The sequence below is a fragment of the Roseovarius aestuariivivens genome (assembly GCF_004761875.1).
Taxonomy (GTDB): Bacteria; Pseudomonadota; Alphaproteobacteria; order Rhodobacterales; family Rhodobacteraceae; genus Roseovarius; species Roseovarius aestuariivivens.
Map to the genome: position 1 here is coordinate 1 of NZ_SJEY01000009.1, position 57,671 is coordinate 57,671.

Sequence of the window (57,671 nt, forward strand, 5' to 3'; positions counted from 1 at the left end):
AGACAAAATTCAATGAAAAATAGTAGATTAAAGTACATTTACGAAAGCAGTCGAAACGAGCGCCGTAAGACTTCTAATCAGCAGGTTCGGGGTTCGAGTACTCGCGGGATCGCCATGATTTCAATGATTTATTGGACACGAGACTCCCGTAAAAGCGCTTCGGGTTTCAAGGGGGTTACAAAATAGGCGTTTCGCTTTCATACTCGTGGCGCCTGTCTTACCCAAAAGCGCAATGATCAGATCCCACATAGTGGCGTTCGGCAGAACCTAGGGTACGCTCCGACTTTGACGGGGGTAGGTAGCCCCACCTACCCGCTACCCCCCTTACCAAACCACAGCATCCAAACCGAGCCGCACGCTATGTTAGGTTAGAGACGGCGTGTTGGTCCGTATGCGGATCAAGGATTTGCAATACTCGGCTAGCGATGATCGACTGATCTTCTTGGCGAAGGAACTCAGGGTCGTATACCCTATGCCTTTAGGCTGGTCGCAGTCGATTGGTCTTAACGTTCTGCCAAGGCTCACTTTGATCATGGCCGCCTTCTCTTCAGTCTTGCCGGCAGCCTGCCCTGCCATTATCCGCGCGATCAAGCCCCGTTCAGCTCCGCCATTTGTATAGCGGATTGTTTGCGCAATATTCATACGGCTAGCCGCACCAGCGCAGCGCATTGCGGTTAATGAAGATTAAGACGGGCAGCAAATTCGTTGCTCATCGCGAGTCTTGCCGCCGGATCTTGGCAGTATGGGCTCGAGGCACGCCATCCGCGCATCGTTCAGCAACAAGATATTGCTAATGTGACCGACCTCTTTTTGAGCTGTGAAGCGGAAGGCTGAATCCAGACGAGTGGGTCCTGACCCTAGGACAAAGGGCGACGACTGACTATCGTTTCTGGCATGGAAATGTCACGGAACGTCTGAAGAACCTGCACCCTCTGGCTCCTGACCAACCGCTGCCCCGCCCCGCGACCAGCAGCTATGATCTGCTGACCACCAGCTACACCCCGCTGCCTACCCTTGGCTTCGGACCACCCGCTACACCCGTCCTAGCGGCTTGCTGCGGGCCGGTGGTGTCCAGAACAAGAAAGAGCGCGAACCCCGCGCCCTTCCAACTCTTTTACCACTGTTAGTCCCTTAGACCTTCCTTCGCCGCAATGCAGCCAATGCACCGAGGCCGCCTAGCAGCAGCAAACCACCAGCTGGGAGGGGGATCTGGGAAACAGCTGATACTGTCCAACCCTGGGTATCTGAGATTAAACGAGCATAAGAGAGACCCTCACCGTTCGAAAGTCTCAACAAATTAGCGAATGCTTTCGGAGAACCGGGCCCAAGCGTATCGGTGTTGTTGCTGTCAACATCATACCAATTGGACTGGGTGATCTGACCCGCGCCGTCGGTGACAAAAGTCAGATCATTTAAGTATGGCGCGTTGAACGTGGCGGTGTAGGACCCCGATGTCAGAGTTGCCGACAACACATCAGCCTGAAACCACTGTTGATTGAGATCGGTGTTTCCTCCGTTATCAACCAAGACCTGCAATGAGAATGCATCGTTCCCGGATATCCCCGCAGCGGCGCTTCCATTCGTAAAGGTGCTGTCGAAAGAGAAAAGGTAGGTTGCAGCCTGGGCTGCGCCGCCAGCAACGACTAGGCACGTTGCGAGCAGCGCCAATCGAACAGTACGAAACATAGAAGATCCCCTTGTATTTGGAAAAAGGGTGTGCCGTTTCCTTCGGTGAGTCAAGAAAATAGTATATTCTGCATGTAGTTCTGAGATGAGTGCCCAGCGCCGGATCGAGACTTTTCGCTGGCCAAGCGAATACACAAAACCGAGGCTCACGACGTTTGCCGATGTAGCACTTTTCTCAAACGGAACTGTCGGCTCCGCCGAAGACAATAATGCAGCTATCCATTTACAGCGCAGCGAATTCTCTGCCCTCAATGCCAGAGTTACGGACTTTCCGGGCCGTGGCACTTTTTGAATTTGACCTTGCTTTCTAGCGCGCTTTTACAAGCCATTAAGCAAGGTCAATTTGTCGAAAATCCTTTTCGTCAAGTTTCCTCCATGATCGATTCACGACCGCTTTTGCGGAGATTAGTAACATCGCTTGAGTGGTATGCCATCGTCGTGGAACGGTGGGCTGTCTTTTACGTTATAAGATTGCCCCGTGGCTTTGCTGCGCGACGGGCCTCAGTCGCATGGGCCTATCTCAGAGCCAGATTGTCCAATATACCTCTCGCGACAGGCGCCGACTACCCGGTAGCGCGTTAGTTCGTAGGCGGTGCAACAGCGTCGTGCTCGGCTTTGAAAGTGTCAAAATCGTAGCCCATACCGTTCAGAACAGTACTCCACATCCGCACGTTCGCAGCCGTGGCTACGGCCTCTCGCACTTCTGCCTCGGTGGCTCCGGCTTTGCGGGCCATCTTGGCATGGGCGTAGACGCAGTATTGGCAAGGGATCTGCGCTGATACGGCGAGAGCGATCAGTTCCCGTGTCTTTGAATCGAGCGATGCTTCGTCATTTCCAAGGGTGCCGTAGAGGGTCCAAGCCTCGTCGAGCGTATGCTCAGGGTAGGTTTTTTCGAAGAACGGTGGGGCCTCTTGGGCCATGCCGCCACTCGCGGTGATAGCCGCGGCGGCAAAGATCATGAACATTGTGCGCATAATTCCTTCCTCCTCTTTTGAGTCCAATGGACAAATATAACATAAAACTTGCAATATGTCAGTCGGCCCATTGCGGCTCTCGCGCCCAGCAAAAGCGTCCATGTTAGGTTATGATTAAGAGTTTCCATGGGCAGGCTGCAGCAAAAGCTCACTTTGTCCGCAACTCGGTCGTAACCTCCGTCGAGTTTGCTGCGGATTGCCCCAACGTCCGCTTTTTCTGCTGGGTTGCCGTATGGATTTCTCAGCCCATTCAGAGACGAAGATGCTGCAGGCGCAAACGGTAGGTTTTGATTGGGTCCGGATTGGGCTCGTTTCTGTCATCTGAGTGTTTTCATCGGATGACCGGATAGGCGCGACAAGCAGCCGTTGGAGCCGGAAACGTCGACGCTCAGCCATGAACGACGGCTTCCACCAACACCGGACGTTTATCGAAATCAGGGCAATGACCGGGGTGCGGACAAAGCGTAATTTCGCTTCGTCAGCACCAAAGGCAGCTTGCTGCATCTAGCTACTACCGCGAAAAAGACCAAGGGCGCTTAGTACTCATGTACATTTAAACTCATTCGAGTCCGTACAACCGCTGTGCCGCGACTCCATCCGACAATTCGCGCCAATCACCGGCCCGGTGAGCAGCCTGATCTGACTGGTCCAGTTTGATTGTTAGTGCATTGTCGGCCTCGGTTCTATCTTGATGATGGTTTCTGGAGCCGGTGGCCGGAACCCAAGAGCGCTGTGGGGACGCTTCGTGTTGTAGTGTTTTCTCCAGCCCTCGATGATGATCTGCGCTTCTCTCAGCGAGTAGAATATCTCCCGGTTCAGCAGTTCGTCCCGGAACCGAGCATTGAAGCTTTCGACGTAGCCGTTCTCCCAAGGGCTGCCTGGCTCGATGAAGGCGGTCTTGGCGCCAACAGCCTCGATCCAGGCGCGGACATCCTTCGCAACGAACTCGGGCCCATTGTCACTGCGCACGAATGCCGGCGGTCCGCGCAGGATGAACAGGTCAGTCAGTGCGTCGATGACGTCCGTCGAGTTCAGCCTGCGCTTCACCCGGATTGTCAGGCATTCCCGGCTGAACTCATCGAGGATGTTCAATGTGCGGAACGCCTTTCCATCGTCGGTGCGGCAATGGACGAAGTCATAGCTCCAGACATGGTTTCGATATTCCGGACGCAGCCTGATGCATGAGCCGTCGTTCAGCCACAGCCTCGATCTCTTCGGTTGTTTTGGTGGCACCTTCAGCCCCTCCCGCTTCCACAGTTTTTCGATACGGCCATCGCTGACCTGCCAGCCCGCGTCTCTCAGCAGCGCCGCAACACGACGGTAGCCGTAGCTGCCATACCGCCTCGCCAGTTCGATCATATCGGCCACAAGTCGTTCCTCGTCTGCCCGGCCGCGCGGTCGATACCGTTGTGTTGATCTGTGCTGCCCCAGGGCCCGGCAGATCCGGCGCTCTGACACCTTCATCTGACTCCGGATCAGATCGATACAGGCGCGTCGACGGGCGGGGCTCAGAAGTTTCCCCGGGCTGCCTCCTTCAGAATGAGTTTATCCAAGGTGAGGTCGGACACGGCCTTGCGCAGCCGTTCATTCTCTTTCTGGAGCCGTTTGAGTTCCTTCAGCTGGTCCGTTCCCATGCCGCCATACTGCTTGCGCCAACGGTAATAGGTCTGCTCGGTTATACGCACTTCGCGGATCGCATCCACACGCGCCATCCCTTGGCCGACAAGAACGTCAACCTGCCGCAGCTTCTGAACTATTTCCTCTGGCTTGTGTCGCTTGTTCGCCATTCTCTGTCCTTCGTTTCCTAAACATAACGGTGGACCAATTCAGATGGGGAGGCTCAGGTATTGGCGTCGGACGTGTGATCGCTGGTATCGGGTTCCTCATAATCAACCTCTATTTCACCAAGATGGTCGCCGACTGGTTTGAAGGCTGCGAGATCGCGACCGCGATGAGCGTTTTGGTGATGTCCTGGCCGTTTGGTATCGCGATGGGACAGGTGGGTCATGCATGGCTAGGGGAGCTTTATGGCTGGCGGGTACCGTTTCAAGTTGCATCGGCCTATTGCCTGCTCGCCGCTTTGGGCGTTTTTTTGTTCTACCGTGCCCCAAGAGACCCGTCTGCCATGAAATCCGTAGGCGCGGGGAGCCTCACACGGCAGGAATGGCGTTTGGTGTTCTGCGCTGCTGGGGCCTGGGGCGTCTTCAATGCGGCCTATGTGACTTACTTGTCTTTCGGCCCAAAAGTTTTGGAGAACCTCGGACAAACGGCAATCGCCGCAGCAGGTGTCATAAGTGTTGGGAGTTGGCTGATGATCGGCTCCGGTGCGCTTTGCGGTCAGATAGTAGACCGGTATGGCCACCGCAATCTCGTCCTGACGGTGTGCATGACTGGGGCGGTGATCGCCCTTTATTTGCTGAATTACCCTGGTGCCGGCCTTGCGGCCAGCCTGCTCTTCGGACTGGTCGGGATGGCGCCCGCTGGTGTCATTATGGCGCTGGCAGGTCTCGCTCTCCGACCCGAGGTTCGCGCCTTTGGCATGGGGGTGTTCTTCACAATTTACTACGCCATCATGCTGGCCACGCCACCCGCCGCCGGAGCGATCCTGGATGCAACAGGTCAACCTGAAGCCCCGATCTGGCTGGCCATGATCCTCTTTGCAAGCGTGGTTCCATTCGCGGTGACGTTCAAACTTCTCAAATCAGGCTCAGAGAGGGTTATCTAAAAGACCAGCGCATAATGGCTGTCTGGCAAGCAGACATTCGTTTGGCTCGCAACATCTGTCGGTACGGGGCTCGATCCGGTAATTAGCTGCGCAGAGTGCAAAGGTCTGCTCAGCGGACGAAGCTGCCGGTCCGTCATCCTAATTCGACCGGTGCTATTGGCCCGAAGCGGACCCTGAGCACCGTTATGGATGCTGCAATCACAGTTCGGTTTGCTACCAAACGCTGCAGTCGCAAAATAAAATGCCATCAGAATTCTCTCTCGGCGGGCAAAATAGACCTTGGCCGCGAGGTCCCGAAAGACCGCCTTGGCAAGCTGCCGGCATCCCGCAAGACCACCACAAAATGGCACAGGCTCTCTCTGGATTACATTCCGCAAAATGTGGCTGAAATGGTCGTGATAGACCCAAGGTCAGTCATGCACTAGCATGGGAGCCGGATCAATCCGGTGGAGGAAAGTGGGCATCATTGTACCGCCGAAATCCGGGGCAATCAGGATCGCATTTTGAGATTTTTACTGAGAGCGATATTTTTTCTGATCTTACTCGCAACAACGGTGTTTGGTTACAAACAGCTAACGCGCGTACCGGATGTGCGCGTCACATATATGACCGACACGGTAATTGAAGGCCCTTTGCGTGATGAGATATCCGCGACCGGCGCCGTCAACGCAGTGGTCACGGTTGAGGTCGGATCCCAACTTTCGGGCCGGATCGCAAAACTGCTTGTCGACTTCAACGACATCGTGAGCCGAGACCAACCGGTTGCACAGCTCGACGCCCAGACCTACGAGGCACGACTTGCAGAGGCCAAGGCGGCATTGGATATGGCGCGCGCGACGGTTGCGATCAAACAAGCCGAACTGGATCGTGCAAAGGCCGAGCGAGACGACGCGGCCTCTTATTTGACGGTGCTGCGCGCGCGACTCGATGGAGCACAGGCCCGGTTCGACGCAGCCAAAGCAGACTGGGACAGGAAGGTGTCCCTGGATCAGCAGAACCTGATGACGGCCGAGGCGTTCTCGGCCGCGGAGCTGAATTTCAAACTGGAAACGGCGGCCCTGCAAGAGGCGCAAGCGGTTCTCGATGCCCACAGTCTGAAAGTGCAGGTTGCCGAGGCCAATGTCGCCCGGCAGGAAGCGGATCTGTTAAATTCCCGTGCGAATATCCCGCAACGCAAAGCGCTTCTTGACCTTGCGACGGTTGAGTTCGACCGAACTGTGATCCGTTCACCCATCGACGGTGTGGTGATCCGGCGCAACGTATCCGAAGGCCAGACCGTTGCAGCAAGTCTTGAGGCGCCGACGCTCTTCACGATTGCAAAAGATCTCACCCAGATGGAGATCCACGCCCGCATCGATGAAACCGATATCGGCATGATCCAAAGCGGATTACGAGCGGAAATTACGGTCGACGCGTATCCGGATCGCCGGTTTGAAGGCCTTGTGAAACAGATACGGAAAGCGCCTGAAGTTATCCAGAATGTCGTGACCTACACGGTGATCATTACGACCAAAAATCCGGACCTGCTTCTTTTGCCGGGCATGACCGCGAACGTTCGCATTGTCGTGATGGAAACCGAGCCGCTTGTAAAAGTTCCACGAGCCGCGCTGAGTTTCGTTCCCGATGCTGCGGACACGCCCGACGGAGGGCCCAATGTGTGGGTTCTGGATGACAGTGGTGCGCCACGGCCTGTTTCTGTAACCGCTACCGGTGCGCAGGACCGGACCCATGTGGCGGTCAGCCCGGGCGAGCTGAAAATCGGGCAGGCTGTGATCATCAACGAAATCAGCCAGCAGGCGGCAAGAGAAGTCTTTGGGATCCGTCTTGGGTTTTGAGCGCAATACCAAGCCGCTGATCGAGGCGGACAACATTTGCAAGGACTACGTGTCGGGTGCGGGCGTAGTGTCTGCGTTGAGAGGGGTTTCACTTGCCATCGGCTGCGGCGAATTCGTTGCGATCATGGGCCCGTCCGGTTCCGGCAAGTCGACACTCATGAACATCTTCGGCCTTCTCGACAGGCCATCGAAAGGCCGTCTGATATATGCTGGCCGTGACGTGTCGGACCTCGATATCAACGCGCGGGCCGCGATCCGCAATGCGCAAATCGGGTTCATCTTTCAGTCCTACAACCTGTTGCCTCGGTTGACTGCATTGGAGAATGTCGAACTGCCCTTGGTCTATGCCGGTGTGCGGCGACCCGAACGCATGAAACGCGCGAGAGAGATGCTGGATGCGGTCGGTCTGGCGGACAGGCAGGCGCATTGGCCAAACCAGCTCTCTGGCGGCGAGCAACAGCGCGTCTCAATCGCGCGGTCCATGATCGCCAATCCGGCGCTCGTGCTGGCTGACGAGCCGACCGGCGCCCTCGACAGCAAAACCGGTGAGGCGGTAATTCGATTGTTGGCCGACCTTGTCGCGTCAGGTGTAAGTGTCGTGGTCGTCACCCATGACGAAACGGTCGCGGCCAAAGCGGACCGGATCGTGCGGATGGCCGATGGCGCGGTGCTTCCCCACCGCCCGGAGATTGCCCGCGAGAGTGCCACCCGAGATAGCACGCCGCGATGAACTGGTTGGAGACATTGCGTGTCGCTCTGCGCTCCATTCGTGCCAACCGGATGCGCTCGGCCCTGACCATGCTCGGCATCATCATAGGCGTCGCGTCGGTGGTGACGATGATTGCGATCGGCTCCGGTGCGCGAACGAAAATTGCCGAACAGATCCGCTCTCTTGGTGCGCATGTGCTGATGGTCCTGCCTGAGGCGAGCAGTTCGCAGGGCGTGCGTCAGCGGGCCGGGTCCGGCCAGTCGCTCACAGAAGGCGATGCGGCTGCGATCATGGCAGAACTTCCGGCGGTGACCGCCGCGGCACCTTCGATCCGTGGCGTGTTCCAGATCGTGGCAGGCAAGCGCAACTGGCGCACGACCGTGAACGGAACGACGGCCGAATACTTTGTTATCCGGGAATGGGCGCTGGCGGCTGGCCGGTATTTCACGGCGGAAGACACGAAAGGGGGTGAACGCGTCGCTCTGATCGGACAGACCGTGGCCGAGGAACTCTTCCCCGATTTCGACAGCCCAGTCGGCCAGACCCTGCGCATTGGTCACGCGCTTGTGACAGTCGTCGGGGTGCTATCCGAAAAAGGCCCGACGGGCTCTGGCCGAGATCAGGACGACGTTGTCTTCCTCCCAATTTCGACGGTACGTCAGCGGCTTGTCGGCGGATCAAATCAGGTCAATCGCGATGCGGTGGCCTATATTCTTGCCAAGGCGGTGTCGGGACAGCAACTGTCTGTCGCTGAACAACAGATTGCGTGGTTGCTGCGCCTGCGGCACGACCTGCGGGAGGGGCAGAACGATGATTTCAGAGTGACCAACCCGGCTGCTACGATGCGCGCGCAAACGGCGTCGACCCGTGTTCTGTCGTGGCTTCTGGCTTCGGTCGCGTCCGTGTCCCTGGTGGTTGGCGGCATCAGTATAATGAACATCATGCTTGTCTCGGTCGCGGAACGACGGCGCGAGATTGGTCTGCGGCTTGCTGTCGGGGCCCGGCAAAAGCATATCAGGATGCAATTTCTGACCGAAGCACTGGTGCTCTGTGTGATCGGAGGTTTGCTGGGCTTGATGTTGGGAACGGTGTCGACGGCCATTCTCGCATATTACGCGAATTGGCCCGTCTATTTGTCGCCCACGGCCATGGTGCTGGCGATGGTCTTCGCCGGACTGACGGGGTTGGTCTTTGGATATTACCCGGCCCGGAAGGCTGCAAAATCTGACCCGATTGAGTGTCTCAGGTCGGAATAGGGTTTGCTGGAGGCGGATCAGTATACCGCCCGTCGTTCGACGGTGCCGGGCATCAACATTGTGACAAGCACTGTCCGCCAAAGTCTCGGACTAGCTGGAATCCTGGTGGCACACACAAAACGTGGTCTGCGACATCCGAAGTCGTGGCTCAGATCGAAGTGTTTCGCATCAGTCCGAAAATCGAGTGCAGAAACTTCCGCGGCCCTTTACCCGCTCAGGAAAAGATCGCCGCCGTCAGACAGCGGAGCGCACCGCCGAGACCTGCTGTCGCCGAAGGGACGAATGTGATGCGAAAGCCTCGTGCTTCCAGCATGGCCTGACCCTCAGGCGTCAAGCCGGGCGCGTCCTCGAAGTCCGGCACGAGAAGATGATCATCCAACTGGATCCAGTTGAGAGGCGAAGTGAAACCTTTGGGGCCGTCGGACACCGGGATTTGCAGAATCTCTGCGTCGGGCAAGCATTCCGCCAGTTGCTCCACAAGGAAGTCGGAGATCTTGCTTGAGGTTTCTTCGGAATGCATGGCAACGGCGCATAGTTCAGGGCCGAGGAACCGGACCATCCCGTCCGTGTGCTGGCTCACGTCCTCCGGGAAGCCCGGAACGAAGAGCCAGTCGCGTATGCCCAGTCGCTTGGCATCGGCCCGCAGCGTGTTGCGCAAGTCTTCCTCAGACGTGATCTCGTTTTTGGCCAGAAGCGAAAAGGTGGACACGGCCAGACCGTCCGGCCCCGGGACAAGGTTTCCCGAGGCGATCCAAGCGTCCGTTGTCGTAGATGCCGCGGGCAGGATGTTGGCAAACAGCTCGGCGTCATCCGGACGCTTTTCGACGCTGTGGCGCGGCCGAACGAGGTCTATTCCGACCTCGGTCTGGACTGCGATCGGCGCGTGATCGCGAATCCAGGGGGAATTCAAAACCCCTGCAACCACGGCGACATGATCCGGGTCGGACATTTCGGCAATCTGTGCCGACGCCCCAAGCGGGTCCGGCCCAAGCAGGATGACGCCAATTTCCTGTGACGCGACTTTCGCGATGCTCAGCAGGGTCGCGTGAACGTCGATATTCCAAAGCGGGACGCAAATTGCGTCCGGTACCGCATAATCCGGGACGAGCCTACGCGCCCCGGAATCAACGATATACCGCAAGGACAATCCGTCCGATCAGTCGGGTTCCGCTACGTCCTGTATTGTGCCGTCCAAACAGTATTTGAAGTCGCAGCCAGAACCGGAGGAGGTTTGTCCGATGCGGTATCCGAGGCGCCCCAGTGCGGTCCCATATTCGCGTATCGTGAAACCATCTCTTGCGCGAACACCTGTCCGCAAATCGCGGACTCCCAGGCGAAGATCGCGGATGCCAGCTCTCTTGGAGACCGAGACGTCCTGTGCGGCGGCAGGCATGGCAAACAACGGAACAGACACAAATAGGCCCAACGCCTTGTTCAACCGGTTGCGAGCAGCTGATGACTTTTTCATATTTCTTTCTCTCACAAAAATTTGGCTTGAGGGATGACGGTACCCTGAAATGTGGTCACGATCAAGAAATGGGCACCCGCAGTTTTGCGCCACAATCCCTTCAAGTGTGTCCCAGAATGCAGCTAGGGTTAGGCTGAACATCCAGACTTAGACTTCATGCGCCGTCAGACATGCCTACAGTTTTTAGGAAATATCGACCGGCATACTGGCGAGCGGATGCCCGTTCCCGGGCGGCGAATGGCTATTTTCCCTAGATGGAGGATATCAAGAAGGCTGCATTGTGGGACCGTATCTGGATTCGACGCGGCCATGCAAAGTTGCAGCATGAGCCCTTTATTGAGAGCACCAGGGATATCCGCTCTTTGTCGGTCGTCGTGTGAACTTCGCAGCCAGAGCGAAAGTCCGGATTCCGCCGTTTTCGCCGATTTCTGCGCTCGACACGAATGTCTTGGATGGGCTCGACCCGGTCATCTGAGTGTTTTCATCGGATGACAGGATAGGCGCGGCAATCAGCCGTTGGAGCCGGAAAAATTTGAGGCGGACGAAGTGAAAGACGGCTTTTAACGACACCAGACGTTCCTCGAAATCAGCCCAATGACCGGGTAGCGGACGATGCGGGCTCGCGCTCGCTAAGTCGATGCCACTTGAATGTGCTAAGATCATGTCTCCCTCCCAGTAAAGGGATGCAGCACCATGAAAATCGTCAAGGCGCGCTCACAGGCAGCAGTCGTTGATGCGGCGAGCCTTATGCGAGGTTTGTATGAAGCAAACAAAGCACTTTATCACGACGACCTGGAAACCATCGAAGAGTACTATCGCGGCTCATGGTTTTTTGAGGTCTCACCCGCAATACCTGTGAACTACCGACCGCCACAGGGTGATGTTCTTGTCGCTTACCTGAAGGGAATGCCCGCCGGAACGGTCGCGATTTACAGGATGGGGCCGGACAACTGCGAGCTGAAATCAATGTTCGTTGCAGAGAAGTTTCGAGGGGCCGGGGTCGCGCGCGCCTTGTGCGAGAAGGTGATCGAACTGGCCAAAGACCAAGGCTATCGCTCCATCAGACTCACAACAGGGATCCGTCAAAAACCAGCCCGACGCTTGTACGAAGGACTTGGTTTCAAGATCGTCAAACCTTGGGATACCGACCCTCCCGAAGGCTACGACTACTTTGAGCTTGGAATTGCACAGGACAATTCTGACCTTGATCTTGGCTCTGTTTAATTGGTCCGCTCGGGGCTCGACCCGGTCATTAGCTGCACCAAGTACCAAGGTCTGCTCAGAGGGACTTTTCTGAATGTCACTAACGAGCGCAATCCTTCACTGGTCCTTGCTGTCAGGAAGCGATACGTCTTGCCTCTCTAACCACTCGCGAAAGACGGCCCACCGGTCTTGGCTGTGGACTGGGAACCGAAAGCTTTCCAGATCTTCGAGCGCTTTCTTGAGTTCCGGTGGGATTGTTCTTGGCAGAGTCATGTTGAGAACATTAGGCGAACATATCATTCCACAGCAAGTCCGTTTGCGGTATGCTCAATGAATAATTTCATCTGGCGGAGTTAGGTGTCTAAGAGTTTCTTCCCTTCCTGCGAGGCGGGCATGACAAAGAAGCAGAACATTCTGCAGCAGCAAGAAAAACCGATCACCGAGGAACAGGTGGTAGACGCGGTACGCACCAAGAAACATGCGCGACCACGGGCTCCACGGTTGGAAATGAATTTCGATGAAGATAAGCGCGTCAACTCACTCAAGTTCGATCATGAAGACCAGAGTGTTGCCTACACGCTTGCAATGTACGACGTCGGAACCGGAGATGCGGATTTCTTTCAAGGCATCCTGAAGCAAGTCGCGTCGCTTGGGTCCCAAGGGAAACCTGTCTGCGAAGATGCGACGAACTTTGTCCTGAGCGTCATACGCTCTGTAGATCCCCAGGACGAGGTCGAGGCCATGCTTGCAGCTCAAATGGCTGCAACGCATCTCGCGACCATGACATTCGCGCGACGGCTCAATCATGTTGAAACCATTCCCCAGCAAGACTCAGCAGAGCGTGCCCTAAACAAGCTGGCCCGGACCTTCACGACGCAGATGGAGACACTAAAGAAACACCGCGCCAAGGCTCAGCAAACGGTCAGGGTCGAGCGCGTTCTGGTGAGCGAAGGTGGCCAGGCCATTGTGGGCGATGTAAGCACCGGGGGGGAGGGTTCAGCGTGAAAAGTGACGCTAACCCCATTAGCCCTGCACAGCGCCTCAGAGACGCGCCTAGATGCCGAGCTAAGGCCAAGCGCACCAAGGAACGCTGCAGGGCCCCAGCGGTGCGCGGATGGCATGTGTGCCGCGTTCACGGGGCAGGCGGGGGTCACAAGGCCGATCCGATGCATCCGCGCTGGAAGCACTGCGGGCGGTCTCAACAGGCTGAGCAGGCACGGGCGCTGATCCGAATCCTAAAATATTTGCCAACCACGCCGTTCCAAACTTAACGACAGCTTTTGTTTAACCAGCGGACGTTCGAAAAAATCGGGCAAAAGCAGATTTGCGGACGAATCCGAGCCTTAGTTCAAGTTGGTCGAGTTGGGGTTGCCGAGCCAAAGCTGCGATGAGGTGCCTTCCCTTTCAGTTACTTAGTTATCTCGAACTATCCCACGGCTTTCTTCAGGCGTTCATTGACTCAGCCCGCATTTCCCAAGTAACTTAACGTTTTCGCACCTCCGATTGCCAGTAACGTGTTATATTTCAGCGTGTTAAGGCGGTCGGGAGCGAAGGTTTATGGTTCACCCTGCGGGTGCAAGCAAAACGGGCGATGTCCGGCTTGGTTTTGATCGCCGGGTGCGGCTGGAGTTCCATGGCTCGAAGATCAGTTCCGACGGTGGTCTGTTGCTGTTCCGGGAACTGGATGAGGTGCTCGGCCTGAATGAACTGGCGGGTAGCGTGCTGCGCGATACCCGCACCGGTCACAACCGTCTGCATTCTCTGGTAGGCCTGTTGCGTCAGTCTGTTTTCGGTCGGCTGGCCGGGTACGAGGATGTAAATGACGCGGATCGTCTGGCTGTTGATCCAGTGATGCGGCAAGTCGTCGGTGGACGGGCTGTCGATGCAAATGCCGCCTCCGCCAGCCAGATGGGGCGGTTCGAGACCGAGGTGTTGGCGACGACCGACAATCACGCAGAGCTGGCTGATTTGTCCGGACACTGGATCGAACGGTTTCATGCGGCAACCGCACCCAAGTGGATCACGCTCGACATGGACAGTTCTGTCAGCCCGACCCACGGCGCGCAGGAGGGCACCGCCTGGAACGGTCATTTCGGCTGTATGTGCTATCACCCGCTGTTTGTCTTCAATCAGTTCGGCCACCTCGAACGTTGTGCCCTGCGCCCCGGAAATGTGCACAGCGCCGACGGATGGGAATTGGTTCTGAAACCCGTCATCGCGCGATATGCAGATCGCAACCTGATGCGGTTCTTCCGGGCCGATGCCGCGTTTGCCATTCCGGACCTCTATAAGGTGCTCAAAGCCCAGAGCTATTTCTACGCCATCCGCCTGCGAGCCAATCGCGTACTTCAGGGCAGGGTCGCGCATCTGCTCAAGCGCCCGGTGGGTCGTCCGCCCAGCTATGTCCGCCGCCTTTACGGGGACTTCGAGTATCAGGCGGCATCTTGGGACAAACCGCGCCGAGTTGTAGCCAAGGTGGAATGGCATCCGGGCGAGTTGTTTCCCCGTGTCGGCTTTGTCGTCACCAACCTGCCGATGGAACCGGACTGGATCATCCACTTCTACAATCAGCGTGGCACCGCCGAGCAGCACATCAGGGAAGGTAAGCAGGCGATCAACTGGACGCGCCTGTCGTGCAAGGGCATGGCGCAGAACGAGGTGCGGCTTCAGCTTCACGCATTGGCGTACAATCTCGGCATCTTCCTACAGGGCGCTGATCTGCCGGAGGAGACGGCCGACTGGTCTTTGACCAGCCTGCAAACCCGGCTGATCAAAATCGGCGCGCGGGTCGTTCGCCATGCCCGCGCTATCACGTTCCAGCTTGCCGAGGTTGCCGTTAACGGCGCTCTGTTCAGTCGTATCCTCGCGGCCATCCAGCAGCTGCGCTCCCCACCAGTTCCAACATGACGGTGTCGATAACAAAACCCGAACGAAACCGGCTCGACTGCTCTGCCCAATCGGGTGCCCATCCGTCCCAAACCCAAGTCAAACCCGCTGTCGAAAGCAGAAACCGCGCTCAGCACAGGCGCCCGACGCACATACACCGGCTCACCGTGCCCAAGGGACTTGATCGGCGCGACGTTCAGCCGCAAAATGGAAGGCACGAAGTTCTACTTGGGGAATGTCAGAATAAAATATTGCGAATCCGACACGAACTGGCATGGTATTAATCGATTAGCTGGTTTTGCGGCGGTCGTAGGGTAAGGGGAACTCTTATATGATACGTAAACTTTTATTTGTTTCGCTTGGTGTCGCGGCGGTCACGTTGGCAGCTGAAGACGCCCAAGCATCCACTGTAACGCTCGATTTCGACACCGCCGCGACGGGCAGCAACATCGTCTCAGACGGTTCGGTTTCTACATCGCTCGGAACCGTCAGCCTGTCTTGTACCGGCACGTGCCTTAACCTTACCTCGAATGGAGGGAACGGGTTCCTGCGCCACAATCAGGGCACAGACGCGGACTTCGCAGAACTTACATTCGGTTTCTCCGCGACGTCACTTTCGTTAGTCTATGCGGGCGATATCTCTGGCGTGTTCACTGCTCAGGCAATCGACAGAAACGGCAACGTCGTGGACTCGTTCTTCGATGACAATACCGTCGGCGCGCTGGGAGACGACGTCCCCGGCGGCACAGTCAACCTTTTTGGGACGGATATTGTTGCATTCCGTTTCTTCGACGGCCCTGGTGGCCTTAGTTTTGCGAGTATCGACGACTTGGCGATCACTGTCGCGCCGATCCCGCTTCCGACCGGCCTTCCGCTACTGGCCGGCGGCTTCATGCTTCTCGGCCTGCTTCGGCGCCGCAAAGCCTGAACGCTATTTCATTGCTGAAACGGCCCGCGCACCTGCGCGGGCCGTCTTCTTTTTCACGGGACGTTAATCGCGTATTCAGGGTTTATGAACTCAAAGACAAAATTGTGAGATTTGTCCTACTAAAACTTACGCATCTAGCTTAAAGACTAGAGTTATGTTTTACGGGGATTTATAATTATGCGTGCTATATTAAGTGCAATTCTCTTTATATTTGGCGCCGTGACTTCGGCGTCTTCGGCGACCTATGCGGTCAATTTTAGCTTTGGCGGCACGTCCGGCAACGACGTAGAGGGAGTGCTTTACTTCAATGACATCGACCCCTCAAAAACAGTTCAATCAACGTGGACAAGGGTGACAAAAAATCCGATCAGCAGTGCTATGAATGAATTTTTATGATGTTGACTTCTATCAAAATAACGGATTTGGGTTTTATTTTAATTATTTCAGCTTTGACCAAAATGGCGTTTATAGATCTAGCGACTATTTAGCAAGAGGCGCTTTTGACCCGGGCCCTGTATATACTTACGCTAGTTTGTACTTTGTTTTATCTGGCGAGGCGTCATTTTCATGTCTTTATCGGCCAGGCTCAATTTGTGGCGACCCTTCCAATACCCAGAGCAGTGGACAGGCTACGTTTAGCCCCGCTCGTCTTGAACCTGTTCCTGTCCCCGCAGGTATTACCCTTTTGCTAACTGGGGTTGCAGGCTTCGCAAGCGTTCGGGCGCGTCAGGAGCGTAAGCCGCGGGTCTAGACTGAGGCTAGGACCAGAACTCGTATCCGTAATGTTGCGACGGCAGCTGGTGCCCACCAAACGGGTTTGCATAATCTGCTCCAAAGCACGAATGCACTTATATCGGCAGAACCCATGAAGCCAACGTGGGCGTTTTCATCGTCAGCTCAAATCGTTGCATTTTGCAACTTTGCTCTTCTACCCACCTTAGATCAAGGCGCGGTCAATATGCGAACCGTAACACCGTGGGCAAATACTTCGATGAACTGAAAGCTCGCGGCCTAACCGAGATGACGCGCGCGCCCTATCTCGGCCCCTCCGGAGTGGGGCAAGCGAGCCTGTGGGCCTTGCAAGAACTACTACGATGGACGGCAAGTCAGCTCAGCAAGCCTTTCTAAAGTGGAGGAAAAAAGAAAAGCCCCGCACAAAAACCCTGCATTCCCGCCCCAATGACTGGGACACCGATACAGAACGAAACAAAGAAATAAGCGCGACCGTCATAAAAATTGGGATGCGAGGTTGAAATTTCCCTTTGTCACCGATGCACAAAAACCGTGACACATATACATCTAGCCATAGGCACATGGCGTGATTGATAGAAGCCACGACATATAAACTTGGCAGGCTAAATAATGCGCTGGATTATCCTACTCATACCGATTGCATGGTTCTTACTTACCGACCCGACAAAACGTCTCGCAAACTGGTTCTGGCCAAACTCCCCGGCACCTTGGGAAACCGTAGACGCCTTCTACTATCCAGATCGAGGGGACCTGTTGAGCTATGAGAATGCGCGCGGATTCGCAACGCTGGATGAGTGCCGGGACTGGGTTCTAAGTCAAGCGCGCCTAAACGGCGACCCTAGAATATTGAATGGCGATTATGAGTGCGGGTTTGGGCAAGTCGGCACCTTCGGAGACTTGATAGTATACCGGCAAACAGCACAATAAATTTGCTATAGATTTCGGCAAAATTCAGAGGCATGGCATGGGCGGCATCGGTAGCGGAAGGCACTGGCATTGGGACGCGAAAAGCACGGTAGCAGACTATCGCAGTATCGACGTGCGGCGCTGGGCGCGGGAGGGGTTACTGACGCCCGGAAGGCGCTTTTCATGGCAATGGTCCATCGACGATGAAAAGGTCGCCAGCATAACCGTGCAGGCCGAGCATGGACAGGTGAGGCTAATCTATCGCAGCCGGGACCATGGCGACGAGTGGGAGAGCCACGACTACCCAGTGCGCTTGCTTTCTCAGCAATGTCACTACGGGGGCCATCGCGAGTGGTTCGCCTGCCCTGCTCGCGGCTGCGGTCGGCGGGTGGCAAAACTCTACGGCGGTCGGATATTTGCGTGTCGGCATTGTTATCTACTCGCCTACCCCTCGCAGCGCGAGGCCGGCTTTCAGCGCGCCCAGCGCCGAGCGGATAAAATCAGAGAGCGGTTAGGCTGGGAACCTGGTTGCGATAATTGGGGTGAAAAGCCCAAGGGGATGCATTGGCGCACCTATCACAAGCTCATCGGAGAACTACAGGCTTGGGAGCGTCAAAGCGAGTTGGGTTTAGCCGCATTTGCTTTGGAAAAATTTGGCGGGCTGGAGTATCTATGACGCGCCATTAGGTGGTTATCCGGGTGGATAAATTATGATTGATGTTTAATTAAATTAATACAATCAATAACTTATGGCAATTTCATGGTGCGGGTGAAGGGACTCGAACCCCCACGCCAAAGGCGCCAGAACCTAAATCTGGTGCGTCTACCAATTCCGCCACACCCGCATCGCGCTGCGTCATAGCAAAGCGCGGATTTGGATGCGAGAATAAAATCCAACCTAAAAATTATCGCGGGACGGCGCAGAATAGGCGCGACATTTACCCATTGTTGCCATATTCTGGTTGAAAAACTGAGGCAGTAACAGAGCGAGACCAAGCCCATGGAACCGAAAACGGTCGGGCGTATGACGGGTGACACCGTCATTATGCCCAATGCGGATGCGACAGGCTTCCTCCCATCCTCCATAATCCTGACCCTCGCGGGCGAAAAACGGGTCGAGGACCTGAGCGCCGGTGACAGGGTCATCACGCGCGATGGTGGCATGGCCGTTCTGAAGGACGTACGGAGCCGTCAGATATCGACCCGCGCGGTCCGGATCAAGGCAGGCTCGCTTGGACATACCCGACCAGAACGAGACGTGACGGTCCCGGCGGGTCAACCGGTCCTGATCCGCGACTGGCGCGCCAGGGCGGTATTCGGCGCGACACGTGCCATGGTCCCGGCGCACCGTCTGGCAGATGGCGAATTCATCACGCTGCAGGACCACGTCACGATGACCGTGTTCGAACTCGAATTCGATCGCCCGCACGTGCTCTATGTCGATGGGCTCGAGGTCGGCAGCCACGACGCCGCGGCCGCGCTTTCCAAAGCGGCCTGACTGTCGCTCCCACCGAATGATGTTCTGAAGCATCGCACGACGCCTTGCCGTACGTTGTCAAACTCCCAGATCACGCAACACCTGCGGCAGCGTCTCGGGCAGATCTTCGGCAATAAGCCCCGGCCCGAAAGACCGCGCGCACTCCACGTGAAGCCAAGCCGCGGTCTCTGCGGCGTGGAGCGGGGCCATGCCCCGCGCCAGAAGCCCGGTTATGAAACCCGCCAGCACATCCCCCGATCCGGCGGTCGCCAGCCACGGTGCGGCACGCGCGCCATTGGCGGCGTTTATGGAACATGTCCCATCCGGGGCGGCAATGACGGTTTCGGCCCCCTTGAAAAGCACGACGCAGCCTGCGCGACGCGCCGCCTCGCGCGTGGCGTCGACCTTGGAAAAGGCCGGGCCTTTGGTCGGCGTGGCGCTCAGCGTTTCGGCCAGGTCCGGAAAAAGCCGTGCGAATTCTCCGCCATGCGGGGTCAGAATGCAGCGCTTGTGCAGCATCTCGAAAAAGGTATCGCGATCCGACTCGAATGCGGTCAGCGCATCGGCATCCAGAACCACCGACCGGGTCGGATGGGCAGATTGTCCAATCGCTCCAAGTGCCACGGGCACGAGGTCCCTTGCCCGGTCAAGGCCCAACCCGGGCCCGAGGCAGACTGCGTTCATCCGCTCATCCGCAAGAATTCTGTCCAGGTCCGGCCCATCCCCGACCCGCATCAGCATGAGCGCCGTGATCTGGCTCGCCACTTCCTGCTGCGCCGATCCCGGAACACCCAACGTGACCAGCCCCGCCCCGATCCGCAGCGCTCCCCGGGCCGCCAGCCGCGCCGCGCCGGTCTTTCCCGCGCCGCCCGTCAGGATAAGGGCATGACCGTGGTCGTATTTGTGCCGCCCCGCGCCCATGCGCTTATCTAGATGAGAGCCCGGCCAGACCCGCCGGGAGACGCCTTTGGGGGGGTCGAAATCCAAAGCCATAACCCGGTCCGATGCGCGCGGCGCAATCAGATGCGCGGGATGCATGTCCTCCGCCCCAAGACCGATATCGACGACGGAAACCTTTCCGCAGGCGTCGCTGAGAACATGTCCGACCTTCTTGCGATGAAAGGTCACGGTCAGATCCGTGCGCAACAACCGCTTGGACGCGTCCGCCTGCCACCACTGTCGTTGCGCGTCGATGTCGTCCTCCGAAACGTCCTCGGGTCGGGATGGCAGCAGGAATTTCCCAGTGTCGCAATCAAGACCCGACGGACAATCCACCGCGACGCGTCGATAGGGCACCAGCCACGGATGCGTGTCACCCACGTCTCGTGCCTCCACCGCATGATGCGCCAGCGCAAGGTCGAGTGGAATGGCGCGCGACAGCCCGGTGCCGAACATGGCATCAACAAGCAATGAGGGCCTGGGCCCCTGCCCGACCGCCTCTACGGTGAGCGTTTGGATCTCACCCATCTTGGTCCAGACGTCATGGTTTTTCCGCGCATCCTGCGACAACCCATCGGGCGTGCCAAAGAAGAAAACCTCAACGGTCCAGCCCCTGTCACGCAAGCGCCGGGCCACGACAAATCCATCGCCGCCGTTGTTGCCGGGACCACAGAGCACGACCGCGTGACGCGCCCCTTCGCCCAGATCCGGCCAGTGCGCAACGACGGCGTCGACCACGCCGCGCCCGGCCCGCTCCATCAGCTGCAGGCCGCTGGCCTTGCCCGAGTCTATCGCGGCCAATTCAGCGGCCCGCATCTGCGCAGCTGTCAGCAGTTCCGTCATGTCCCTCTCGTCAAGATTCAATTCCGCATAAAAAATATGCAAATAGCATAAATTTACGGCAATTATTTCCGGCAGCCGTGTCGACACGGGTCCGACAACCCTATCCGATTGTGCACCCCAAAGAGAAGTGGTCTGCAATCCCGGGCAGACAGTCGAAGGAGGCGACCGCATGAAAAAGATCGAAGCGATCATCAAGCCGTTCAAACTCGATGAAGTGAAAGAAGCACTTCAGGAAGTGGGCGTGCAGGGCCTCTCGGTTCTCGAGGTCAAGGGCTTCGGCCGCCAAAAAGGCCACACGGAACTCTATCGTGGCGCAGAATACGTGGTCGACTTCCTGCCGAAGGTGAAAATCGACGTCGTGCTTGATGACGATCAGGTCGATGCCGCGGTCGAGGCGATCATCGAGGCAGCCAAGACAGACAAGATCGGGGACGGCAAGATTTTCGTCAGCCCCGTGGAACAGGCCATCCGCATCCGCACCGGCGAATCCGGCTCGGAAGCGCTTTAAGCAACCAAGCACCGCTCCCCGGCCAGAGCGACCATCCACTACACCAACAAACGAAGGGATCAAGGATATGAGCGCAAGCGATCTGCTCAAGATGATCAAGGACGAGGACGTCGAATATGTCGACATCCGCTTCACAGACCCGCGTGGCAAGCTGCAGCACGTGACGGTCATCGCCGACGAGGTCGACGAAGACTTTCTCGACGAAGGCTTTATGTTCGACGGCTCCTCCATCGCCGGCTGGAAGTCGATCGAAGCCTCGGACATGAAACTCATGCCCGATACCGACAGCGCGTATATTGACCCCTTCTATGCCGAAAAGACCGTCTGCGTGCATTGCTCGGTCGTGGAACCCGACACGGGCGAGCCCTATGAGCGCGACCCGCGCGGCACCGCCGAGAAGGCCGAGGCTTATCTTAAGTCCTCCGGCATCGGCGACAGTGCTTTCTTCGGCCCCGAAGCGGAATTCTTCCTCTTTGATGACGTGCGTTTCTCGAACACGATCAACAAGGTGTCTTACGAAGTCGACGCGCTTGACGCGTCCTGGAACACCGATACCGAGTACGAGATGGGCAATATGGGCCATCGTCCGGGCGTCAAGGGTGGCTATTTCCCCGTCAACCCCACCGACGACGCGCAAGACATCCGCTCCGAAATGCTGTCGACCATGAAGCGTCTCGGCATGAAGGTCGACAAGCACCACCACGAGGTGGCGTCGTGTCAGCACGAGCTTGGTCTCATCTTCGGTACGCTGACAAAGCAGGCCGACGAGCTTCAGAAATACAAGTATGTCATTCACAACGTCGCCGCCGCCTATGGCAAGACGGCCACGTTCATGCCCAAGCCCATCGCCGGCGACAACGGCACTGGCATGCACTGTAACATGTCGATCTGGAAAGATGGCAAGCCGCTCTTTGCCGGCGACAAGTACGCCGACCTGAGCCAGGAAGCGCTCTACTTTATCGGCGGCATCCTGAAGCACGCCAAGGCGCTGAACGCTTTCACCAACCCGTCGACCAACTCTTACAAGCGTCTGATCCCGGGCTTCGAAGCCCCGGTTCTGCGCGCCTACTCCGCTCGTAACCGCTCGGGCTGCGTGCGCATTCCGTGGACCGAATCGCCCAAGGCCAAGCGTGTCGAGGCCCGCTTCCCCGACCCGTCAGCGAACCCCTACCTGTGCTTCGCCGCTCTGCTCATGGCCGGTCTCGACGGCATCGCCAACAAGATCGACCCGGGCGAGGCGATGGACAAGAACCTCTACGACCTGCCCGCCGAAGAGCTCGAAGGCATCCCGACCGTTTGCGGCAGCCTGCGCGAGGCCATCACCGAACTACAGGCAGATCACGAGTTCCTGCTTGCGGGTGATGTCTTTACCAAGGACCAGATCGACGGTTATATCGACCTCAAGATGGAAGAGATCGAGATGTACGAACACACGCCGCACCCGGTCGAATTCCAGCTCTACTACAGCTGCTAAAAGACAGCATTTGGACAGTGAAGTATGGGAAGGGCGCCTCAGGGCGCCCTTTTCAATCTGTCCTGAATCTAGGAACTGTGTCTCTTCGCGCAACAATACTGCTTCGAAATAGTCGATTGCCCCATTAGTTCCTTAATCGAAACAAATTGGTTTCCCTTTTCCGCGAATAACTGGAGCGGATAATGGACGGGGTAAAAAGATGGCTTCGCATCTCGAAGACTACAGATTGGCAGCGGGCTTAATGTTTCAAGACCGCAAGAACATTAGCATAGAAACAGCGTTGCAACGCGTCAGCGAAACGCTGCGTGATCTACGTGTAGAAATCACCGCCACATCCTCGTCGTCTTCCGCACAGGCCATTGTCCAAACCGATGGCCATCTCGTTCATCTGGCCCTTCTCGCCGATGTAACGCTGACCTCGCAGAAGTTCTACGCCGACAAAATCCTTCACGTGTGTGTTGAGACGCGCGCGGACGAATCGGCTGAGCTTCCGTCGGAGGTTCTACTGCTGGAAATGACGACGCGCCTTTATTCTTCATTTGGTCCGGACCACGTGATGTGGCTCGATGCCTCGGCGATCCTGAGCAGCGAGGAATTCGCGGAGCTGACCGGCGAGACGCAAACCTCGGAAGAGACCGTGGAACAGCCACTTGTCCCCAAGGCGAAAACATTGCCCGGAATCGAGGACACGCACACGCATCTTCAAGCCAAGTTCCTGTCCGAAGCCGAGGCGGCGCAAGCGGCCTGGCTCGATACGCTGTACTGGCAAGACCAAGAAATCATATCGGAAGTCCTGATTGAGGCACCCGAGAATATCGAACCAGAAATCGAGGATATCCGGGATTCCAACAACAGCTTCCGGATGTCGGCATGGCTCTTGTCGATCGCCGTGTCGATCTTCGCGCTACCCGTGGGCGCGGCGCTGATCGTCATAAACCTATTGAAGGGTGAGAACCTCCGCCTGGTGTCTCATTGCGCCGCACTCGTCGGGCTTTTCTCGGCGCTCAACGTCAGTGGCGCACACGCCGACACAGTAGAGTTTATCGGGCGCCTGCTCGTATAGCGGGTAACGACTTGGCGGGTTGGGCAGACGTTTTAGTCTTGTCGGACGGGAATCCTCGGCTAGAGTTTGAGAAGTTCCCCGGTCTGACGGAGTTTTCAATGACTTTTCCAAGATTCGTTAAAGTGGTTTTCCTCGCCGCCGGTTTGCTGGGCGCGCCGGCTGTCCACGCCCAATCTTGCGGGAACACCGCGAACGGCTTCGACAACTGGAAGGCGCAGTTCGCACAGGTTGCGCAACGTGCCGGCGTGGGCCAGCGTGGCCTGCAGGCCCTCGCGCAGGCGCGGTACGCGTCCGACACGATTGCCGCCGACCGCAACCAGAAAAGCTTCAGGTACTCGCTGGACAAGTTCATGCAGGTGCGCGGCGCGAACACGATCGTTGCACAGGGCCGCCAGCGCAAGGCGCAGAACGCCGCCTTTTACGCCGCCTTGGAACGGCAATACGGTGTCCCTGCGGGCGTCCTGATCGCCATTCACGGCATGGAAACCGGGTTCGGCAGGTTCATGGGCAATTCGCAGGTGGTATCGGCCATCGTCACGCTCACATATGACTGCCGTCGCTCCGATTTCTTCCGCCCGCACGCCATCGGCGCTTTAAGGCTGGTGGATCGCGGGTCGATCTCGGCCTCGACCCGGGGCGCCAAGCATGGCGAACTGGGGCATACTCAGTTCCTTCCGGGCAATGCGCTGCAATACGGGGTTGATGGAAACGGTGACGGTCGGGTGGATTTCTACAATATCACCGACGCCATGGCCTCGACCGCGAACTTCCTGCGCCAGAAAGGCTGGCGTCCGGGACAGGGCTATCAACCCGGCCAACCAAACTTCCCCGCAATCCAGGCCTGGAACGCCGCTGGGGTCTACCAAAAGGCGATCGCGATCATGGCTGCGCGAATTGACGGCTAGAATTAACGATTTAGCCCACGAAAGCAGGGCAGGTTATCCGCAATCCTGATCTTAGGACCGAGATACACGAAGACGCCAGATTGTGTTCGCCAGTCTGCCCCAATTGTCTGGTTATCTCATCCTCGGATTAGTTCACGTGAGTTACCTCGACATGTACAGTACCCCCCAGGGTTCCATAGCCGCACTCGGATACCGCGACCTGGACGAAGCCCGGTTTCCCGGGATTGTGCGCGATATCGATGCCGCGCTGCAGATGACGGATGCCCAACCACGCAACATCACGTGGGATAGCGACTACATTGCCATGATCGACCGCGAGGAGACCCGCATCGCGCTCGGGTTTCTGCCGGCCATGCCAAAAACTGGCTGCAGCTATCTGGTTCTGGCCGTAGGCACGCTCGATGACGCCGAGGATATGCTCGGCGCCGTGCCGACGATCCACCTTGCCGACAGATTGCTGCTGCGCATCAAGGACGATCTGCCCTACGATACGATCATGCGCGGCGAAACCCCGCAAGAGGTCGACTCGGAACTGATCTGGTCACTTTTCGAGATGCTGGTTCAGACCCCCGCCCCCGCTGGCGCCGCAAATTCGAAGCCTCGCCCCAACCGCGCGCGCGCGGCACCCGACGACAGCTACGAGGATTTCGAGATCATCGACAGCCACGAAGTGAGTAAAACCGAAGGTTGGCTGGCCGCCCGCCTCGCCCGACGGGCCAAGCCGACGCGGCCGCTGCGCCTCGCGGTGCATGTCACCGGGCTTACGGTCATGCTGACCTCCGCGCCGCTTGGCGCCTTCATGTTCACCTATTCCATGCTCCGCGACGTCGCAGGCTCCGACACCTAGTCCGCGGCCCGCACCACGAACGTGTGAATCGAAAAAACGCAGGCTCGTGTTTGCGGCAGGCGAAGCACGCATTGCCGCTCGCTTCGGAAATAGGGATGTCGCACCGTCGCGCCGTCCTCCGAAATGGCCCCCTCCTTGCGCCACGGCTGATGCAGATCGGGCTGCGCATAGTGCAGCGCGTTGAACCGCCAGAGCGGTCGCTCCACCTGCACCCCGTCGAAAAGCCGCTGCACACGCCGGGCCAGACCGTCGTCGTATTCGGGCACCGGCGCGTGGATCTCCACAAGCGGCCGCCCAATCTTGTCTGACAACCGCCAGCTGGCCGGAAAACACAGCACAGCGGCGGTCAGCACATGAACATCGCCCTGCCTTTCCATCAGGCAAAGGTCTTCCTGCACCAGATACCCCAGCGTGCCCATCGGATCGCGTTGATCGATTTCGACCTCGATACCGTCAGGCCGGCGCACACTGTCAGCGCCGATCTCATAGCCCGGATCATACTCTTGCAACCAATCGAGCACGAAAGACAAAAGCTCGTCCGCCGCCACCCGCCCCGCGTCGGTCACCGCCAGCACCGCCTCGCGCCGCTCCGACAAAAGCTGCCCGCGCAGGGCCATCTGTTCGGCAAAGGCATCATCGCGCATCAACCAGTCCTCGCGCGCCATCGGCCTGACGCCCGGCAAGGCGCGGGACCGGGTGTCATAGGGTACGCTAGCCTGGAGGATCTCGGTCATGCCCGAACTCTACGTGTCACGGCGCGAAAGAAAAGGGCGGCGCCACCCGGCACCGCCCTCTGCCTGTATGAAGCCCGTTGGCCGGGCTTTCCTGCTTAGACTTTGGTCGACCCGAAGCCACGGAACGCCGCGCGCATTTCTGGCGTCAGAAAGCCCTTGCCGGTCGCAATCTGCGGTAGTTCAAACGCCCCACCCCAATTGAACTCTATCTCGACAGGGCCTTCTTCGGTGATGGCGATGTCCTGCGTCTGGTATTTGACCGGATAGTGCAGCGCGGCAACGCGCGCATTCAGGTCGCGCACCTTGTCCCAATGCGGCAGATGCTTGCCAAGAATTTCTTTGCCCGTCTCGGGATGCACATCGTGGCGCACAAGATCGGGCCCCTCGCGGCCCACACAGGTCCGGATCTCGCCGGTCTCTACATCCAGCGCGCAGACCAAGTTGCCGGTACGCCAGAAATTGTCGGCTTCGTTCTGCGCCGACGGCAGCTTGAGGATCGCATGCGGCGTCCAGAGCCCGTCCTCCCGCCACAGGTTGACCATGCGGACCGTGGCCGTGGTCGGCGTGAATTGCCTTAGGAAAGAATGGTTTTCGACGATCCGCTGGATCAGGAACACGTGACTGCCGATATATTCCTCGAAGAACGCGGCATAGCTGATCGGATCCTTGCCGCGCATGTGGATATGGCTGTCGTCGGCGGCAGTGATGATATTGGCGCCAAGGCTCCACCGACCGTTATTGTATTTGCAGAACAGCGGCATGTCCTGCGCCGTTAAAAACGCGCGCACCGCCTCTGGCGTCGCAAGCGTCTCAGCCCCGTGATAGGCGCGCGGGCCCTGATCGATCACGGCGATCGTGTCGGGCTGCGGCGTGCCGTCGGCGGCCAGGAACATGGCGCTCAGCCATTTGTCACCCGCCGCCTCGAACCAGCCGTAATCGTTGAATTCGTAGACGATCTTTCCATGCATCCCGCCCGAGATGAAGGCGGCCTTTTCCTCAGCGGTATACTTCTCCCGGTCGTAAAATTCGTACATCACGTATTCCGCCGGCTTCAGTTTCGCCTTGGACCGCGCGCATTTCATCATCTCGCGACCGACCGACAGCGCCCCGCGCCCGCTTTTCTTCGCCGCATGCGCGATAAGATCGGCCGCGGAAAAACTGTCTTTCGCGTTGAACGCCTGCGTTTCGCGCTCGATGATCGTGTCTTTATTGACGGCTGCCTCGCCCATGTCTCGCCCCTTTGCTAGGCCCTTGATCATTGTTCCTTGTGGCGAAACAATTGGGCTAAAAAATGGCGCTTTATCGCGGATTTTAGGAAAGAGGTCAGTTCAGACGCGTGGCCACGTAATGCGATGGCGGCGCAGTCTTCGAACGGTGCGAGGTCACGCGCCGGTACTGGCTGACCATGCGGTAATTCTTGCGCGGCCCCCGCACTTCCCAGGTGCTGGACCAATCAGGCCAGCGGCGAAAGTCATACCGGACCTCGTAAAGATCGGGGTCGCACCAATGGCGGTCCTGCGGATCCTCTGGATCGATAAAGTGAAATGGCCGCCCGTCCTCGAACAGAACCTCGATCACGCCCCCCGGCAGGCTGCGCCAGATATATCGCCGCTCGGCGTTGACCGGCGCCTGCCCGCCCACGCGCAAAAGCCCCGCCTCGCTATAGCTCATTCCGGTTTCGTTCGGCCGCAGGATCGCGCTGCCGCGCAACTCGGCGTTCGGCGCGCCCGCTTGTTCGATCCGGCGGGTAAGCTCCCAGAGCCCTTCGAAATCCCCCAAACCGCCGAACATGGCGCGCGCTCCTGCCTTGCTGATACCTTTCCATCGGTCTAAACCGCGCCCAACCACTTTTGCAATTCAAAGGTCGCAATCTCATGATCCCGCGCTATTCCCGCCCCGAGATGGTCAGCATCTGGGAACCCGCCACGAAGTTCCGCATCTGGTACGAGATCGAGGCCCATGCCTGCGACGCGATGGCCGATCTGGGCGTCATTCCTCGCGCCAACGCCGAGGCCGTATGGAAAGCCAAAGATGTCGAGTTCGACGTGGGCCGCATCGACGAGATCGAAGCTGTGACCAAGCATGACGTGATCGCCTTTCTCACGCACCTGGCCGAACATGTCGGCAGCGACGAGGCGCGGTTTGTGCATCAGGGCATGACCAGTTCAGACGTTCTCGACACGTGCTTCAACATCCAGTTGGCCCGCGCCGCCGACATTCTGATCGCGGATATGGACGCGCTTCTGGCCGCGTTGAAACGCCGGGCGATGGAACACAAGATGACCGTACGCATCGGGCGTTCGCACGGCATCCACGCGGAACCGACGACCATGGGTCTGACCTTTGCCCGCTTCTATGCCGAAATGGACCGCAACCGCCGCCGTCTCGTGACGGCGCGCGAGGAGATCGCCACTGGCGCAATCTCCGGCGCGGTGGGGACCTTCGCAAATATCGATCCTCGGGTCGAAGAGCATGTCTGCGCCAAGCTCGGTCTGACGCCCGAGCCGATTTCGACACAGGTGATCCCGCGCGACCGACACGCAGCCTTCTTTGCAGCCCTTGGCATAGTGGCCAGCTCGATCGAGAACATCGCGACGGAAGTGCGTCACATGCAGCGCACGGAGGTTCTGGAGGGCGAAGAATTTTTCTCGAAGGGTCAAAAGGGTTCGTCGGCCATGCCGCACAAGCGCAACCCGGTTCTGACCGAGAACCTGACCGGCCTCGCGCGTCTGATCCGGTCGATGGTTATCCCCGCGATGGAAAACGTGGCCCTCTGGCACGAGCGCGATATTTCGCATTCCTCCGTCGAACGAAACATCGGCCCCGACGCCACCGTGACCTTGGATTTCGCGCTCGCTCGACTGACGCAGGTTGTGGACAAAATGGTCATTTACCCCGAAAACATGGAGTCCAATTTGTACAAATTCCGGGGATTGGTGATGTCTCAGCGTGTTTTGCTGGCTCTGACTCAGGCGGGTGTGAGCCGGGAGGATGCCTATCGGTTGGTGCAGCGCAATGCGATGAAAGTCTGGGAAGAAGGCCGTGATTTCAAAACCGAGCTTCTGGGTGATGAAGAAGTAGTCAAGGCGCTAGGCACCGAGAAAATAGAGGAAAAATTCGACCTCGGTTACCATACGAAGCATGTGGACACGATTTTCGAGCGGGTTTTCGGCGAAACCTGAACCTTCCCTTTTGAGAATACAGACCTGCGTGATACACTTTTACATATAACGCACCCGGAAGAGGTAAGACCATGAAATCAAAGGTAATCGTGACATCCGTCGCCCTGACACTGGCCTCCTCGCTTTCGGCTTTCGCAGCCTGCAGCGGACATTCGCAGCAGGCCATGACCTGCGCCGAGGGAACGAGTTGGGACTCCGAAAGCCGCAGCTGCGTGCCGACCACCAGCTAACACTCCGAAACAACTTGCGAATTTGCCGGCACGAAAAACCACAGTTTTTCGTGCCGTTTCAATTTTAGACTTCAGTCTTTCTTCACCCCTGCAGGGCTACGGTCGCTCCAACTGCCATCCGGGGTTCGGAATGACATCCAAGACCATCGCGCGCCTTGCACCGCCCCAAGCCGCCAAGACGCCGCTTTCGCGCCGGCAGAAAGCGGCCATCGTGGTGCGATTCCTGCTCAACGAAGGCGCTGACCTGCAGCTTTCCGACCTGCCGGAAGACCTCCAGAGCAGTCTGACCAAGCAAATGGGCTCCATGCGCTACGTCGACCGCGACACTCTGCGCGACGTCGTCGCCGAATTCGCCGCCGAACTGGAATCCATGGGCCTGACCTTTCCGCGCGGCGTCGCGGGCGCATTATCGGCGCTTGACGGGCGCATAAGCCCGCAAACCGCGCAACGCTTGCGCAAAGAAGCCGGCGTACGTCAGTTCGGTGACCCCTGGGAACAGGTTCGGTTGGCCCCCGCCGACGCCCTGCTCGAAATGCTTGCGGGGGAAAGCACGGAGGTGGCCGCCGTCCTTTTGTCCAAGCTTGATGTCGCACGCGCCGCCGATCTGTTGGGCCGCCTGCCCGGAGAAGCCGCGCGTCGCATCACCTTCGCCATGTCCCAGACAGCAGCGGTTACGCCCGACGCCGTCGACCGGATCGGTCTGTCACTGGCAGCGCAATTACATGAAGTCCCCGATATAGCCTTTCGGGATGGGCCGGAGAAACGGGTGGGCGCCATCCTGAATTACTCTCCCGCGGCAAAGCGCGACGAGGTTCTGACCGGTCTTGACGCCGAAGACGAAGCTTTCGCCGCGCGCGTCCGACGCGCGATCTTCACTTTTTCAAATATCCCGGAACGAGTATCAGACCTCGACGTACCGACGATCACCCGGGAAATCGAACAGGCGACTCTCGTCACGGCGCTGTCCGCAGCCGCAGGCGAGCAGGACACCCAGGTAGCCGCAGAGTTCATCCTGTCCAACATGTCCCGCCGCATGAGTGATGCGCTGCGAGAAGAAATGGCCGAACGCGATGCACCGAAGAAAAAAGATGGCGAGGCCGCCATGACCGAGGTCGTCAACACGATCCGGCGGCTGGAGGCGAACGGGGGCATCACGCTTTTGCTGCCCGAAGACGAAGATGCGGCGTAAACGTGAAGACATTGCTCGGCTTTGGCCTAGATGCGGGTCCGCATCTTTCTCACGGCGGCCAGCCAGAATTCAATTTCGGGGGAAAAGAAAACACTTGTCGCGGCGGATCATCAACCACATGGGCGTGCCACGCTTGGGCAGAAAGACGGCCGGAACGGTGGCTTTGAAAATCGAGCCGTCATAATCCATGCGGAATTCCACGAGGCTCTCTGACCCCATGAAACGTGCCCGCTGCACAACTCCGCGCGCGGCCGTACCGTCGCTGATCGTCGGAGATGGCCCCTTGCCGTTGCGATCGAAGTCAAGCTTGATGTGCTGAGGACGAATGACGATTTCCATTTCCTGGCCGTCCGGCATACCCGGCGAAAGGAATTGACCGAAAGGCGTCTGCACGAGTGCCCCCCGCGCCTGTCCGCGCACCACGTTCACGTCAGAAAAGAAGGCCACGGCATCGCGGTCCGCGGGTGCGTTATAGATATTGTAGGGCGCGCCCTGCTGCACAATGCGCCCGTCGCGCATCAGGGCGATGTCATCGGCCATGCGCATCGCTTCTTCCGGCTCGTGCGTCACAAGAAGCACGCCGGTGTCTTCCTCGCGCAGGATCTCCAGTGTTTCGTCACGGATACCGTCCCTCAAACGATTGTCGAGCCCGGAAAACGGTTCATCCATCAGCATGATACGAGGTCTGGGCGCTAGAGCCCTTGCAAGCGCCACGCGCTGTTGCTCTCCGCCTGAAAGCTCATGCGGGAAATTCTGGTCATACCCAGAGAGCCCGACGCGCTCGAGCAGCTCGCCCACCCGCGAGGCCTTGGCAGATGCATCCCCTGCGAGACCAAAGGCCACATTTTCGCCGACCCGCAGATGCGGAAACAGGGCGAAATCCTGAAACATCAAACCGATATGGCGCCGCTCCGGCGGCACTCGGTAGACCGTATCGCAAATCAATTCGCCATCGACGAAGATCGTGCCCTCATCCTGCATTTCGACGCCCGCGATCATCCTAAGCGTGGTCGACTTGCCGCAACCCGATGGACCAAGAAGGCAGGTCACCTGTCCCGGCTGGACCTTGAGGGAAACGTGATCCACGACCGTTCGCCCGTCATACCGGCGGACAAGCTCTCGCGCTTCAAGACGCGGCGGCGGCGCCTGTAGGGTCATTTCGTCGATACGGGTCTGGGTCAACTCCGGAGCCTTGTAGTTTCCCGATCTTTTTCATCGGGTTTTCCAAGCGCAAATAACAATCCCAACGTCCACGTGCAAGCGCCAGCCACCTAAGCCTGATCCACGCCTTGGTAAGATGAGGAAAGGACAGATCGCCGATTTGACTTACAATGCCGCCCGGCCCGTGCCGGATTAGTCTCGCGCCTTTTCAATGGCGGGGCGAATCTGCCCATCCATGACGCGTTGCGTGATCGGTCCTGCAAAGCGCAGCACGATGGTGCCATCCGCGTCGATCACATAGGTCTCAGGCACACCGTAAAGACCCCAGTCGAGCGCCATCCGGCCCTGCGCATCCGCGCCAATCGCAGCGTAGGGGTCACCCAGTTCTTCGAGGAATTTCAAAGCATTTGCCGGCTTATCTTTGTAGTTCACGCCGTAGATCGGAATACCTTCTGCAGCCAGTGTTTCGAGGTGCGGGTGTTCCACCCGGCACGGCGCACACCAGCTGGCCCAGAAGTTTACAAGTTTCACGCCACCGCTCCGCAGGTCGCTGTCGGCAAACCCGGCCTTGCCGTCAAGTGCCGTCACTTGAACCGCCGGCGCCGGGCGCCCTTCGAGAGCCGATGGCAGCTCGTCGGGGTTGTCGCGCATCATGCCCACATAGAACACGCCCGCCAGCAGGGCGAAGAGCACCGGCGGCGCGATCATGAGAGGCGACAGCCTAGCCATTCTTTTTCTGCCTTTTTTCAATATCTTGCAGGGCTTTCTTGATGCGCATCGAACGCCGCCAGCTTAGCCCGACCAGAATTAGAAGAAGAACGAGGGACACGGCGTAGGACGAAAGAACCGCCTCGGCATATTTTCCAAGATCCGGCATCAGTCCTTCATCCTGTCACGCACTATCAGCGCCCGCATGCGCCGGGCGCGGATTTCAGTTTGAGTGCGCAGGAAGACCAGCGCGATAAAGAGGAAGACGAAGCCCGCGATGCTGAACAGCAACGGGTGATAGAACACGTCGGCCACGTTTTCTTCCTTGTCGAGGCTCAGGGATGCGCCCTGATGCAGGCCCTGGTTCCAGAAATTCACGGCGTATCGGCTCAGTAGCGCGAAGACGGAGCCGACAAGACACAGGATCGAGGTCAGGTCCGCGGCAGTGTCGTCATCTTCGATCGCCTCCCACAGCGCGATATAGCCAAGATAGAACAGAAACAGGATCAGAAACGAGGTCAGGCGCGGATCCCACGCCCACCATGTTCCCCACATCGGCTGACCCCAGATAGCGCCCGTCGCGAGCGCGATCAACGTCATCACGACGCCCACCGGTGCCGCGGCCCGAGCGGCCAGCGCGCTGACGTGGTGGCGCCGGACGATCCAGATCAGGGAGGCGACCAGCATCATCAGCCATGCGTTTATCGCCATCAAAGCGCTTGGCACGTGCAGATAGATGATCTTGACTGTCGAGCCCTGCCTGTAATCATCCGGAGTGAAGAAAAAGCCCCAGATGAGCCCGATCACAAGGCACACAACCGCCAGAACCGACACCCACGGCAGAAAGCGATCTGTCGTGTCGATGAATTTCTTGGGGTTGGCATAGACCCAAATCGAACTCACGCGCGTTCCTCCCGTTGTCTCAGCGCAGGTTGACCCTCAATACCGCAGCGGCGGCAAAAGGCAAAAGCGCGATGGTGCCGCAGGTGATCCCCGCCAGCATCAGCATCGGCGTCGTGGTATCCAGCCCATCGATCCCGCGACGCGCCATCTCGGCGCCGAAGATCAATGTGGGGACGTAAAGTGGCAAAACAAGCAGGCTGAGCAACAGCCCGCCCCGCCTTAGGCCAACGGTCAAGGCCGCCCCGAAGGCCCCGATCATCGACAGTGCGGGCGTCCCTAGTAATAGCGATATCACGACCGGCAGATAACCGTCTGCTGGAAGGCTCAGAAGGACGCCAAGCAGCGGGGCCGCCAGCACCAGAGGCAACCCGGTGGTCAACCAATGCGCCAGTGCCTTGATTACCGCGACCGCCTCCATAGGCACCGGCGCGGTCGCCAGCAGGTCCAGGCTGCCATCTTCGAAATCGAGTGCGAAGATCCTGTCGAGCGACAGAAGACAAGCCAGAAGCGCGCCGATCCAAAGAATCCCCACCGCGATCCGCGCCAGAAGATCGGTCTGGGGCCCGACCCCGAATGGCACAAGGACCACGACGATCAGAAAAAACGCCAGACCGAGGCCAAACCCACCCCCTGCCCGCGTGGCGAGCCGGATATCGCGCATCAACAGCGCAATCACAGGAACGCCTCGTCGAATTCATCGATCCCGGGGGTCTTGGCGCGGAATGGTGCCACGTCAAGCACGCGCGCCTCGTTAAGACCGAGGTCGATATGCGTCGCCATCAGTGCCGCCCCGCCCTCGGCAAGATGGTCCCGGACAACACGCGCGAACATCGAGACCGCATGGGTGTCAAGCGACACGGTCGGCTCGTCCAGTATCCAGACGGGCCGGCCCGTCACCAGCAGGCGCGACAACCCCAATCGCCGTTTCTGACCAGCCGAGAGCATACCGGCAGGACGATCGGCGAGCGCGGTCAGTTCGTAAGCGTCAAGCGCCGCTGAAATATCCGATGTTCCGAAAACCTGCGCCCAAAAGCTCAGGTTTTCACGGACGGTAAGCATCGATTTAATGCCGTCCGCATGCCCGGCGTAGACCAATGCGTCAGGCTCGCTTTCGATCCTGCCCGCCAATGGCGGCTGCAGCCCGGCCAGCGTGCGCAGAAGGGTTGTCTTACCCGCACCATTGGGCCCGCGTAGGATCAACGCCTCGCCGGAGGTAAGCGTGAAACTCACACCGTCAAGCACGCGCAGCCCGCCGCGTGCGACGCTCAGGTCATCCGCCCGCAGCATCAACCGGCCCTATTGCAAGACGAGGGACATTCACACACCCAAGAGCGCCGCGGCAACGCGCCGTCCTTCAGAAATCAGTACGTTGTAGGTGCGCGCGGCCGCAGGTGAATTCATCGCCTCGACCCCAATCCCGACGTCCTCGAGCCGGGCGCGGAACTCTGCCGGTACGTGTGCAGTTTCACTGCCCGTTCCGATGAAAAGAACGTCGATCTCTTCGGTCAGGGCCAAAAGCGTGTCGGTGTCATCGTAGCCGCCCCAAGCCGTCACGCCATTCGGACCGACGCAGACCGGTGCATCGATCACCTCGCCGCCGACACGAAAGAAGCCCGCGCCATATCCGTCGATGGGTTTCACATCGTTGAATGTCACCTCATTCAGACGCATGTCATCCTCCTAGGGTCGAACGTGTCAGGCATCCACATTGGCGAATTGCGTACCGGCATTTCCGTCTGTCTTGGTCCAGTCGCGCTTGACCCCGAGCCACAGCAGCACCGAACTCGCGACGAAGACCGAGGAATATGTGCCCACGATCACGCCCCAGATCATCGCAAAGACGAACCCGCGGATCACGTCGCCCCCGAGAACATAAAGTGCCAGCAAGGCCAGAAGCGTTGTCACCGAGGTCATCATCGTCCGGCTGAGGGTTTCATTGATCGAGATGTTGAGCACCTCGGACAGCGGCTTTTTCTTATATTTTCGAAGGTTTTCCCGCACTCGGTCGAAGACCACAACGGTGTCGTTGAGCGAGTAGCCCACGATGGTCAGAAGGGCCGCGATGATTGCCAGATCGAACTGGATCTGCAGTTCTGAAAAGATGCCAATGGTCAGAACCACGTCGTGCACGAGTGCCAGGACGGCACCGACCGCGAACTGCCACTCGAACCTCAGCCAGATATAGACAAGCACCGCTCCGATGGCGAGAAGCACCGCAATGATCGCCGTCTGAATCAACTCACCGGACACCTTGGGCCCGACGCTTTCGACCGCTGTGAACGAGATATCTGGCACGGCCGCCTTGAGCGCCGCCTCCACGCTGCGGATCACGTCGGCAGATACCGCCTCTTCACCCTCTTGAGCCTGGATGCGGATCATCGCGACATTCTCGTCTTCGGCGAAGGTCGGGTCAAAGACCTCGGCGATGGTGATATCGCCAAGCCCAAGCGGCGCGATGGCGTCGCGATATGTCCCGATCTCGATTTCCTGCGCACTCTGGGTTCGGATCGTCGTGCCGCCGCGGAAGTCGATGCCATAGTTTAGACCTTGCAGAAGGAAGGAAATCGCCGCGACGACGATCAGCAGACCAGACAGGCCAAGAGAGAATTTCCAGCGCTTGAAGAAGTCCCAGCTTGTAACTTGAGGAACAAGACGCAAGCCTTTGTTTTGCAGAACGGTTTTAGGACGCTTCCGCTCGAACCAGATGACCACGATGAGGCGCGTGACGAAAATCGCCGTGAAGACCGAGGTGATGATGCCGAGACCAAGGGTGATCGCGAAGCCGCGCACCGGTCCCGACCCCATGGTGTAAAGGATCAGCGCGGTGATAAAGGTCGTGATATTGGCGTCGGTGATCGCGCTCAGGGCTTTTTCATAGCCAAGCTCGATGGCGCGGGCCGGTCCTTTGGCGGTTTTCATCTCTTCGCGGATACGCTCGAACACGAGCACGTTGGCATCGACCGCCATGCCGATGGTAAGCACTATCCCGGCGATCCCCGGCAAGGTCAGCGTGGCCCCGATCATGCTTAGCAGGCCAAAAATGAGTCCGACGTTAATGATAAGCGCGATATTGGCGAAGAGTCCGAAAAGACCGTAGCTCGCCCACATGAAGGCCAGCACCAGCACGAAGGCCACGATGCAGGCGATCTGACCGGCGGCGATACTGTCGGCCCCCAATTCGGGTCCGATCGTGCGTTCCTCGACGAATTCCAACTCTGCCGGCAGGGCGCCGGCGCGCAGCAGAACGGCCAAGTTGGTGCTTTCCTCAACCGTGAAATTGCCGGTGATGATGCCGGTACCGCCGGGGATATGGCTCTGGATCACGGGCGCGCTGATGACCTCGTTATCCAGCACGATGGCAAAGGGATTGCCAATGTTATCAGCCGTGTAGTCACCGAACTTGCGGCCCCCGCCGGGATTGAAACGGAAAGAGACCGCAGGGCGGCCGTTCTGGTCGAAATCGGGTTGCGCGTCGACAAGCTCTTCGCCGGTGACGACGGGGGCACGTTCGAGGATATAGAACGTCCCTTCCTCATCCATGGACGGCAGGATTTCATTGCCAGGTCCGGGGTCCTCGGCGGCATTAGTGGTTCGGGTGACCACCGGTTGAAAGGTGAGCTGTGCGGTGGTGCCAATGATGTCCTTCAACTCGGCCGCGCTGCCGACGCCCGGCACCTGGATCAGGATACGGTCGCTGCCCTGTCGTTGAATGGTCGGCTCGCGCGTGCCCATTTCGTCGATGCGGCGTACGATGATCTCGCGGGCGGTGCGCACGGTCTGCTCGTCGCTGGCCAGTTTTTCGGCCTCGCTGAGCTGAACCACCACTTCGTCACCGTCGGTCGATACGTCTATGTCGTTGGATGCGGCGCCCGTGACACTAGATACGGGCCGCGCGAGGCCGCGGACGAGAGAGGCGGCGTAGGCGACCTCGTCGGGGTTCTCGACAAGGCGGATGCGCAATTCCGGCTGTGACGTGGGTTGCAGGCGGATCGGACCAACGCGGTCGCGTTCCTCGCGCAGCAGATCCCGGATCTCTGGCCACATCGACTCAATCCGCGACTGGTAGACGTCCTCGACCTGTACCTCTGCCAGAAGATGCGCCCCACCGCGCAGGTCGAGCCCGAGATTGACCAAACCGGACGGCAGCCAGTTCGGCCACCCGCCAAGCGCATCGGCCACCTCCGCCTCGGTCGCCTGATCCGCCTCGACGGCGGCGACGGCGTCGTTGTGCGTCTCGACCCGGTCGTAGAAGGCGTTGGGCATGGCCAGCATGAGGCCAATCGCCACAAGCCCCCAAACCACGATGCGTTTCCAGAGGTCGATTTGCAGCATGATTAAGCCTTTTCAAAAGGTTGCGCCACGACCCTCAGGTGACGCTAGAAGCAATGGCCGCGCGCGTCAGGACGCCGGTTCGGTCTTGGAAAGTACCTGAGCGATGGTCTGCTTTACGACGCGCACTCGCACGCCCTCGGACAGTTCGACCTCGACTTCTTCCTCGCCCTTCACGCGGGTTACCTTGCCAATCAGCCCGCCCTGGGTCACCACCTGATCGCCCTTGCGCAGGGCGGCTACCATGGCCTGATGTTCCTTCAGTTTCTTCTGCTGCGGGCGGATGAGAAGGAACCACATGATCGCGAAGATCAGGATGAGCGGGACGAATTGAGCGAAAGCTTCCATGCGGATTTGGTCCTTGTTCGAGAGCGCGGCGCCTGGCGCGAATTGGCGGGAACCTAAGGTTCGGACGGGGTATTTGCAAGGCGCGAAAAGCCCCGAAAAGGCCGTGCACAACCCGTACACAGGCCGTACACAACCCGTACACCGATTTTGCACAATTGCCCGGGACGATCTGCCGCCGGTATCTAGGGGCTGGCACCCGTTTGCAGATCGTTGATAAACATCTGCGAAACTTCGACTCAGCCACGCAAGGACAGACCCGATGCACGACATCCGCGCCATCCGCGAGAACCCCGATGCCTTCGACGCCGCCCTGGCCCGTCGCGGCGGATCGGGCGCATCGGGCGAGATTCTGGCCATCGACGAGGAGCGCCGCGCCAAGATCCTGGCCGCCGAAACCGCCCAGGCGGAACAGAACAAGGCCAGCAAGGAGGTCGGCGCAGCCAAGGCCAAGGGCGACGAGGCCGAGTTCGAGCGGTTGCGCGGACTTGTCACCGAAAAGAAGGCGCAAGTTGCGCAGATGCAGGCCGAGGCCAAGCAGCTGGACCAGAAGCTGACCGACTTGCTGATGGGTCTGCCGAACCTGCCGCATGACGATGTGCCCGATGGCGCCGACGAGGACGACAATGTCGAGCTGCGCCGTGTCGGCGAGCCGCGGTCCTTCGATTTCACCCCGAAAGAGCATTATGAGCTGGCGGGCGTGAAGCCGGGGATGGATTTCGAGCTTGCAGCCAAGCTGTCGGGCTCGCGCTTTGTGGTGTTGTCGGGGGGCGTGGCCCGCATCCACCGGGCGCTGGCGCAGTTCATGATCGACACGCATGTCGAGGAAAACGGCCTTGCGGAGACCTGGACGCCGGTGCTGGTGCGGCCCGAGATGATGTATGGCACAGGCCAGTTGCCGAAATTCGGCGAAGACAGCTATGAGACCACAAATGGCTGGTGGCTGGTGCCGACCGCCGAGGTGACGCTGACCAATATCGTCAGTGACATGGTGGTCGAGGAAAGCTATCTGCCGCGCCGCTATGTGGCGCATACGCAATGCTTTCGGTCCGAGGCCGGCAGCGCGGGCAAGGACACCGCGGGGATGCTGCGCCAGCACCAGTTCGAAAAGGTCGAGATGGTGAGCGTGACGCATCCCGACACGTCGCTGGAAGAACACGAGCGGATGACGAAATGCGCGGAAGGCATCCTGGAGCGGCTTGGCCTGCCCTATCGCACCATCGTGCTTTGCACCGGCGACATGGGATTCGGGGCGCGCAAGACGCATGACATCGAGGTCTGGCTGCCCGGGCAGGACACCTATCGCGAGATCAGTTCGGTTTCGGTCTGCGGGGATTTCCAGGCGCGGCGGATGAACGCGCGGTTCAAGCCCAAGGACGGCGGCAAGCCGCAATTCGTCCACACGCTGAATGGATCTGGCCTTGCCGTGGGGCGCTGCCTCATTGCGGTGCTGGAGAACGGGCAGCAGGAGGACGGATCGGTCGACCTGCCCGAGGCGCTGCATCCTTACCTGCGGGGCAAGACGCGGCTTGAGGCAGACGGCACGCTAGGCTGAGCAAGGTCTCCCGGCAGTGACCCGCCGGGAGAGGGCCGTGCGAGCGCGGGGACTATTCGGCCAGCAGGCCGCTTTCCATCGCGGTCGTGAGTTCTTCGGCACTCACGTCGCCGGACGCGTCGAGGTCGATCTCGGCGTAATCTTCCTCGGTGAGGTCAGGATAGGCTGCCGCAACCTCATCCATCGAGTAACTGCCGTTGCCGTCGGTATCTTCGGGCGTCGCCGCGAAAGACGGGGCTGCAACGAGGGCCGCAAGCGCGGCGATGACCCACATGGTCGTCTTCATTTTGGGTGGTCTCTCCAACGGCGACTCACTGTCGCCGAACCGAAAGCGGATCGCTTCCGAATACGCAGAATGCCACAGGCGCGGATTTGCGCAAGAGGCCGCCAGAGGGCGGCGGCGGGGCATGCGCGCTTTTTGGCCGATGCAGATTTTCCTCGAGATATCAGGTCTTTCAGCGCATTTCAGTTGGCCGGACATTGAAGAGGACGCGCACGGCCCCATCTGGCTCCGCATGGAAAAGATGAAAGCGATTTTCGTGCTGGCCGCAGCGCTGGCTTTTGCGGCCTCGCCGTTCCTGTCGAGCGGCTTCAACGGGTTCCGGCCCGACCAGTTTCCCATCCCGCAAGTCGATGTGCCGGTGCAGCCGGCAGGGTATGCGTTTTCGATCTGGGGGGTGATTTATCTGTGGCTTCTGGCGGGGGCGGCATTCGGTCTTTTGAAGCGGGACGCGGAGCCGGGCTGGACCGCGATGCGCTGGCCCCTGATCGCGAGCCTTGTGGTCGGGGCGGCATGGATCCCGGTGGCGCAAACCAGCCCGATCTGGGCGACGGTTCTAATCTGGGTGATGCTGACAACGGCGGTCGTGGCCCTGTTGCGCTGTGGCGCTCGGGATCGCGGTTGGCTGCGCACGCCCGTCGCGCTTTACGCCGGATGGCTGACTGCGGCGAGTTGCGTGGCCCTGGGGCTGATGCTGGGCGGGCACGGGATCCTGTCGGAACAGGTGGCGGCGCTGGCGATGATCGTGCTGGCGCTGGGGATCGCCATGGTCGTGCAAGCGGCCCGGCCCGACACGCCGGAATACGCCCTCACGGTGATCTGGGCGCTTGTCGGCGTGATCGTCGCCAATAGCGGCGGGCCGAACTGGTCTGTGCTGGGTCTTGCGGCGGCGGGGGCGGTGATGCTGGGCTTGATGGCGCTCGGCCCTCGTCGGGGGGTCTAAGGTTTAGATGAGGTTGGGCCTTGCATTTTCGCGCCGACTGACCCCAAAACTTTTCCCTGTGCGTCGTGGTGTCGCCCGTCTTGCGACAAAATGCTCAACAGTCAGAAAATTTCAATGTTTGCGGCTTCGACGCTGGCGTTCTGATCAAACGTTGCAAGGAGAAACTGTTGGGACGCTCCAGTGCCGTCAACATCAAACCAAAGCTCACCAGACGACTGATCGAAGACAAATCTGTCGTCTGCATCAGATGCCTGCGTTCCTTGGACAAAGTTGTCTGCGCTCAGTAATCCCGCAGTTAGTCCACCGCCGAGCAAGGACGACTTAAACTTAAGCAAATCACCCTCGTTGGCTTCGTTTGTGTTGAAGTCCACGATCCGATCGACGTTGGTTGGGCCGAAAACTCTGTCAAACACGAAGGTATCTGATCCGGCCTGCCCTCTCAGCGTATCGTTTCCTGCGCGGCCAATTATGGTATTCTCAAAAGGATTACCGACGATGGTATTGTCGAGAGAATTACCAATTCCGTTCAGGACAACCGGATTATTCTGTTGATCATAAACCGTCTGAACAAAAAGATTCTCGATATTTTGCGCAAGCAAATAGCTCCGAAAAGCCAACACGGTATCCAATCCTTCGCCCGCCTGCTCTATTACTTGGTCTCCCGCATTTTGAACGTAGTATCGGTCGTCCCCTAACCCACCAATGAGCGTATCGTTGTTCTTTTTTCCATCGAGAATGTTGTCTTGATTGTTACCTGTAATTTGGTTTTCAAGCCCGTTGCCCACACCAAGTATGGCACCCCCAGAAAGATACAAATCTTCGATATGTTCTTGGCCCATGCGGAAATCGACACTCGACCAGACAACATCATAACCACTCCAGCTACTGCTTTCTTTTACAACGTCGCCGACACTATTCACGTGGAAAGTATCCGATCCTTCACCGCCGACCATAAAGTCATCTCCAGCGTCTCCGTTTAGGATGTCATCACCTTCGTCACCACGAAGCGTGTCACCGCGATTTCCGCCGAACAGACTGTCGTTGCCAGAACCGCCTTCGACACTATCGCCGCCACTGCCTCCCAAGACGCGGTCGTTGCCACCGCTGGCGCGAACCGTATCGTCATTGAGACCGGCGGCAATCAGGTCGCCGTTGGGCGAGCCAAGAATGATTTCCACGACGTCAGCATCGTCGGAATCGTAATCATTCACGGTGATACCGCCGTCGGCTGAAACGCCCGATGGCAAGAAATTAACCGGATCGATAAAATCTACGGTCTGCAGAGTGGAGAAATCCGGAATATCAGAACTTTTCAGGAAATGATCTTCCTGATCGCCACCGTTCGCACCGCCGTTTCCGTTGATGTCAACGCGTGCGCCTTCAAGTGCATAGAAGATGTGACCGCCAGTCGACGTTTCGATCAAAAGCCATTGTTGCGTTGCGGCACCAGCGTCATTGTGGCCGCCTTCGTAGTCCACGATCCGAACATTGCTGGGAAGAGCGTACAAATCGAGCTCGACGCCTTCCAAGTATATCTTGTCTCTCGAAAAGTCGAAATCTTCGAGGCGGCCGACCACGACGTCCCCGGAGGACACAATGTCGATATCTTTGAAATTGAAGATGTCTTCTCCCGGCGCATAGTTGCCGGTGGAATCGATCTGTTCGTCATTGTCGCCACGTACATGGTGACCCTTGTCAAAAGCCGGAATGTTTTGACCAAACCTCATGTTTATGAAGTCATTGCCGTCTTTGGCGTAAACATGCACCTGACCCGTGCCACCGCTGCCAGAGCTTCCCCCGATCAAGACCGCGTCTATCGTATCATTTCCTGATGTACCGCTGTACGCTGTAGGCATAATTTCTCCCTATAGATGTAAACCAAGAGTGGAACATCTATGAGAAGAATTCAACTTAAGGGTTATTTATGCGAATCACGCACCGCCTTAAGATTGCATAATGAGCCAAGATCCTTTACAGTGCGACGAGCATCAATGACGCCTCGCATGGCACCTATGTTTTGCCTGAAGGTTTCCCCAGATGCTTGCGCAGTTTCGACGGGCCCTGCTTTTTCTTTCCCTTGTAGGGGTTTTTCGCGGCTTGTGAGCGCATGTGCAGCCGGATCGGCGTGCCGGGCATGTCGAAATCGGTGCGCAGCCCGTTGACCAGGTACCGCGTGTAGCTTTCGTTCAGTTTTTCGGGGTTCGAGCACATCACGACGAACCCCGGGGGCCGGGTTTTGGCCTGAGTCATGTAGCGCAGCTTGATCCGGCGGCCCCCCGGCGCGGGGGGCGGGTGTGCCTCGAGCATGCCAATGAGCCAGCGGTTGAGTTGGGCCGTGCTGATGCGGCGGTTCCAGACATCATAGGCCTTTTCCACAGCCGCGCGAAGCCGGTCGAGCCCCTGCCCCGTCTTGGCGGACACGGTCACCAGCGGCGCGCCGCGCAGTTGCGGCAAAAGCCGCTCGAACGCCTCGCGCAGATCGCGGAGTTTCTCCTGCTTTTCGCGCTCCAGGTCCCATTTGTTGACGGCAACCACGACGGCGCGGCCCTCGCGCTCGGCCAGGTCGGCGATGCGCAGGTCCTGCTGCTCGAAGGGAATTTCGGCATCGAGAAGAACGATCACGACCTCGGCGAACTTGACCGCGCGCAGACCGTCGGAGACGGAAAGCTTTTCCACCTTGTCCTGCACCTTGGCCTTCTTGCGCATGCCGGCGGTGTCGAAAATGCGGGTGGGCAGCCCGTCCCAGTCGATCTGAAGCGAGATGGCGTCGCGGGTGATGCCCGCCTCGGGGCCGGTCAGCAGGCGGTCTTCGCCGAGGATCTTGTTGATGAGTGTGGATTTGCCGGCGTTGGGGCGGCCCACGACGGCGACCTGCAGCGGTTTGGCCTTGGTCGGCTTGGGGATCGGGGGCGCGTCGATATCCACATCGCCCTCGGGCAGGTCCACATCGGTTTCCGGCGCGTCGTCCTCGGCACGTTTGGCATACTCGTCGGCCAGCGGCAGAAGCGCGGTGTAGAGATCCATCATGCCCTCGCCATGTTCGGCGGACATGCGGATGGGCTCTCCCAGGCCGAGATTGAACGCTTCGAGCACGCCATCGTCGGCGGCGGAGCCTTCGGCCTTGTTGGCAGCGACGAAGATGTGTCCGGCGCGCTTGCGCAGAATGTCGGCGAACATCTCATCAAGCGCCGTCACCCCGGCGCGGGCGTCGATGAGGAAAAGGCAAACATCGGCCATGTCCACGGCACGTTCGGTCAGCCGGCGCATCCGGCCCTGCAGCGAGTCGTCGGTGGCGTCCTCCAGCCCCGCAGTGTCGATCACCGTGAACCGCAGGTCGGCCAGCCGCGCCTCACCCTCGCGCAGATCGCGGGTCACGCCGGGCTGGTTGTCGACCAGCGCAAGGCGCTTGCCCACCAAACGATTGAACAGCGTGGACTTGCCCACATTGGGGCGACCCACGATGGCGAGGGTGAAACTCATGGTCAAAGGCTCCGATCAGGCGCGCTGGCCCCTGTTACCCGAATGTGGCGTCAGCGGAAAGCCAGCAGCTGTCCCGAGGTGGTCACGACATAAAGCGTGCCGCCCGCGACGACCGGGTTGGTCGTGGCCCCGCCGGGCATCGATATCTGACCGAGCGGCGCGCCATTGGTGGGATCAAAGAAGCGCATCAGCCCGTCATTGGACACCACGATCAGACGCCCGCCGGCGATGATGGGCCCGTGATGCGCGAAGATCTCGGCCTGGCGCTTGGGCTTCGACTTGGTGAAGAAGGGCAGCGCACGGCCCCAGATGCGGCGGCCATCCTCGGCCGAGAGACGCAGAAGCTCGTTGCGGTCGGAGACGAGAAAGATCGAGTTGCCCGCGGGCCAGATCGGGTTAAGCGGCCCTTCGGGTGCGGTCCAGAGCCGTTCGCCGTTGCCGAGCGAAAGGGCCACCGTGCGGCCGGCGTGGTTGCCCACGTAAACGCGGTCACCGTCGATCACCGGTCCGCCGGTGATGTCACCGACGAGGCCGGTGGAAAACCCGTCGCGGTCGCCGGCAAGCTGGGCGTCCCAGCGGCGCAGACCACCTTTGCGGAAGGCGCCCTGCACCTCGCCCGAGCCATAGGCGAAGACGACGTACTTGTCCGACAGCGCAGGCGCGGGCGCGCCCATGAAATTCTGCAGGTCCGGCGTGGCGCCAAGCTGCCAGCGGATGCGGCCGGTGTCGCGTTCCAGCGCCCAGCCGACCTCGTCGCCCGCCACCACGTAGACCAGATCGCCCGCCACGCTGGGGCTGCCGGTGCCGGAGGCGCGCAGGTTCTGCTGCCAGATCTCGCCGCCCGACGCCGCGTCGAGCGCGGTCAGAAGGCCGAAACCCGAGGACACATACAACTGACCGTCGGCATAGGCCAATCCGCCACCGGACGCATCCGAGCCGGAGTCGTTGGGCGGCGTCAGATCGCGGGTCCAGAGCACCTTGCCCGCGGTCGAAACAGCGCTGACGCGCGCTTTGGAATCCAGGGTGAAGATACGGCCATCGCCCACCACGGGATCGGCGGTGATGCGTCCACGCCGACCGTCGCCGTCGCCGATATTGACCTGCCAGGCCAGCCGGGGCTGCGCAGAAAACGCGGGATGCGCAACGCGGGTCGCGGGGCTTGACACGCCTTGGGTCCAGCCGGCGTTGACGCGGGTCGCGGGCAGGCTCAGAGGCGGAATTTCTCCGGTTACGGTCCGCTCGGCCAAGGCCGTCTCGCCGGTTTCGGTCACGAGCACGTCGCGGATATCCTCGCGCTCGCCCTGCAGGATCACTTCCTTGCTCGAACAGGCCGCGGTCAGGCAGATCGCCGTTAGCGAGATGAAACGTGTCACTGTCTTCACGGCCAATGCCCCTACCCTTAATCGTCCGCCTGCCCGATCAAGGGCCCTGCGGCGGTCTTCAATTGCCGGCCTCCGCGCCGGTCTCTTCCATACCGGGCGTGTCCGCACCGGGGACGGCCTCGAGATCGCCGCCCAGCGCCACAATCACTTGAGACGCTCGCCGACGCAAGCCCGGGCTGGCCTCTGCGGATTGCCGGATCTGCTGCAGGCGCTCGAGCGCGGCCTGTGGCTGCCCGGTCTCGACCTCGAGCAGCGCAAGTTGTTCTTCGGCCAGAAGCCGCACCAGCCCGCCCCCCGGCGCCATCCCGTCGAGCCGCGCGCGGCGGTCTTCGGGGCTGAGGCCGCTATCGGTCATCGCCACAGCCTTGAGCAACGCGATGTCGCGGTAAACCGCCGGCGTGGCGGGATCGTCGGCCAAAGCGAGAAGCCGCGCGGCGGCATCCGCCGGGTCAACGCCGCTTTGCTCGCCCGCGGCCAGAAGCGCCAGAACGGTTTCGGCGCCGGGCCGGGCCGCGTCGATCTCACCAAGTGCGGCGGCGCGGGCCGCGCGGTCTTCGGCCTCGAGCGCGGCCAGGATGGAATCGCCCAAGGCCTGCGCCTCGGCCCGGGTCTGGGCCTTGCGCCACTCGTTCCACGCCGCGCCGCCCACAAGCAGCAGGATGGCCAGAACCGCGATCCAGCCATACCGGCGGAATGTCGCGTAAAGCCGGTCACGGCGGACCTCTTCGGTCACTTCGTCGATAAAACTGTCGGTATCGCTCACGCCGCACCTTTTGCCATATTTGGCCCCTCTTACCGCGAAGGTCCGGCCCTGCCAAGGGGCCGGGAGACAGCCCGCGCGAGACGTGTCCATCGCATCTTGCATCTCGGGCGTGAAAATTTTAATCTGAACCGTATAGTTCAGCGTATTTGGTGCGTTGTAAGGTTTTTTGCCGTTCTGCCTTCGCGGGCGCGGCCCAGTTCGTGCGGAAAGCGGCGTCATGAGACTTTTCTCCTTGCTTGCAGCCATATTGGTCGGCGCAGCGATTTATGCGTTCGTGATGGAGCGCGACAGCCTTCTGGCATTTCTGGGCGCGGACCCGGCCGAGGAGGCCGCCCCGGAGGAGGCTGCCGCGACGCAGTCAGGCGAGGCGGACGCGCCCGAAACGGTGGGCGTGGTCGCGATCCGCTCGAGCGCACGAGAGATCGACAGCGCGGTGATTCTGCGCGGTCAGACCGAGGCCGACCGGCAAGTGGAACTGCGCGCCGAGACCACAGGGCAGATCGTGTCGCCGCCCCTGCGCAAGGGGGCCTTCGTGGAAGAGGGCGAGGAATTGTGCCGGCTTGATCCGGGCACGCGACAGGCCAGCCTGGCCGAGGCCGAGGCGCGGCTGGCGGAGGCGAAATCGCGCCTGCCAGAGGCCGAGGCGCGTGTGCCGGAGGCCGAGGCGCGCGTCGAGGAGGCTCGTGCACGCCTGATCGAAAGCCGGGCGCGGCTGCGCGAGGCCGAGATCAACGCCAACGCCGCCAGCCGCCTGAGCCGGGACGGGTTCGCCTCGGACACGCGGGTGGCGCAGACCGAGGCGGAGGTCGAGGGCGCGCGTGCGGGCATCACCAGCGCGGAAGCGACGCTGCGCGCCGCCGAGTCGGGGCTGGAGACGGTCGCGGCAGGTATCGAGGCCGCGCGCGCGGGTGTGCAGAGCGCCGAGGCCGCCGTCGCCTCGGCCGAGCGCGAGATCGCGCGGCTGGTGATCCGTGCGCCTTTCGCGGGCCTTCTGGAAAGCGACACGGCGGAGCTTGGCAGCCTGCTGCAGCCCGGCGGGCTTTGCGCCACGGTCATCCAGCTTGATCCGGTGATGCTGGTGGGGTTCATCCCGGAAACCGAAGTGAGCCGTGCCGAGGTTGGCGCCAAGGCCACCGCGCAGCTGGCCTCTGGCGAGAGCGTGGCGGGCGAGGTTATCTTCGTAAGCCGTTCGGCTGATCCTACCACCCGTACTTTCCGGGTCGAGATCGCGGTGCCCAACCCCGAGCTGTCCCTGCGCGACGGGCAAACCGCCGAGATCGAGATCTCGGCCGCCGGCAAGCTGGCGCATCTGTTGCCGCAATCGGCGCTGACGCTGAATGACGCGGGCGTGCTGGGCGTGCGGGTCGTCGATGACAAAAGCGCCGCAAAGTTCATGCCGGTCGAGCTTTTGCGCGATACGCCGACGGGCGTTTTCGTGACCGGCCTGCCCGAGACCGCCGAGGTTATCGTGATCGGCCAGGAATTCGTCACCGACGGCGTGCCGGTCGCCCCGAGCTTTCGGGAGATCGGCCAATGACCGGGATCGTCGACTGGGCCGCCGCCCGGGCGCGGATGGTCATCGCCTTCATCCTGTTGTCGATCCTTGCCGGCACCGTGGCCTATGTCAGCCTTCCCAAGGAGGGCGAGCCGGATATCGAGATCCCGGCGCTTTTCGTGTCGGTGCAGTATCCGGGCATTTCGGCGGAGGATAGCGAAAAGCTTCTGGTCAAGCCGATGGAGACCGAGCTTGCCGATCTTGACGGGCTGAAGGATATGACCGGCACCGCGGCCGAGAACTATGCCGGGGTGGCGCTGGAATTCGAATTCGGCTGGGACAAGACCAAGATCATGGCCGATGTCCGCGATGCGATGAGCGCGGCGGAAGCCGAGTTTCCCGAGGGCGCCGAGAAATACACCATCAACGAGATCAACTTTTCGGAATTCCCGATCATCGTCGTCAGCCTGGCCGGGCCGGTTCCCGAACGCACCATGGCGCGGCTCGCGAAGAACCTGCAGGACCGGCTTGAGGGGCTCGAGCCCGTGCTGGAGGCCGGAATCGCCGGCAATCGTGACGAAATGGTCGAGGTTCTGATCGATCCGCTGCGGCTGGAGGCCTATAACGTCACCGCCGGTGAGCTGATCAACGTGGTGCAGAACAACAATCAGTTGATTGCGGCGGGGGTGGTGGACAGCGCACAGGGGTCCTTTTCGGTCAAGATCCCGTCCTCGTTCGATGAAACGCGCGATATCTATGATTTGCCGGTGAAGACGAATGGCGACCGGGTGGTCACGCTGGGCGACCTTGCGACGATCAACCTGACCTTCGAGGACCGGATGGGCACCGCGCGGTTCAACGGCGAGACGGCGATCGCGCTGCAAGTGGTCAAGCGCAAGGGCTTTAACATCATCGACACCGCCGATCTGGTGCGGGAGGTGGTGGCCGAGGCAGAGGCGGAGTGGCCCAAGGAACTGCGCGTGGCGGTGACGGTCGAGACCTCGAACGATCAGAGCCGGATCATCGAGTCGATGGTCAAGCAGCTGGAAGGTTCGGTCCTCACCGCGATTGCGCTGGTGATGATCGTGACGCTGGCCGCGCTTGGGATCCGCCCTGCCCTCCTGGTGGGCTTTGCGATCCCGACCTCTTTCCTGCTCTGCTTTGCCCTTTTGGCGGTGATGGGCGTGGCGGTGTCCAACATCGTGATGTTCGGCCTGATCCTGGCCGTGGGGATGCTGGTCGACGGGGCCATCGTGGTGGTGGAATACGCCGACAAGCGCATCGACGAGGGCGACGGGCCGATGCATGCCTACGTGGCCGCTGCCAAGCGCATGTTCTGGCCGGTGGTCAGTTCGACCGCGACGACGCTGTGTGCGTTCCTGCCGATGCTGTTCTGGCCGGGTGTGCCGGGGCAATTCATGCGGATGCTGCCCGTCACGCTGATTTTCGTGCTGTCGGCCTCTCTGCTGGTGGCGCTGGTCTATCTGCCGGTGATGGGCGGCGTGACCGGACGGCTGGAGCGGTGGTTCGACACCCGCATTCGCCAGATCGCCCATGCGAAATGGTACTGGCACATCGTGACCGTCGCCGTGGGGGCGGCCGCGCTGGCGGCAGCGGGAAGTGCCATCGGGCCTGTCGCGGGCCTCATCGGGGATAAATTCGGCGCGGTGGATGGCACGCGCATTCTGGGGTCGGTCATTCCGACGCTGGTCACGGTCTTCGCGATCGTCGTGGGACTTGTCGCGCTCGGCGCGGTGGCGCTGGCCGGGGCGGTGACGGTCCTGCTGGGACTGATGGCGGTCTTTCGGCGGCTGCGCTACGCGCGGCGCTGGATTGGCGGGAAGCTGTTCCCCAACCGGCCCGAGAAGGTGAAGGCGGGCTATCGCCGCTCGCCCTTCGGTCATGTGATCAACTTCATCGCGGGCAATCCGGTGATGCCGCTCATTGCCGCCGGGGCGGTCTTCGTCTTCGTGGGCTCGACGTTGTTCTATTACATGAACAACAACAACGGCACCGAGTTCTTTGTGGAATCCGAGCCGGAAAACGCGATTGTCTACGTCCGCGCGCGGGGCAACCTGTCGATTGACCAGACCGACGCGCTGGTGCGCGAGGCGGAACGGGTGGTGCTGGACCACCCCAATGTCTTGAACGCCTTTTCCTTTGCGGGCGAGTCGGGTTTGAACAACAACACAGGCGGCTCGCAGCCGCCGCTGGATACCGTGGGGCAGGTCCAGTTCGAGATCGTGAAGTGGGAGGACCGGCCCACCACCACCGAGACATGGTTCACCGTGCCGCTGCTGGACTTCGATGTGACACGGCAGGTGTCGGACCCCGAGGTGGACGGCGACCGCACGATTGACGAGCTGACGGCCAAGCTGTCGCAGATCCCCGGCATCAAGGTCGAGATCATGGCGCTGGAACAGGGTCCTGCCTCGGCCAAGCCGGTGCATCTGCGGCTTAAGGGCGACGACTGGGACGAGTTGCGCGCCTTTACGGCGCGGGCGCGGGAGAAATTCGACGAAACCTATGGGCTGAAGCTTGTCGAAGACACCCTGCCCCTGCCCGGCATCGACTGGCAGATCGACGTGGATGTCGAGAAGGCCGGACGGTTCGGCGCGGACGTGGCCACGGTGGGCGCGATGGTGCAGCTTGTGACGCGGGGCCTGACGCTTGATACGATGCGGGTGCCCTCCTCGGACGAGGAGATCGACATCCGCGTGCGCCTGCCCGAGGAGGACCGGGTGCTGTCGACGCTGGATACGCTGCGGGTGCGCACGGCGGACGGGCTGGTGCCGCTGTCGAATTTCATCACAAGGCAGCCCGTGGAGAAGCTGGCGCAGATCGACCGGATCGACCAGACGCGATATTTCGACGTGAAGGCCGGGGTGATCGACGGGCTGACCGTCGAGAAAGACGGCGAAGAGGTGCCGCTGACCGCGAACGAGCGGATCGAAGTGCTGACCGAGTGGCTAGAGGCGCAGGAGATCCCCGGCTCGATCAGTTACGAATGGACCGGAGATGCCGAGGATCAGGAGGAATCGGGCGATTTCCTGATGAAGGCCTTTGCCGGCGCGCTGGCGCTGATGTTCATCATCCTGCTGGCGCAGTTCAACAGCGTCTACAATGCCGCACTGGTGTTGGTGGCGGTGGTGCTCTCGACCGCCGGTGTGCTGATCGGGATGCTGGTGATGAACCAGGCGTTCTCGATCATCATGACTGGCACAGGCATCGTCGCGCTGGCCGGGATCGTGGTGAACAACAATATCGTGCTGATCGACACCTATCAGGATTACAGCCGCTACATGCCCAAGATCGAGGCGATCACGCGCACCGCCGAGGCGCGGATCCGGCCCGTTCTGCTGACGACGATCACGACGATGGCGGGCCTTGCGCCGATGATGTTCGGCCTCAGCCTCGATTTCGTGGGGGGCGGGTACACGTTCAACTCGCCCACCGCGCTTTGGTGGACGCAGCTGGCCACGGCGGTGGTCTTCGGCCTTGGCATCGCAACGGTGCTGACGCTGGTCTTCACGCCCTCGATGCTGGCGCTGCGGGTCTGGGCGGGTACCTATGTACTGTGGGCGGCGCAGCTTCTGGCGAAGCTGTCCTTTGGCCGGGCGAGCCGGGCCGCGAAGGACTGGGCGCTGACCCGCGAGGCGCGGCGCACCCGTGCGCCCGAGATCATCTGGGGCGACGAGCGGGTCGAGAGCGGGTTCGAGGACGAAGACGCGGGCGCGCCGGAGCTTGACGATCTCAAGCGGATCCTCGACGGGCAGGGCAAGCCGCTGCGCGCGGCGGAGTGACCGGACGGCCCGCCCGCCAACCGGCGGCGGCCGCGAGATCCCGTAAGTTCTGATCCGGCCCCGGAAAAGAGAGAGGATGTCGACGATTCGGAAAGATGTGTTCACCAAGGACCCGCCCTGGGAGCCGCGCGAGACGCCCGCGCCGATCCGGCTTGCCTCGGACCGGATCGAGGGCGTTGTTGTGCAGCCGCTGATCGCCAATCTCGATGCGCGCGGCGCGCTCAGCGAGCTTTTGACGGTCGACACGCCCGGTATGGCGCCGCTGGTGCATGTCTATGCCGTGACCGCCGCGCCGGGATCGGAACGCGGACCGGTCTACCATGCGAAGCAGACCGACAGGCTTTATTTCATTGATGGCCGGTTCCGCATCCTGCTGATCGACCTGCGCGCCGGGTCCGCGACCTGTGGCGGCACGCTTTGTTTTGAGGCCGGGGCAAATCGGCCGCTGCGGCTGCATATTCCGCCCTACGTGGCGCATGGCGTGAAGAATGTGGGCGAAGGACCCGCGATCTTCGTCAATATGCCGACCGAAATCTTCGACCGCGATGATCCGGACAAGTACCGCATGCCGCCCGATTACGACGGAGAGATCATCGGGTTCGACGCGCCCACCGATTTCTGATGCGTTTCAGCGGCCAGGGGATTTCTTTTGTTGCGGACCACGGGGCAAGCACCGCCTGGGCCGCCGCGGCATCGCCGAGCGCGAACGCGAGGGCGAGCGCGACCGGCGCGCCCGCGCCGACGATCCGAGGGTCAGCGGCCCGCGCCGCCACCCAGTCCGCCTCGGCCTTGTCCAGCTGGCCGGCGCGCGTGGCGCTCCAGGCGGCATAGGCGAAGCCGACCGCGCGCTGCATGCCCTGTTGCCCCTGCGCATAGGCGCGGCCACAGGCGGCGCGGTCTGTCGCCGAGGCAGCGGACCCGAACGCAGTATCGGCCACCTCGGGCCGCAGGAACTGTCCCTGCCCGTTTTCGATCATGTGCCCGAGGGAGGGCGTCAGATCATCGGGCCGAACCGGTGTCCCGGTAAGCGCGGCGTGCACGAGACGCAGCTCGGTATCCGCCTCGGAGCCCGCCACCAGCCCGCCGCGGCGCAGGCCGAGCCACGCGATCGTCTGATCGTAGTCGTGGGTCGGGAGCACGTTCTGCTCGACCAAGATCGACAGCCGCTCGACCCAGGCGGCGCACGGCGGGCGCGTTTCGCGCAGCACCCGCCAGGCGGCGCATTCCGCAGCCCGCGCAGGCGTGTCCATGGCGATGGCCGGATTGCGGCGGGGCGGCGAATTGAGCGACCACGAGGTCGCCTCTGCCCCGAGCGCCCAGGACACCGACGCAGCCTCGTTCAGGACTTGTTCCGAGAAATATCCCGAGAGGCCGCCGCTGACCCTGTCCCAGCGCAGGCCAAGCCGACGATAAAGGCTTCGCCGGAAGCCGTAATGCGCCTCGTACCAGGTCTTTCGCCCAAGTTTGCGGCCAAGCGCACGGATATGCGGCTGATCGAGACCGGTATGCCAGGCGTGCACCCCGAAGCCGAGGGTCACGGCGCGCACGCTGTTCATCGCCACCTCGGCGCGGTCGAGAAGACCGGCCATGTACGCGGCATGATGCGCGGACCAGTCGTCATCGTCCTGCAGGATGAGGATATACTCGCCCCGGGCGGCCTCAATCGCGGCGTGGCGCGCGGCCCCCGTCGTGGCTGTCGGCTCGCGCGGGGTCTCGATCAGCCGGATGCGCGCATCCTGCGCGGCCCAGCGCCGCGCGGCCTCACGGAGGGGCGCGCTCGGCCCGGCCATGGCGATCAGAAGCTCTATGTTTTCAAGCGTTTGAGACAGCGCCATGGGCACCGCGAGATTGAAGGTTTCGACCCGGTCTATGATCGGAAGGATGATGCTGACCCGCGGCGCAGCGGTCATGCGGCATCCTGTTCCGCCATCTGACGTTGCCAAAGCGACGCGTAGCGCCCGCTACGCGCCAGAAGCTCGGCATGGGTGCCTTCCTCGACGATCCGGCCATCTTCCAGCACGACGATGCGGTCGGCCTCGGCCACGGTTGACAGGCGGTGCGCGATGGTGATGACCGTGCGCCCCTGGCCTGCGCGCCGCAGCGCATCCTGGATGTCCTGCTCGGTCTCTGTGTCGAGCGCGCTTGTCGCCTCGTCCAGCAACAGGATCGGCGGGTTCTTGAGCAGCGTGCGGGCGATGCCGACCCGCTGTTTTTCGCCGCCCGACAGCTTTAGCCCCCGTTCGCCCACCTGGGTGTCGTAGCCGCGCGGCAGGCTGGAGATGAAATCGTGAATTTGCGCCGCGCGCGCGGCCTCTTCGATCTCGGCCTGGCTGGCGCCGTCGCGGCCATAGGCGATGTTATAGCCAATGGTGTCGTTAAAAAGCACGGTGTCCTGCGGCACCACGCCGATGGCGGCGTGCAGGCTGTCTTGGGTGACGTCGCGCACGTCCTGCCCGTCTATCTTGAGCGCGCCGGACTGCACGTCATAGAAGCGAAACAAGAGCCGCCCGATGGTGGATTTGCCCGAGCCGGTGGGGCCGACGATGGCCACGGTCTGCCCCGGCGGCACGGTGAGGATCACGCCCTTGAGGATGGGTCTTTCGGCCTCGTATCCGAAGAAAACCTCGCGCAAGGCGACCTCACCGCCTTGTACTTTCAGAACCTTCGCGTCGGGCTTATCTAGAACATCTGGCCTTTGCTCTAACAAATCGAACATTTCCGCCATATCAACGAGGGATTGCCGGATTTCGCGGTAAACCGTGCCGAGAAAGTTCAGCGGCATGGTGATCTGGATCATGTAGGCGTTGACCATGACGAAATCGCCCACCGTCAGAGCACCCGATTGCACGCCGAAGGCCGCCATCACCATCACCGCCACGAGGCCACCGGTGATCAGCACGCTTTGACCGAAATTGAGAAAGGCCAGCGAATAGGAGGTCTGCAACGCCGCGGTCTCGTAGCCCTCCATCGCCTTGTCGTAGCGTCCCGCCTCGCGACCCTCGGCCCCGAAATACTTGACAGTCTCGAAATTCAGAAGGCTGTCGATGGCCTTTTGATTGGCGTCGGTATCCTGGTCGTTCATCTTCTTGCGCAGCTTTACGCGCCACTCGGTCACCTTGAAGGTGAACGCCACATAGGCGGCGATCACGCCCATCACGACGGCAAGATACCAGAAGTCGAAGAGCGTCCAGAGGACGATACCGATGAGCAGAAGCTCGAGGATCAGCGGGCCGATGGAGAAAAGCAGAAAGCGCAACAGGAATTCCACGCCTTTCACGCCGCGCTCGATGATCCGGCTGAGCCCGCCGGTCTTGCGCGAGGTGTGGTAGCGCAGCGACATGGCGTGGATATGCTGAAACGTCTCAAGCGCCAGTTGCCGAAGCGCGCGTTGGGCGACGCGCGCAAAGATCACGTCGCGCAGCTGCTGAAAGCCGACATTGAGAAGCCGCGCCATGCCGTAAGCCACGGTCAGGCCGATGGCCCCCAGCGCCAGCATCCACGCGGCCTCTTGCCCCTCGCCCGCAAGCGCGTCGACGGCGGCCTTGTAGAAATAGGGCGTGCCGACGGCCACCAGCTTGGCCGCGAAAAGCGCGATAAGCGCGAAGACCACGCGGCGTTTGACCCATCCCTGACCCTCTGGCCAGAGATAGGGAGCGACACGGCGAATGACGCTCCAGCCATTTTCCGGGGCTTTGGTGGTGGTGAGCGCGCGTCGGCGCATGAGGACCTCTTAGCGTGATGTCGCCATCAGATAGGCCGGAGCGCGGGCAATGACCACCCCGCTCAATCCTGAGGGATCGAGAAGAGCTGTCCAGGATAGATCAGGTCGGGGTCGCGGATGCGGTCGCGATTGGCCTCGAAGATCCGCACATATTGAAAGCCGTCGCCGTAATTGCGCCGCGAAATGCCCCAGAGCGTGTAGCCGGGCTGCACGATCACGGCCTGAATGGGCTGGTTGGTAGCGGTGGCGGAAGCGAGCACGTCGTCGGATTCGCGCTTGAAGGGCGTCTCGATCCGCGAGGTGACGTTGCCCTCGGCGTCGACCTCGTCGATGCGCAACGTGTAGATGCCGGTGTCGATCTCGGGCAGATCCGAACGCCAGCGACCATCCTCGGCGATGCGTGAGGTCGTGATGGGCGCGTTGTCGAGATAGACCCGCACGAAGCCATCGCCCACGCCGCGCCCGGCCAGAAGCACATCGCCCTCCTCCGAATACGAGATCGCGTCCAGGGCGACGGTCGCCATGACTTCGGGCCCCGGATCGGTCGCCGGTGCGGGCTGCAGGACCTGAAGCCCCTCGGCATCCGAGAGCAGCACGGCAGCAGGTGCGGCGGGCTCTTGCTTGGCGACGGGGCCGGGTGTTTCGGGTGGCTCTTGCGCCGTCGCCGGTGTTGCCAGGGTTTCGGGGACCTCGACCGCGGGATTTGGCGCCGCGACGGCCTCCGGTGCGGTGCCGTTTTCGGGCGCGCGCAGCGGAGCGATGATGATTTCGCTTTTCGACACGATGTCCGAGCCGTCTTTCGGCGAGCGCATGGCGAGGGTCAGAATGCGGGCCTTCTCGCTGGGGCCAACGGTGACGAACTGGACGAATTCGCCGTTTGCCTCGGGCTGAAAGCGGGCGAGTTCATCGTCATCGAGCCGGATCGCCGTTTCCCATCCCGGCGATGCGCGCCCCGCCACGACCATGCGACCATCGGCATCGAGCAGGAAGGTGCTGACCTTCGGAAGGTCGGGCATGTCGGGCGTATCAGGCGTGGTTTGCGCGGCTGTTTCCGGCGCGGGGTCGGCTGGAGGCGCCAACGCGGCGGGTTGCGCCTCGTCGGTCACAGCGGCCCTATCGGCCGGCGGGGGCGAGGCCGGGCGCAACACAGAGAAATAAAGAAGCCCGCCGACCGCCGCAGCCAGAGCGACGCCCGCGATCACGAGGGGCCCGCCCCCCGATACTCCGGACTGCTTCGTCATCCGTGTCCTTCCGATCCGCGCTTTTCCCATGCGCGGTTGCGAGACTTTATCAACAGCGGGTAGAACGGTCAAAACAACCCTTTTCCCTATCCGGTGAATTCATGGCAACGCATTCCATCTGTGTCTTTTGCGGCTCACGCGCCGGGCGCAATCCGGCCTATGCCGCCGCCGCCGAGTCATTCGGCGCCGCCATCGCCGCGCGGGACTGGCGGCTAGTTTACGGTGCAGGCGATGTCGGGCTGATGGGCACGGTGGCGCGCGCGGCCCAGAATGCGGGGGCCGAAACCTTTGGCGTCATCCCCGACCACCTTGTGAAATGGGAAGTGGGCAAGACGGACCTGACCCGCTACGTCGTCACCGAAACGATGCACGAGCGCAAGAAAGTTATGTTCATGAATTGCGACGCCATCGTGGTTTTGCCCGGTGGCGCGGGATCTCTGGACGAGTTCTTCGAGGTTCTGACCTGGCGCCAGATCGGCCTGCATGAAAAGCCGGTATTTCTATTGAATACCGATGATTACTGGACGCCGTTGATGCAATTGATGAAGCACGTGATCAACGAGGGCTTTGCCGATGCGAGCCTTCTGGACTTCGTGCGCGCCGAAGCAACAGTTCAGGCGCTTTGCGAGAGCCTTGAGCGCGCCTTGTCCTGATGCCAGCGCGACCAGCTGTAGAGCGCCAGCGCGGTCCAGATCATGCCGAAGGCGACCCCGTGCCAAAGGCCAAAGAATTCGTGAAAAACCAGTGTCGCAACAAGGAATTGCAGGGTGGGGTTCAAGTAGGAGAGAAGCCCAACGCTGGCCAGCGCCACCCGGCGCGCGCCATAGCTGAAAAGGATGAGG

At 60.4% G+C, this 57,671-nt stretch carries 51 protein-coding genes and 1 tRNA gene (1 of these 52 running past the window's edge); 25 read left to right on the forward strand and 27 right to left on the reverse strand.

The features are described 5' to 3' along the window. Positions 1-1,131 precede the first annotated feature (1,131 nt). The 3 genes from EZV60_RS19345 to EZV60_RS14535 form a co-directional block, all read right to left on the reverse strand. A complete protein-coding gene (locus EZV60_RS19345) occupies positions 1,132-1,686 on the reverse strand; it encodes a VPLPA-CTERM sorting domain-containing protein (RefSeq protein WP_245306319.1) in 555 nt (184 codons plus the stop codon). A gap of 578 nt (positions 1,687-2,264) precedes the next feature. Then, positions 2,265-2,651 (reverse strand): carboxymuconolactone decarboxylase family protein, encoded by a 387-nt coding sequence (locus EZV60_RS14530; RefSeq protein WP_210115104.1) that lies wholly within the window; start codon positions 2,649-2,651, stop codon positions 2,265-2,267. A 669-nt stretch (positions 2,652-3,320) separates the two neighbouring features. Then, a protein-coding gene (locus EZV60_RS14535; protein WP_135506335.1) for an IS3 family transposase occupies positions 3,321-4,447 on the reverse strand; the annotation gives its coding sequence in 2 pieces (ribosomal slippage) (positions 3,321-4,183 and positions 4,183-4,447; 1,128 coding nt in all). 74 nt (positions 4,448-4,521) lie between these two features. Between EZV60_RS14535 and EZV60_RS14540 the strand changes: the two genes are divergently transcribed. The 4 genes from EZV60_RS14540 (at position 4,522) to EZV60_RS14555 (ending at position 9,185) form a co-directional block, all read left to right on the forward strand. Beyond that, a complete protein-coding gene (locus EZV60_RS14540; RefSeq protein WP_245306320.1) occupies positions 4,522-5,385 on the forward strand; it encodes an MFS transporter in 864 nt (287 codons plus the stop codon). 446 nt (positions 5,386-5,831) lie between these two features. Continuing rightward, a complete protein-coding gene (locus tag EZV60_RS14545) occupies positions 5,832-7,220 on the forward strand; it encodes an efflux RND transporter periplasmic adaptor subunit (RefSeq protein ID WP_135506337.1) in 1,389 nt (462 codons plus the stop codon). Beyond that, positions 7,198-7,950: an ABC transporter ATP-binding protein gene (locus EZV60_RS14550; protein ID WP_245306321.1), complete on the forward strand. Its 753-nt coding sequence runs from the start codon at positions 7,198-7,200 to the stop codon at positions 7,948-7,950. The genes EZV60_RS14545 and EZV60_RS14550 overlap by 23 nt, the downstream gene beginning before the upstream one ends. After that, complete coding sequence (locus EZV60_RS14555; protein ID WP_135506338.1) at positions 7,947-9,185, forward strand: ABC transporter permease; 1,239 nt, start codon at positions 7,947-7,949, stop codon at positions 9,183-9,185. The genes EZV60_RS14550 and EZV60_RS14555 overlap by 4 nt, the downstream gene beginning before the upstream one ends. A gap of 214 nt (positions 9,186-9,399) precedes the next feature. On the opposite strand, the gene EZV60_RS14560 is transcribed toward EZV60_RS14555, so the two are convergent. Further along, complete coding sequence (locus EZV60_RS14560; RefSeq protein WP_167853532.1) at positions 9,400-10,326, reverse strand: agmatine deiminase family protein; 927 nt, start codon at positions 10,324-10,326, stop codon at positions 9,400-9,402. A gap of 1,020 nt (positions 10,327-11,346) precedes the next feature. Between EZV60_RS14560 and EZV60_RS14565 the strand changes: the two genes are divergently transcribed. From EZV60_RS14565 to EZV60_RS14590, 6 genes are all read left to right on the forward strand, one after another. Then, positions 11,347-11,877, forward strand: coding sequence for a GNAT family N-acetyltransferase (locus EZV60_RS14565; RefSeq protein ID WP_135506340.1), 531 nt, complete (start codon positions 11,347-11,349; stop codon positions 11,875-11,877). 372 nt (positions 11,878-12,249) lie between these two features. After that, the gene (locus tag EZV60_RS14570) at positions 12,250-12,861 is read left to right on the forward strand and encodes a hypothetical protein (RefSeq protein ID WP_135506341.1); all 612 of its coding nucleotides are present in this window, start codon (positions 12,250-12,252) and stop codon (positions 12,859-12,861) included. A gap of 552 nt (positions 12,862-13,413) precedes the next feature. Then, on the forward strand, positions 13,414-14,763 hold the full coding sequence (locus EZV60_RS14575) for an IS1380 family transposase (RefSeq protein WP_135506342.1): 1,350 nt from the start codon (positions 13,414-13,416) through the stop codon (positions 14,761-14,763). A gap of 310 nt (positions 14,764-15,073) precedes the next feature. After that, the gene (locus EZV60_RS14580) at positions 15,074-15,670 is read left to right on the forward strand and encodes a hypothetical protein (RefSeq protein ID WP_135506343.1); all 597 of its coding nucleotides are present in this window, start codon (positions 15,074-15,076) and stop codon (positions 15,668-15,670) included. 382 nt (positions 15,671-16,052) lie between these two features. After that, positions 16,053-16,421 (forward strand): VPLPA-CTERM sorting domain-containing protein, encoded by a 369-nt coding sequence (locus EZV60_RS19575; RefSeq protein WP_135506344.1) that lies wholly within the window; start codon positions 16,053-16,055, stop codon positions 16,419-16,421. 966 nt (positions 16,422-17,387) lie between these two features. Then, positions 17,388-18,005, forward strand: a complete 618-nt coding sequence (locus EZV60_RS14590; RefSeq protein WP_135506345.1) for a hypothetical protein — start codon at positions 17,388-17,390, stop codon at positions 18,003-18,005. Positions 18,006-18,090: 85 nt separating this feature from the next. Here the strand turns inward: EZV60_RS14590 and EZV60_RS14595 are convergent. Beyond that, positions 18,091-18,174: transfer RNA gene (locus tag EZV60_RS14595), tRNA-Leu, on the reverse strand. 155 nt (positions 18,175-18,329) lie between these two features. On the opposite strand from EZV60_RS14595, the gene EZV60_RS14600 reads away from it, so the two are divergent. Next, entirely contained in the window at positions 18,330-18,827 is a 498-nt protein-coding gene (locus tag EZV60_RS14600) for a Hint domain-containing protein (protein ID WP_135506346.1), read from the forward strand. A 57-nt stretch (positions 18,828-18,884) separates the two neighbouring features. On the opposite strand, the gene EZV60_RS14605 is transcribed toward EZV60_RS14600, so the two are convergent. Further along, positions 18,885-20,588: an NAD(P)H-hydrate dehydratase gene (locus EZV60_RS14605; protein ID WP_135506347.1), complete on the reverse strand. Its 1,704-nt coding sequence runs from the start codon at positions 20,586-20,588 to the stop codon at positions 18,885-18,887. A 169-nt stretch (positions 20,589-20,757) separates the two neighbouring features. Here EZV60_RS14605 and EZV60_RS14610 point away from each other — a divergent pair, with 169 nt between their 5' ends. From EZV60_RS14610 to EZV60_RS14630, 5 genes are all read left to right on the forward strand, one after another. Further along, the gene (locus tag EZV60_RS14610) at positions 20,758-21,096 is read left to right on the forward strand and encodes a P-II family nitrogen regulator (protein ID WP_135506348.1); all 339 of its coding nucleotides are present in this window, start codon (positions 20,758-20,760) and stop codon (positions 21,094-21,096) included. 67 nt (positions 21,097-21,163) lie between these two features. Beyond that, complete coding sequence (glnA, locus tag EZV60_RS14615) at positions 21,164-22,570, forward strand: type I glutamate--ammonia ligase (protein ID WP_135506349.1); 1,407 nt, start codon at positions 21,164-21,166, stop codon at positions 22,568-22,570. Positions 22,571-22,769: 199 nt separating this feature from the next. Then, the gene (locus EZV60_RS14620) at positions 22,770-23,633 is read left to right on the forward strand and encodes a hypothetical protein (protein ID WP_167853533.1); all 864 of its coding nucleotides are present in this window, start codon (positions 22,770-22,772) and stop codon (positions 23,631-23,633) included. A gap of 98 nt (positions 23,634-23,731) precedes the next feature. Beyond that, positions 23,732-24,538, forward strand: a complete 807-nt coding sequence (locus tag EZV60_RS14625) for a lytic murein transglycosylase (RefSeq protein WP_135506351.1) — start codon at positions 23,732-23,734, stop codon at positions 24,536-24,538. Between the two features lie 151 nt (positions 24,539-24,689). Next, complete coding sequence (locus EZV60_RS14630; RefSeq protein WP_135506352.1) at positions 24,690-25,385, forward strand: hypothetical protein; 696 nt, start codon at positions 24,690-24,692, stop codon at positions 25,383-25,385. Here EZV60_RS14630 and EZV60_RS14635 read toward each other — a convergent pair. From EZV60_RS14635 to EZV60_RS14645, 3 genes are all read right to left on the reverse strand, one after another. Next, positions 25,382-26,119, reverse strand: coding sequence for a heme-dependent oxidative N-demethylase family protein (locus tag EZV60_RS14635; protein WP_135506353.1), 738 nt, complete (start codon positions 26,117-26,119; stop codon positions 25,382-25,384). The two genes, EZV60_RS14630 and EZV60_RS14635, sit on opposite strands and share 4 nt — an antisense overlap. A 95-nt stretch (positions 26,120-26,214) precedes the next feature. Beyond that, entirely contained in the window at positions 26,215-27,348 is a 1,134-nt protein-coding gene (locus EZV60_RS14640; RefSeq protein WP_167853534.1) for a sugar-transfer associated ATP-grasp domain-containing protein, read from the reverse strand. A gap of 94 nt (positions 27,349-27,442) precedes the next feature. Then, the gene (locus tag EZV60_RS14645) at positions 27,443-27,910 is read right to left on the reverse strand and encodes a DUF6314 family protein (protein ID WP_210115105.1); all 468 of its coding nucleotides are present in this window, start codon (positions 27,908-27,910) and stop codon (positions 27,443-27,445) included. Between the two features lie 83 nt (positions 27,911-27,993). Between EZV60_RS14645 and purB the strand changes: the two genes are divergently transcribed. The 3 genes from purB to EZV60_RS14660 all read left to right on the forward strand — a co-directional run bounded on the left by purB (position 27,994) and on the right by EZV60_RS14660 (position 30,720). Further along, complete coding sequence (purB, locus tag EZV60_RS14650) at positions 27,994-29,301, forward strand: adenylosuccinate lyase (RefSeq protein ID WP_135506355.1); 1,308 nt, start codon at positions 27,994-27,996, stop codon at positions 29,299-29,301. Between the two features lie 71 nt (positions 29,302-29,372). Next, on the forward strand, positions 29,373-29,531 hold the full coding sequence (locus EZV60_RS14655) for a carbohydrate-binding module family 14 protein (RefSeq protein WP_135506356.1): 159 nt from the start codon (positions 29,373-29,375) through the stop codon (positions 29,529-29,531). A 130-nt stretch (positions 29,532-29,661) separates the two neighbouring features. Further along, positions 29,662-30,720 (forward strand): flagellar motor switch protein FliG, encoded by a 1,059-nt coding sequence (locus EZV60_RS14660; protein WP_135506357.1) that lies wholly within the window; start codon positions 29,662-29,664, stop codon positions 30,718-30,720. 69 nt (positions 30,721-30,789) lie between these two features. On the opposite strand, the gene EZV60_RS14665 is transcribed toward EZV60_RS14660, so the two are convergent. The 9 genes from EZV60_RS14665 to yajC form a co-directional block, all read right to left on the reverse strand. Next, positions 30,790-31,878 (reverse strand): ABC transporter ATP-binding protein, encoded by a 1,089-nt coding sequence (locus EZV60_RS14665; protein WP_135506486.1) that lies wholly within the window; start codon positions 31,876-31,878, stop codon positions 30,790-30,792. A 195-nt stretch (positions 31,879-32,073) separates the two neighbouring features. Then, positions 32,074-32,610 carry a DsbE family thiol:disulfide interchange protein gene (locus EZV60_RS14670; RefSeq protein ID WP_135506358.1) on the reverse strand — a complete coding sequence of 179 codons (537 nt, stop codon included), beginning with the start codon at positions 32,608-32,610 and terminating at the stop codon, positions 32,074-32,076. Further along, the gene (ccmD, locus tag EZV60_RS14675; protein ID WP_135506359.1) at positions 32,603-32,761 is read right to left on the reverse strand and encodes a heme exporter protein CcmD; all 159 of its coding nucleotides are present in this window, start codon (positions 32,759-32,761) and stop codon (positions 32,603-32,605) included. Before ccmD ends, EZV60_RS14670 begins: the two co-directional genes overlap by 8 nt. Further along, positions 32,758-33,492 (reverse strand): heme ABC transporter permease, encoded by a 735-nt coding sequence (locus tag EZV60_RS14680; RefSeq protein WP_135506360.1) that lies wholly within the window; start codon positions 33,490-33,492, stop codon positions 32,758-32,760. Before EZV60_RS14680 ends, ccmD begins: the two co-directional genes overlap by 4 nt. 19 nt (positions 33,493-33,511) lie before the next feature. Beyond that, on the reverse strand, positions 33,512-34,168 hold the full coding sequence (gene ccmB / locus EZV60_RS14685; RefSeq protein ID WP_135506361.1) for a heme exporter protein CcmB: 657 nt from the start codon (positions 34,166-34,168) through the stop codon (positions 33,512-33,514). Next, positions 34,165-34,782 (reverse strand): heme ABC exporter ATP-binding protein CcmA, encoded by a 618-nt coding sequence (ccmA, locus tag EZV60_RS14690; RefSeq protein ID WP_135506362.1) that lies wholly within the window; start codon positions 34,780-34,782, stop codon positions 34,165-34,167. Before ccmA ends, ccmB begins: the two co-directional genes overlap by 4 nt. 27 nt (positions 34,783-34,809) lie before the next feature. Continuing rightward, positions 34,810-35,163 (reverse strand): Mth938-like domain-containing protein, encoded by a 354-nt coding sequence (locus tag EZV60_RS14695; RefSeq protein ID WP_135506363.1) that lies wholly within the window; start codon positions 35,161-35,163, stop codon positions 34,810-34,812. Positions 35,164-35,187: 24 nt separating this feature from the next. After that, the gene (gene secD / locus EZV60_RS14700) at positions 35,188-37,824 is read right to left on the reverse strand and encodes a protein translocase subunit SecD (protein WP_135506364.1); all 2,637 of its coding nucleotides are present in this window, start codon (positions 37,822-37,824) and stop codon (positions 35,188-35,190) included. Between the two features lie 66 nt (positions 37,825-37,890). Beyond that, complete coding sequence (gene yajC, locus EZV60_RS14705) at positions 37,891-38,169, reverse strand: preprotein translocase subunit YajC (RefSeq protein WP_135506365.1); 279 nt, start codon at positions 38,167-38,169, stop codon at positions 37,891-37,893. Between the two features lie 259 nt (positions 38,170-38,428). Between yajC and serS the strand changes: the two genes are divergently transcribed. Continuing rightward, positions 38,429-39,721 carry a serine--tRNA ligase gene (gene serS, locus EZV60_RS14710; RefSeq protein WP_135506366.1) on the forward strand — a complete coding sequence of 431 codons (1,293 nt, stop codon included), beginning with the start codon at positions 38,429-38,431 and terminating at the stop codon, positions 39,719-39,721. A 52-nt stretch (positions 39,722-39,773) separates the two neighbouring features. Here the strand turns inward: serS and EZV60_RS14715 are convergent, their stop codons facing one another. Next, positions 39,774-40,007, reverse strand: coding sequence for an EF-hand domain-containing protein (locus EZV60_RS14715; protein WP_135506367.1), 234 nt, complete (start codon positions 40,005-40,007; stop codon positions 39,774-39,776). A 229-nt stretch (positions 40,008-40,236) separates the two neighbouring features. Here EZV60_RS14715 and EZV60_RS14720 point away from each other — a divergent pair, with 229 nt between their 5' ends. Continuing rightward, positions 40,237-40,944 carry a hypothetical protein gene (locus EZV60_RS14720; protein WP_167853546.1) on the forward strand — a complete coding sequence of 236 codons (708 nt, stop codon included), beginning with the start codon at positions 40,237-40,239 and terminating at the stop codon, positions 40,942-40,944. A 101-nt stretch (positions 40,945-41,045) separates the two neighbouring features. On the opposite strand, the gene EZV60_RS14725 is transcribed toward EZV60_RS14720, so the two are convergent. From EZV60_RS14725 to EZV60_RS14740, 4 genes are all read right to left on the reverse strand, one after another. Further along, positions 41,046-42,800, reverse strand: a complete 1,755-nt coding sequence (locus EZV60_RS14725; protein WP_135506368.1) for a calcium-binding protein — start codon at positions 42,798-42,800, stop codon at positions 41,046-41,048. A 154-nt stretch (positions 42,801-42,954) separates the two neighbouring features. Further along, positions 42,955-44,424 (reverse strand): ribosome biogenesis GTPase Der, encoded by a 1,470-nt coding sequence (gene der, locus EZV60_RS14730; protein ID WP_135506369.1) that lies wholly within the window; start codon positions 44,422-44,424, stop codon positions 42,955-42,957. A 50-nt stretch (positions 44,425-44,474) separates the two neighbouring features. Next, a complete protein-coding gene (locus EZV60_RS14735; protein ID WP_342588804.1) occupies positions 44,475-45,806 on the reverse strand; it encodes a PQQ-like beta-propeller repeat protein in 1,332 nt (443 codons plus the stop codon). 58 nt (positions 45,807-45,864) lie between these two features. After that, entirely contained in the window at positions 45,865-46,569 is a 705-nt protein-coding gene (locus tag EZV60_RS14740) for a hypothetical protein (RefSeq protein ID WP_135506370.1), read from the reverse strand. A 217-nt stretch (positions 46,570-46,786) separates the two neighbouring features. Here EZV60_RS14740 and EZV60_RS14745 point away from each other — a divergent pair, with 217 nt between their 5' ends. The 3 genes from EZV60_RS14745 (at position 46,787) to EZV60_RS14755 (ending at position 52,489) form a co-directional block, all read left to right on the forward strand. After that, positions 46,787-48,106 carry an efflux RND transporter periplasmic adaptor subunit gene (locus EZV60_RS14745; protein ID WP_135506371.1) on the forward strand — a complete coding sequence of 440 codons (1,320 nt, stop codon included), beginning with the start codon at positions 46,787-46,789 and terminating at the stop codon, positions 48,104-48,106. Next, positions 48,103-51,867 (forward strand): efflux RND transporter permease subunit, encoded by a 3,765-nt coding sequence (locus EZV60_RS14750; protein WP_135506372.1) that lies wholly within the window; start codon positions 48,103-48,105, stop codon positions 51,865-51,867. The genes EZV60_RS14745 and EZV60_RS14750 overlap by 4 nt, the downstream gene beginning before the upstream one ends. A 76-nt stretch (positions 51,868-51,943) precedes the next feature. Continuing rightward, entirely contained in the window at positions 51,944-52,489 is a 546-nt protein-coding gene (locus tag EZV60_RS14755) for a polysaccharide biosynthesis C-terminal domain-containing protein (protein WP_135506373.1), read from the forward strand. Here the strand turns inward: EZV60_RS14755 and EZV60_RS14760 are convergent. From EZV60_RS14760 to EZV60_RS14770, 3 genes are all read right to left on the reverse strand, one after another. Next, positions 52,458-53,777 (reverse strand): glycosyltransferase, encoded by a 1,320-nt coding sequence (locus tag EZV60_RS14760; RefSeq protein WP_135506374.1) that lies wholly within the window; start codon positions 53,775-53,777, stop codon positions 52,458-52,460. The two genes, EZV60_RS14755 and EZV60_RS14760, sit on opposite strands and share 32 nt — an antisense overlap. Continuing rightward, the gene (locus EZV60_RS14765; protein WP_135506375.1) at positions 53,774-55,588 is read right to left on the reverse strand and encodes an ABCB family ABC transporter ATP-binding protein/permease; all 1,815 of its coding nucleotides are present in this window, start codon (positions 55,586-55,588) and stop codon (positions 53,774-53,776) included. The genes EZV60_RS14760 and EZV60_RS14765 overlap by 4 nt, the downstream gene beginning before the upstream one ends. Positions 55,589-55,650: 62 nt before the next feature. Further along, on the reverse strand, positions 55,651-56,829 hold the full coding sequence (locus EZV60_RS14770; RefSeq protein ID WP_135506376.1) for a LysM peptidoglycan-binding domain-containing protein: 1,179 nt from the start codon (positions 56,827-56,829) through the stop codon (positions 55,651-55,653). A 101-nt stretch (positions 56,830-56,930) separates the two neighbouring features. On the opposite strand from EZV60_RS14770, the gene EZV60_RS14775 reads away from it, so the two are divergent. Continuing rightward, entirely contained in the window at positions 56,931-57,482 is a 552-nt protein-coding gene (locus EZV60_RS14775; protein ID WP_135506377.1) for an LOG family protein, read from the forward strand. Here the strand turns inward: EZV60_RS14775 and rarD are convergent. Then, positions 57,443-57,671: the final stretch of an EamA family transporter RarD gene (gene rarD, locus EZV60_RS14780; protein ID WP_135506378.1), read on the reverse strand. 668 nt of this gene lie beyond the right edge of the window; 229 of the gene's 897 nt are visible here — the last part of the coding sequence; its start codon lies beyond the right edge, outside the window; its stop codon occupies positions 57,443-57,445. The genes EZV60_RS14775 and rarD overlap by 40 nt on opposite strands.

Excerpts from the sequence above, each read along its gene's own strand:
- EZV60_RS14695 (WP_135506363.1), bottom strand. The coding sequence starts at position 35,163 with ATGCGTCTGAATGAGGTGACATTCAACGATGTGAAACCCATCGACGGA.
- EZV60_RS14590 (WP_135506345.1), top strand. The coding sequence starts at position 17,388 with ATGGGCGGCATCGGTAGCGGAAGGCACTGGCATTGGGACGCGAAAAGC.
- EZV60_RS14670 (WP_135506358.1), bottom strand. The coding sequence starts at position 32,610 with ATGGCTAGGCTGTCGCCTCTCATGATCGCGCCGCCGGTGCTCTTCGCC.
- EZV60_RS14580 (WP_135506343.1), top strand. The coding sequence starts at position 15,074 with ATGATACGTAAACTTTTATTTGTTTCGCTTGGTGTCGCGGCGGTCACG.
- EZV60_RS14600 (WP_135506346.1), top strand. The coding sequence starts at position 18,330 with ATGGAACCGAAAACGGTCGGGCGTATGACGGGTGACACCGTCATTATG.
- secD (WP_135506364.1), bottom strand. The coding sequence starts at position 37,824 with ATGCTGCAAATCGACCTCTGGAAACGCATCGTGGTTTGGGGGCTTGTG.
- EZV60_RS14655 (WP_135506356.1), top strand. The coding sequence starts at position 29,373 with ATGAAATCAAAGGTAATCGTGACATCCGTCGCCCTGACACTGGCCTCC.
- EZV60_RS14760 (WP_135506374.1), bottom strand. The coding sequence starts at position 53,777 with ATGACCGCTGCGCCGCGGGTCAGCATCATCCTTCCGATCATAGACCGG.
- EZV60_RS14750 (WP_135506372.1), top strand. The coding sequence starts at position 48,103 with ATGACCGGGATCGTCGACTGGGCCGCCGCCCGGGCGCGGATGGTCATC.
- EZV60_RS14665 (WP_135506486.1), bottom strand. The coding sequence starts at position 31,878 with ATGACCCTACAGGCGCCGCCGCCGCGTCTTGAAGCGCGAGAGCTTGTC.
- yajC (WP_135506365.1), bottom strand. The coding sequence starts at position 38,169 with ATGGAAGCTTTCGCTCAATTCGTCCCGCTCATCCTGATCTTCGCGATC.
- EZV60_RS14605 (WP_135506347.1), bottom strand. The coding sequence starts at position 20,588 with ATGACGGAACTGCTGACAGCTGCGCAGATGCGGGCCGCTGAATTGGCC.
- EZV60_RS14645 (WP_210115105.1), bottom strand. The coding sequence starts at position 27,910 with ATGTTCGGCGGTTTGGGGGATTTCGAAGGGCTCTGGGAGCTTACCCGC.
- EZV60_RS14570 (WP_135506341.1), top strand. The coding sequence starts at position 12,250 with ATGACAAAGAAGCAGAACATTCTGCAGCAGCAAGAAAAACCGATCACC.
- serS (WP_135506366.1), top strand. The coding sequence starts at position 38,429 with ATGCACGACATCCGCGCCATCCGCGAGAACCCCGATGCCTTCGACGCC.
- EZV60_RS14745 (WP_135506371.1), top strand. The coding sequence starts at position 46,787 with ATGAGACTTTTCTCCTTGCTTGCAGCCATATTGGTCGGCGCAGCGATT.
- EZV60_RS14575 (WP_135506342.1), top strand. The coding sequence starts at position 13,414 with ATGGTTCACCCTGCGGGTGCAAGCAAAACGGGCGATGTCCGGCTTGGT.
- EZV60_RS14775 (WP_135506377.1), top strand. The coding sequence starts at position 56,931 with ATGGCAACGCATTCCATCTGTGTCTTTTGCGGCTCACGCGCCGGGCGC.
- EZV60_RS14635 (WP_135506353.1), bottom strand. The coding sequence starts at position 26,119 with ATGACCGAGATCCTCCAGGCTAGCGTACCCTATGACACCCGGTCCCGC.
- purB (WP_135506355.1), top strand. The coding sequence starts at position 27,994 with ATGATCCCGCGCTATTCCCGCCCCGAGATGGTCAGCATCTGGGAACCC.
- EZV60_RS14625 (WP_135506351.1), top strand. The coding sequence starts at position 23,732 with ATGACTTTTCCAAGATTCGTTAAAGTGGTTTTCCTCGCCGCCGGTTTG.
- der (WP_135506369.1), bottom strand. The coding sequence starts at position 44,424 with ATGAGTTTCACCCTCGCCATCGTGGGTCGCCCCAATGTGGGCAAGTCC.
- EZV60_RS14565 (WP_135506340.1), top strand. The coding sequence starts at position 11,347 with ATGAAAATCGTCAAGGCGCGCTCACAGGCAGCAGTCGTTGATGCGGCG.
- EZV60_RS14770 (WP_135506376.1), bottom strand. The coding sequence starts at position 56,829 with ATGACGAAGCAGTCCGGAGTATCGGGGGGCGGGCCCCTCGTGATCGCG.
- EZV60_RS19345 (WP_245306319.1), bottom strand. The coding sequence starts at position 1,686 with ATGTTTCGTACTGTTCGATTGGCGCTGCTCGCAACGTGCCTAGTCGTT.
- glnA (WP_135506349.1), top strand. The coding sequence starts at position 21,164 with ATGAGCGCAAGCGATCTGCTCAAGATGATCAAGGACGAGGACGTCGAA.
- EZV60_RS14715 (WP_135506367.1), bottom strand. The coding sequence starts at position 40,007 with ATGAAGACGACCATGTGGGTCATCGCCGCGCTTGCGGCCCTCGTTGCA.
- EZV60_RS14660 (WP_135506357.1), top strand. The coding sequence starts at position 29,662 with ATGACATCCAAGACCATCGCGCGCCTTGCACCGCCCCAAGCCGCCAAG.
- EZV60_RS14725 (WP_135506368.1), bottom strand. The coding sequence starts at position 42,800 with ATGCCTACAGCGTACAGCGGTACATCAGGAAATGATACGATAGACGCG.
- EZV60_RS19575 (WP_135506344.1), top strand. The coding sequence starts at position 16,053 with ATGAATTTTTATGATGTTGACTTCTATCAAAATAACGGATTTGGGTTT.
- EZV60_RS14765 (WP_135506375.1), bottom strand. The coding sequence starts at position 55,588 with ATGCGCCGACGCGCGCTCACCACCACCAAAGCCCCGGAAAATGGCTGG.
- EZV60_RS14640 (WP_167853534.1), bottom strand. The coding sequence starts at position 27,348 with ATGGGCGAGGCAGCCGTCAATAAAGACACGATCATCGAGCGCGAAACG.
- EZV60_RS14555 (WP_135506338.1), top strand. The coding sequence starts at position 7,947 with ATGAACTGGTTGGAGACATTGCGTGTCGCTCTGCGCTCCATTCGTGCC.
- EZV60_RS14530 (WP_210115104.1), bottom strand. The coding sequence starts at position 2,651 with ATGTTCATGATCTTTGCCGCCGCGGCTATCACCGCGAGTGGCGGCATG.
- EZV60_RS14755 (WP_135506373.1), top strand. The coding sequence starts at position 51,944 with ATGTCGACGATTCGGAAAGATGTGTTCACCAAGGACCCGCCCTGGGAG.
- EZV60_RS14720 (WP_167853546.1), top strand. The coding sequence starts at position 40,237 with ATGGAAAAGATGAAAGCGATTTTCGTGCTGGCCGCAGCGCTGGCTTTT.
- EZV60_RS14620 (WP_167853533.1), top strand. The coding sequence starts at position 22,770 with ATGGCTTCGCATCTCGAAGACTACAGATTGGCAGCGGGCTTAATGTTT.
- EZV60_RS14630 (WP_135506352.1), top strand. The coding sequence starts at position 24,690 with ATGTACAGTACCCCCCAGGGTTCCATAGCCGCACTCGGATACCGCGAC.
- EZV60_RS14610 (WP_135506348.1), top strand. The coding sequence starts at position 20,758 with ATGAAAAAGATCGAAGCGATCATCAAGCCGTTCAAACTCGATGAAGTG.